57 protein-coding genes and 2 tRNA genes (2 of these 59 cut by a window edge) are annotated in these 56,360 nt (G+C 60.6%); 32 read left to right on the forward strand and 27 right to left on the reverse strand.

Features of this window, described 5'->3' with window-relative positions; genetic code table 11:
- The 6 genes from JNJ45_08910 to JNJ45_08935 all read left to right on the forward strand — a co-directional run.
- A protein-coding gene (locus tag JNJ45_08910) for a DUF1385 domain-containing protein (protein ID MBL8048789.1) crosses the window boundary here: on the forward strand, window positions 1–409 show its end. Its footprint begins 701 nt before the window's first position; the window shows 409 of its 1,110 coding nt (coding positions 702–1,110); the start codon falls outside the window, past its left edge; it ends in the stop codon at window positions 407–409.
- 10 nt (window positions 410–419) lie between these two features.
- Entirely contained in the window at window positions 420–665 is a 246-nt protein-coding gene (locus JNJ45_08915; GenBank protein ID MBL8048790.1) for a preprotein translocase subunit SecG, read from the forward strand.
- 76 nt (window positions 666–741) lie between these two features.
- Window positions 742–1,395 carry a hypothetical protein gene (locus JNJ45_08920; protein MBL8048791.1) on the forward strand — a complete coding sequence of 218 codons (654 nt, stop codon included), beginning with the start codon at window positions 742–744 and terminating at the stop codon, window positions 1,393–1,395.
- A gap of 9 nt (window positions 1,396–1,404) precedes the next feature.
- Window positions 1,405–1,818, forward strand: a complete 414-nt coding sequence (locus tag JNJ45_08925) for an OsmC family protein (GenBank protein MBL8048792.1) — start codon at window positions 1,405–1,407, stop codon at window positions 1,816–1,818.
- 62 nt (window positions 1,819–1,880) lie between these two features.
- A complete protein-coding gene (locus tag JNJ45_08930; GenBank protein MBL8048793.1) occupies window positions 1,881–3,170 on the forward strand; it encodes a TolC family protein in 1,290 nt (429 codons plus the stop codon).
- Entirely contained in the window at window positions 3,167–3,910 is a 744-nt protein-coding gene (locus JNJ45_08935; protein ID MBL8048794.1) for an ABC transporter ATP-binding protein, read from the forward strand. Before JNJ45_08930 ends, JNJ45_08935 begins: the two co-directional genes overlap by 4 nt.
- On the opposite strand, the gene JNJ45_08940 is transcribed toward JNJ45_08935, so the two are convergent.
- Entirely contained in the window at window positions 3,907–4,278 is a 372-nt protein-coding gene (locus JNJ45_08940) for a hypothetical protein (GenBank protein MBL8048795.1), read from the reverse strand. The two genes, JNJ45_08935 and JNJ45_08940, sit on opposite strands and share 4 nt — an antisense overlap.
- Window positions 4,279–4,428: 150 nt before the next feature.
- On the opposite strand from JNJ45_08940, the gene JNJ45_08945 reads away from it, so the two are divergent.
- The 9 genes from JNJ45_08945 (at window position 4,429) to JNJ45_08985 (ending at window position 14,168) form a co-directional block, all read left to right on the forward strand.
- Complete coding sequence (locus JNJ45_08945) at window positions 4,429–4,986, forward strand: RNA polymerase sigma factor (protein ID MBL8048796.1); 558 nt, start codon at window positions 4,429–4,431, stop codon at window positions 4,984–4,986.
- A 23-nt stretch (window positions 4,987–5,009) separates the two neighbouring features.
- Window positions 5,010–5,510 carry a hypothetical protein gene (locus tag JNJ45_08950; protein ID MBL8048797.1) on the forward strand — a complete coding sequence of 167 codons (501 nt, stop codon included), beginning with the start codon at window positions 5,010–5,012 and terminating at the stop codon, window positions 5,508–5,510.
- 82 nt (window positions 5,511–5,592) lie between these two features.
- Window positions 5,593–7,560, forward strand: a complete 1,968-nt coding sequence (locus JNJ45_08955) for a 2-oxoisovalerate dehydrogenase (protein MBL8048798.1) — start codon at window positions 5,593–5,595, stop codon at window positions 7,558–7,560.
- 3 nt (window positions 7,561–7,563) lie between these two features.
- The gene (ftsY, locus tag JNJ45_08960; protein MBL8048799.1) at window positions 7,564–8,433 is read left to right on the forward strand and encodes a signal recognition particle-docking protein FtsY; all 870 of its coding nucleotides are present in this window, start codon (window positions 7,564–7,566) and stop codon (window positions 8,431–8,433) included.
- Window positions 8,434–8,487: 54 nt separating this feature from the next.
- Entirely contained in the window at window positions 8,488–10,095 is a 1,608-nt protein-coding gene (locus JNJ45_08965; GenBank protein ID MBL8048800.1) for a DUF1573 domain-containing protein, read from the forward strand.
- Complete coding sequence (locus tag JNJ45_08970) at window positions 10,092–11,288, forward strand: hypothetical protein (protein ID MBL8048801.1); 1,197 nt, start codon at window positions 10,092–10,094, stop codon at window positions 11,286–11,288. The genes JNJ45_08965 and JNJ45_08970 overlap by 4 nt, the downstream gene beginning before the upstream one ends.
- 13 nt (window positions 11,289–11,301) lie before the next feature.
- Window positions 11,302–12,258 (forward strand): PEP-CTERM sorting domain-containing protein, encoded by a 957-nt coding sequence (locus JNJ45_08975; GenBank protein ID MBL8048802.1) that lies wholly within the window; start codon window positions 11,302–11,304, stop codon window positions 12,256–12,258.
- Between the two features lie 54 nt (window positions 12,259–12,312).
- Complete coding sequence (locus tag JNJ45_08980) at window positions 12,313–13,452, forward strand: trypsin-like peptidase domain-containing protein (protein MBL8048803.1); 1,140 nt, start codon at window positions 12,313–12,315, stop codon at window positions 13,450–13,452.
- Between the two features lie 95 nt (window positions 13,453–13,547).
- Window positions 13,548–14,168, forward strand: coding sequence for a hypothetical protein (locus JNJ45_08985; protein MBL8048804.1), 621 nt, complete (start codon window positions 13,548–13,550; stop codon window positions 14,166–14,168).
- Here the strand turns inward: JNJ45_08985 and JNJ45_08990 are convergent.
- Genes JNJ45_08990 through JNJ45_09025 form a run of 8 tightly spaced genes read right to left on the reverse strand, consistent with a single transcriptional unit; the run spans window position 14,165 to window position 24,423 of the window.
- Window positions 14,165–14,914 carry a creatininase family protein gene (locus JNJ45_08990; protein MBL8048805.1) on the reverse strand — a complete coding sequence of 250 codons (750 nt, stop codon included), beginning with the start codon at window positions 14,912–14,914 and terminating at the stop codon, window positions 14,165–14,167. The genes JNJ45_08985 and JNJ45_08990 overlap by 4 nt on opposite strands.
- 16 nt (window positions 14,915–14,930) lie before the next feature.
- Entirely contained in the window at window positions 14,931–16,151 is a 1,221-nt protein-coding gene (locus JNJ45_08995) for a M48 family metalloprotease (protein ID MBL8048806.1), read from the reverse strand.
- A gap of 8 nt (window positions 16,152–16,159) precedes the next feature.
- The gene (locus JNJ45_09000) at window positions 16,160–16,555 is read right to left on the reverse strand and encodes a cupin domain-containing protein (GenBank protein ID MBL8048807.1); all 396 of its coding nucleotides are present in this window, start codon (window positions 16,553–16,555) and stop codon (window positions 16,160–16,162) included.
- On the reverse strand, window positions 16,552–17,517 hold the full coding sequence (locus tag JNJ45_09005; protein ID MBL8048808.1) for an alcohol dehydrogenase catalytic domain-containing protein: 966 nt from the start codon (window positions 17,515–17,517) through the stop codon (window positions 16,552–16,554). The genes JNJ45_09000 and JNJ45_09005 overlap by 4 nt, the downstream gene beginning before the upstream one ends.
- Window positions 17,518–17,520: 3 nt before the next feature.
- Complete coding sequence (locus tag JNJ45_09010; GenBank protein ID MBL8048809.1) at window positions 17,521–18,588, reverse strand: class I fructose-bisphosphate aldolase; 1,068 nt, start codon at window positions 18,586–18,588, stop codon at window positions 17,521–17,523.
- Between the two features lie 22 nt (window positions 18,589–18,610).
- A complete protein-coding gene (locus tag JNJ45_09015) occupies window positions 18,611–19,480 on the reverse strand; it encodes a hypothetical protein (GenBank protein MBL8048810.1) in 870 nt (289 codons plus the stop codon).
- 25 nt (window positions 19,481–19,505) lie between these two features.
- Window positions 19,506–21,692 carry a UvrD-helicase domain-containing protein gene (locus JNJ45_09020; protein MBL8048811.1) on the reverse strand — a complete coding sequence of 729 codons (2,187 nt, stop codon included), beginning with the start codon at window positions 21,690–21,692 and terminating at the stop codon, window positions 19,506–19,508.
- The gene (locus tag JNJ45_09025; GenBank protein MBL8048812.1) at window positions 21,679–24,423 is read right to left on the reverse strand and encodes a hypothetical protein; all 2,745 of its coding nucleotides are present in this window, start codon (window positions 24,421–24,423) and stop codon (window positions 21,679–21,681) included. The genes JNJ45_09020 and JNJ45_09025 overlap by 14 nt, the downstream gene beginning before the upstream one ends.
- An 18-nt stretch (window positions 24,424–24,441) precedes the next feature.
- Here JNJ45_09025 and JNJ45_09030 point away from each other — a divergent pair, with 18 nt between their 5' ends.
- Genes JNJ45_09030 through JNJ45_09040 form a run of 3 tightly spaced genes read left to right on the forward strand, consistent with a single transcriptional unit; the run spans window position 24,442 to window position 27,128 of the window.
- On the forward strand, window positions 24,442–25,074 hold the full coding sequence (locus tag JNJ45_09030) for a hypothetical protein (protein MBL8048813.1): 633 nt from the start codon (window positions 24,442–24,444) through the stop codon (window positions 25,072–25,074).
- Window positions 25,067–26,107, forward strand: a complete 1,041-nt coding sequence (locus JNJ45_09035; GenBank protein MBL8048814.1) for a dipeptide epimerase — start codon at window positions 25,067–25,069, stop codon at window positions 26,105–26,107. Before JNJ45_09030 ends, JNJ45_09035 begins: the two co-directional genes overlap by 8 nt.
- A complete protein-coding gene (locus JNJ45_09040; protein MBL8048815.1) occupies window positions 26,085–27,128 on the forward strand; it encodes a DUF1611 domain-containing protein in 1,044 nt (347 codons plus the stop codon). The genes JNJ45_09035 and JNJ45_09040 overlap by 23 nt, the downstream gene beginning before the upstream one ends.
- Here the strand turns inward: JNJ45_09040 and JNJ45_09045 are convergent.
- The 6 genes from JNJ45_09045 to JNJ45_09070 form a co-directional block, all read right to left on the reverse strand.
- Complete coding sequence (locus JNJ45_09045) at window positions 27,105–28,490, reverse strand: HD domain-containing protein (GenBank protein ID MBL8048816.1); 1,386 nt, start codon at window positions 28,488–28,490, stop codon at window positions 27,105–27,107. The genes JNJ45_09040 and JNJ45_09045 overlap by 24 nt on opposite strands.
- Complete coding sequence (locus JNJ45_09050) at window positions 28,465–30,024, reverse strand: 5'-nucleotidase C-terminal domain-containing protein (GenBank protein ID MBL8048817.1); 1,560 nt, start codon at window positions 30,022–30,024, stop codon at window positions 28,465–28,467. The genes JNJ45_09045 and JNJ45_09050 overlap by 26 nt, the downstream gene beginning before the upstream one ends.
- Window positions 30,025–30,047: 23 nt before the next feature.
- Entirely contained in the window at window positions 30,048–31,781 is a 1,734-nt protein-coding gene (locus JNJ45_09055; protein ID MBL8048818.1) for a type II/IV secretion system protein, read from the reverse strand.
- A 102-nt stretch (window positions 31,782–31,883) separates the two neighbouring features.
- Window positions 31,884–32,654, reverse strand: a complete 771-nt coding sequence (locus JNJ45_09060; GenBank protein MBL8048819.1) for a PEP-CTERM sorting domain-containing protein — start codon at window positions 32,652–32,654, stop codon at window positions 31,884–31,886.
- 185 nt (window positions 32,655–32,839) lie between these two features.
- Complete coding sequence (locus JNJ45_09065; GenBank protein ID MBL8048820.1) at window positions 32,840–33,580, reverse strand: PEP-CTERM sorting domain-containing protein; 741 nt, start codon at window positions 33,578–33,580, stop codon at window positions 32,840–32,842.
- 48 nt (window positions 33,581–33,628) lie between these two features.
- Window positions 33,629–34,939, reverse strand: a complete 1,311-nt coding sequence (locus JNJ45_09070) for a diguanylate cyclase (GenBank protein MBL8048821.1) — start codon at window positions 34,937–34,939, stop codon at window positions 33,629–33,631.
- A 73-nt stretch (window positions 34,940–35,012) separates the two neighbouring features.
- Between JNJ45_09070 and JNJ45_09075 the strand changes: the two genes are divergently transcribed.
- Genes JNJ45_09075 through JNJ45_09090 form a run of 4 tightly spaced genes read left to right on the forward strand, consistent with a single transcriptional unit; the run spans window position 35,013 to window position 38,488 of the window.
- Window positions 35,013–35,771 carry a VWA domain-containing protein gene (locus tag JNJ45_09075; GenBank protein MBL8048822.1) on the forward strand — a complete coding sequence of 253 codons (759 nt, stop codon included), beginning with the start codon at window positions 35,013–35,015 and terminating at the stop codon, window positions 35,769–35,771.
- Window positions 35,758–36,882, forward strand: a complete 1,125-nt coding sequence (locus JNJ45_09080; GenBank protein MBL8048823.1) for a hypothetical protein — start codon at window positions 35,758–35,760, stop codon at window positions 36,880–36,882. The genes JNJ45_09075 and JNJ45_09080 overlap by 14 nt, the downstream gene beginning before the upstream one ends.
- Window positions 36,879–37,985 (forward strand): VWA domain-containing protein, encoded by a 1,107-nt coding sequence (locus JNJ45_09085; GenBank protein MBL8048824.1) that lies wholly within the window; start codon window positions 36,879–36,881, stop codon window positions 37,983–37,985. The genes JNJ45_09080 and JNJ45_09085 overlap by 4 nt, the downstream gene beginning before the upstream one ends.
- Complete coding sequence (locus tag JNJ45_09090) at window positions 37,982–38,488, forward strand: hypothetical protein (protein MBL8048825.1); 507 nt, start codon at window positions 37,982–37,984, stop codon at window positions 38,486–38,488. The genes JNJ45_09085 and JNJ45_09090 overlap by 4 nt, the downstream gene beginning before the upstream one ends.
- Here the strand turns inward: JNJ45_09090 and JNJ45_09095 are convergent.
- From JNJ45_09095 to JNJ45_09105, 3 genes are read right to left on the reverse strand one after another with little or no spacing between them, the layout of a single operon-like run.
- Window positions 38,485–39,036: a helix-turn-helix domain-containing protein gene (locus tag JNJ45_09095; protein MBL8048826.1), complete on the reverse strand. Its 552-nt coding sequence runs from the start codon at window positions 39,034–39,036 to the stop codon at window positions 38,485–38,487. The two genes, JNJ45_09090 and JNJ45_09095, sit on opposite strands and share 4 nt — an antisense overlap.
- Before the next feature lie 55 nt (window positions 39,037–39,091).
- Entirely contained in the window at window positions 39,092–40,066 is a 975-nt protein-coding gene (gene queA / locus JNJ45_09100; protein MBL8048827.1) for a tRNA preQ1(34) S-adenosylmethionine ribosyltransferase-isomerase QueA, read from the reverse strand.
- A gap of 38 nt (window positions 40,067–40,104) precedes the next feature.
- Window positions 40,105–40,797 carry an HAD-IA family hydrolase gene (locus tag JNJ45_09105; protein ID MBL8048828.1) on the reverse strand — a complete coding sequence of 231 codons (693 nt, stop codon included), beginning with the start codon at window positions 40,795–40,797 and terminating at the stop codon, window positions 40,105–40,107.
- Window positions 40,798–40,847: 50 nt separating this feature from the next.
- Here JNJ45_09105 and JNJ45_09110 point away from each other — a divergent pair, with 50 nt between their 5' ends.
- Genes JNJ45_09110 through JNJ45_09120 form a run of 3 tightly spaced genes read left to right on the forward strand, consistent with a single transcriptional unit; the run spans window position 40,848 to window position 42,945 of the window.
- Window positions 40,848–41,570, forward strand: a complete 723-nt coding sequence (locus tag JNJ45_09110) for a hypothetical protein (GenBank protein MBL8048829.1) — start codon at window positions 40,848–40,850, stop codon at window positions 41,568–41,570.
- Window positions 41,570–42,247 (forward strand): hypothetical protein, encoded by a 678-nt coding sequence (locus tag JNJ45_09115; GenBank protein ID MBL8048830.1) that lies wholly within the window; start codon window positions 41,570–41,572, stop codon window positions 42,245–42,247. Before JNJ45_09110 ends, JNJ45_09115 begins: the two co-directional genes overlap by 1 nt.
- Entirely contained in the window at window positions 42,244–42,945 is a 702-nt protein-coding gene (locus tag JNJ45_09120; GenBank protein MBL8048831.1) for a hypothetical protein, read from the forward strand. The genes JNJ45_09115 and JNJ45_09120 overlap by 4 nt, the downstream gene beginning before the upstream one ends.
- Here JNJ45_09120 and JNJ45_09125 read toward each other — a convergent pair.
- A complete protein-coding gene (locus tag JNJ45_09125) occupies window positions 42,942–43,505 on the reverse strand; it encodes a thymidine kinase (protein ID MBL8048832.1) in 564 nt (187 codons plus the stop codon). The two genes, JNJ45_09120 and JNJ45_09125, sit on opposite strands and share 4 nt — an antisense overlap.
- Before the next feature lie 35 nt (window positions 43,506–43,540).
- A complete protein-coding gene (locus JNJ45_09130; protein ID MBL8048833.1) occupies window positions 43,541–43,870 on the reverse strand; it encodes a zinc ribbon domain-containing protein in 330 nt (109 codons plus the stop codon).
- Between the two features lie 290 nt (window positions 43,871–44,160).
- Here JNJ45_09130 and JNJ45_09135 point away from each other — a divergent pair, with 290 nt between their 5' ends.
- The gene (locus JNJ45_09135) at window positions 44,161–45,804 is read left to right on the forward strand and encodes an Rne/Rng family ribonuclease (GenBank protein ID MBL8048834.1); all 1,644 of its coding nucleotides are present in this window, start codon (window positions 44,161–44,163) and stop codon (window positions 45,802–45,804) included.
- A gap of 100 nt (window positions 45,805–45,904) precedes the next feature.
- Here the strand turns inward: JNJ45_09135 and JNJ45_09140 are convergent, their stop codons facing one another.
- The 4 genes from JNJ45_09140 to gcvH are packed head-to-tail and all read right to left on the reverse strand — an operon-like array spanning window position 45,905 to window position 49,795.
- Complete coding sequence (locus tag JNJ45_09140) at window positions 45,905–46,723, reverse strand: hypothetical protein (protein ID MBL8048835.1); 819 nt, start codon at window positions 46,721–46,723, stop codon at window positions 45,905–45,907.
- A 5-nt stretch (window positions 46,724–46,728) separates the two neighbouring features.
- The gene (gene der, locus JNJ45_09145) at window positions 46,729–48,075 is read right to left on the reverse strand and encodes a ribosome biogenesis GTPase Der (GenBank protein MBL8048836.1); all 1,347 of its coding nucleotides are present in this window, start codon (window positions 48,073–48,075) and stop codon (window positions 46,729–46,731) included.
- A gap of 4 nt (window positions 48,076–48,079) precedes the next feature.
- Window positions 48,080–49,414, reverse strand: a complete 1,335-nt coding sequence (gene gcvPA / locus JNJ45_09150; GenBank protein MBL8048837.1) for an aminomethyl-transferring glycine dehydrogenase subunit GcvPA — start codon at window positions 49,412–49,414, stop codon at window positions 48,080–48,082.
- A complete protein-coding gene (gene gcvH / locus JNJ45_09155; GenBank protein ID MBL8048838.1) occupies window positions 49,415–49,795 on the reverse strand; it encodes a glycine cleavage system protein GcvH in 381 nt (126 codons plus the stop codon).
- A 49-nt stretch (window positions 49,796–49,844) separates the two neighbouring features.
- On the opposite strand from gcvH, the gene trmD reads away from it, so the two are divergent.
- The 4 genes from trmD (at window position 49,845) to JNJ45_09175 (ending at window position 52,576) form a co-directional block, all read left to right on the forward strand.
- Window positions 49,845–50,558, forward strand: coding sequence for a tRNA (guanosine(37)-N1)-methyltransferase TrmD (trmD, locus tag JNJ45_09160; GenBank protein MBL8048839.1), 714 nt, complete (start codon window positions 49,845–49,847; stop codon window positions 50,556–50,558).
- 64 nt (window positions 50,559–50,622) lie between these two features.
- Window positions 50,623–50,979, forward strand: coding sequence for a 50S ribosomal protein L19 (gene rplS / locus JNJ45_09165; GenBank protein MBL8048840.1), 357 nt, complete (start codon window positions 50,623–50,625; stop codon window positions 50,977–50,979).
- A gap of 5 nt (window positions 50,980–50,984) precedes the next feature.
- Window positions 50,985–51,914, forward strand: a complete 930-nt coding sequence (lepB, locus tag JNJ45_09170) for a signal peptidase I (protein MBL8048841.1) — start codon at window positions 50,985–50,987, stop codon at window positions 51,912–51,914.
- Window positions 51,911–52,576: a hypothetical protein gene (locus tag JNJ45_09175; protein ID MBL8048842.1), complete on the forward strand. Its 666-nt coding sequence runs from the start codon at window positions 51,911–51,913 to the stop codon at window positions 52,574–52,576. The genes lepB and JNJ45_09175 overlap by 4 nt, the downstream gene beginning before the upstream one ends.
- Here the strand turns inward: JNJ45_09175 and serS are convergent.
- Both serS and JNJ45_09185 read right to left on the reverse strand, forming a co-directional pair.
- The gene (gene serS / locus JNJ45_09180; GenBank protein ID MBL8048843.1) at window positions 52,573–53,847 is read right to left on the reverse strand and encodes a serine--tRNA ligase; all 1,275 of its coding nucleotides are present in this window, start codon (window positions 53,845–53,847) and stop codon (window positions 52,573–52,575) included. The two genes, JNJ45_09175 and serS, sit on opposite strands and share 4 nt — an antisense overlap.
- Before the next feature lie 4 nt (window positions 53,848–53,851).
- Entirely contained in the window at window positions 53,852–55,231 is a 1,380-nt protein-coding gene (locus JNJ45_09185) for an SLBB domain-containing protein (protein MBL8048844.1), read from the reverse strand.
- A gap of 38 nt (window positions 55,232–55,269) precedes the next feature.
- Here JNJ45_09185 and JNJ45_09190 point away from each other — a divergent pair.
- Window positions 55,270–55,343 (forward strand) — tRNA-Gly (locus JNJ45_09190).
- A 27-nt stretch (window positions 55,344–55,370) separates the two neighbouring features.
- Window positions 55,371–55,445: transfer RNA gene (locus JNJ45_09195), tRNA-Gly, on the forward strand.
- An 8-nt stretch (window positions 55,446–55,453) separates the two neighbouring features.
- Here JNJ45_09195 and JNJ45_09200 read toward each other — a convergent pair.
- A protein-coding gene (locus JNJ45_09200; GenBank protein MBL8048845.1) for a diguanylate cyclase crosses the window boundary here: on the reverse strand, window positions 55,454–56,360 show its 3' portion. Its footprint extends 38 nt past the window's final position; 907 of the gene's 945 nt are visible here — the last part of the coding sequence; its start codon lies beyond the right edge, outside the window; its stop codon occupies window positions 55,454–55,456.

Consider the following 56,360-nt stretch of genomic DNA (forward strand, 5'->3'; position numbering starts at 1 on the left):
CCTGGAAACCGTGCGCCGCATGCCGCGCGTCCACCCTCGGTGCGGCACCAACTTCGCGTCGGCGGCGATGCTGTTTGGCGCGGTCTACGGCATTCCTTGGGGGCCGCCCGAAGAGGTTCGCTTGACCCTCGGCCTGCTGGTGACTCTGTTCTTTTGGCGCACATTCGGCTCGTTTGTGCAGCTCAATTTCACGACGCGGCCACCGACCGATCGCCAGATTCTGGGCGCGATTCGCAGCGGCCAGGAACTCGTTCAGGCGCACCTTCGCGATCCGGCATCATTCGTCAGCCCGTGGCGGCGCATTTGGAACAGCGGTCTGCTCCACGTGATGGCGGGCAGCACTTCGATGCTCGGGGTGGTTTATGGCATCGGGCAGGTCTTTCCCGACGTTCTTATCCTCTTGAGGTAAACTCGCAGACGTGAATCCCACCGGACTTTATAACGCGGTTCTCGGCCTTGCGCTTGTGCTCTCGGTCGCGTTCATCGCGCTTATCTATTTCACGGGGAAGGGCGACGCAATGTCGGGTAGCGGTTCCATTCGCACCACCTTCAAAGGCAAGGCGAGTGTCGAAGACCAAATTTCGCGCCTCACCTACATCATGGCTTTCGTGTTTGTCAGCCTGATGGTGGTGCTCGATGTGCTGGCCACGAAGGCTTTTAAGTAAGGCTATCCTGCACTTCCTCCACACCAACGATTTTCACGGCACTCTCAATTCTGAGCGTGCCGCTTTCATTGATGGGTTGCGCCGACCGGAGACGCTGTACCTCGATTCCGGCGACTGCATTAAGGCGGGCAACCTCGCGATCCCGCTGAAGCCTGAGGCCTGCTGGCCGCTTCTCGCGGAGGCTGGTTGCGACTTCGGCACCCTGGGAAACCGCGAAACCCATTTACGCGGCGGGCCGATGCACGACAAACTTCTCGGCGTGGAGCACGAGCTGGTCGTCGCCAACATTCGTCGCCGGGATAACGCGCCGATCGACTTGCCTCTCTCCCCGGGGGTTGCGTTCGAGTTCGAAGGCGTGAACGTCGGAATCTTTGGCGTGATGGTGCCCATGGTCACCAGCCGCATGGCCGTCGCGCCGCTGAGCGAGTACATCTGGGAGGACCCGATACGGACGGCCCGCGAGATGGTCGCCAAATTCCGGTCGCAAGTGGACTTGCTCATCGCGATCACCCACATCGGCATCAGTCAAGATCGCCGTTTGGCCGAGGAATGCCCCGAACTCGACGCGATCTTTGGCGGGCATTCGCATACCGTGCTGGAGCAGCCCGAAATGGTGGGCTCGGTCGCGATCATGCAAGGCGGTTCGCATGGCCGGTTTGTTGGCAGTTACGAGTGGGCTAATGGCACTTGGAGCGGCGGGCTCATTCCGCTTCCCGCGGCTAAAAGGTAGGCTCAAGGCATGACCACACTGACCTGGCGCGGCGGCCTGCACTTTGAGGCGTTGCCCCCGAGCGGAAGCCCGCTTCACATGGATGCATATCCCGATTCCGGCGGCGAAGGCCACGGCCCGACGCCGCTCGAAGCGTTCCTCAGCGCGCTCGCCGCGTGCTCGGCGATGGACGTGATCTCGATCATGCAAAAAAAGCAGCAGCGGGTGACGAGCTACCGCGTGGAGATTGATGGCGTGCGCGGCCCGGAAGGAGTGTTCCCTCGGCCCTACGCCAGCATCACGGTGCGGCACATCGTCAGCGGCGAAAACATTGACATGGCCGCGTTGCAACGTTCGGTGCAGCTGAGCGAGGAGAAGTATTGCGCCGTGCTCGCGACTTTGCGCGAATCGCCGGCGGTTCACGCCGAGTGCGTGGTCGAGTAACGGACTAGGTTAGGTGGGCCTTTGCGCCCACGGCTAGGAAAAAAGTACGTATGAAGTTTTCGATGCAAAGGTTGTTTGGTCTGGCGGCGTTGGCCGCCGCGTGCTTGGCGGGAGCGCAAACTCTCACGCTTGAGGAGGCGTTGCAAATGGCGCGCCAACGCAACGGCGATATCCGAGCTGCGGAAGCGCAGGTGCAAGGCGCCGAGGCGCAGGTGCGGGTCGCGCGGAGCGCGTTCTTGCCGAACCTCAATGCCACCGCTGAGTGGTCCGCGAGCTCCTCGCGCACCTACACCGGGCAGTTCAGCACGGCGGGTCGCAACAGCAGCACGGGCACGGCGGCCGGACTCGACGCGAGTTTTCGATTGCTGGATAACGGGGCGCGGCGCAACAATCTGCGCGGCGCCGAAGCCGACGCTCGCGGCACGGTGGCGAGCACTCGCCAGACGTTGCGGACCACGCTTTTTTCGGTGGTCAACCAATTTTTCGATGCGTTGCGCGCGCAAGAACTGATTCGGGTTTACACGCAGCAAGAGGCCCGCGCGAAGCAGCAATACGATTTCACGGTGAAACGCGAGGAGGTCGGCGCGGGCGCCCGCAAAGACATTTTGCAGGCCGAGGCCGATTATCTCAACGCGCAAACCAACGTGCTGATCGGCACCAATACGCTGACCAACGCGACGGCCAGCCTCGGCGCGACGATAGGTTGGGATCGCGAGGACGACCTTCCGGCGCTCGACAACAGCGGAAAGCCCGGCCCGGTCCGCGGCGACCTGGACCTGCGCGCCTTGACTGACTACGCGCTCAAGTCGCGGCCCGACCTGCTGGCGGCTCGCGAACGGGTTCGCAGCGTCGATGCGAACCTGGCCAACGCCAAACTGAACCGAGGCGTGCAGTGGGCAGTGGATGTCCGCGGCAACCGAAGCTTTGCCCGCGAGGTCAGCGACAGCGCGGCGCTGGTTGTGTCGGCGACGGTGCCGCTGTTCGACGGATTCTCCACCCGGTCGCTCGTCCAGGTGCAGGAAGCCAATCGCCTCGCCTTGCTGGAGAGCCTTAAGCAGCAAGAGCGATCGGTGCGCGCGGAAGTGGAAGCCGCCGCGAAAGCCCATGCTCAGAACCGGCTGGTGCTCCGTTCGGCCGAGCTTGCGCTGCGAGCCGCCGAGCAGAACTACGATGTGGCGGTGAAGGCGCAGGCGTTCGGAAAGTTCAACATTTTGGAGATTCAGAGCGCGCAGGTGAGCCTGGCCACGGCTGAATCGAACTACGTCACGGCCTCGTATGACACGTTGATCAGCGACATTCGCCTTTCGCTTGTGCTCGGCGAGCCGCTGCCTGGAGAAGCTTCACGCCCATGAACCCCGTTTGCAGCGTCCGCGGACTCACCAAAACTTACACCATGGGCGACAACGTAATCCGCGCCCTCCGGGGGGTGGATATTGACCTGTTCCCGGGCGAAATGGTCGCCATTATGGGGCCGAGCGGCAGCGGAAAATCGACCTTCATGAACATGCTCGGGTGCCTCGACCGGCCGACCGCGGGCGAGTACTTGATTGACGGCCGCAACGTCGCCAACCTCAGCGACAACGAGCTGGCCGAAATCCGCAACAAGTACATCGGGTTTGTGTTCCAAAACTTCCAGCTTTTGGCCCGCACCAGCGCGCTGGACAATGTGGCCCTGCCCTTGGTTTATGCCAACAAAAGGAACCGCGCCGAGCTGGCGACCCGCGCTCTCGAGCGCGTCGGCCTCGGCGGGCGACTCGATCACCAGCCGAACCAGCTTTCCGGCGGTCAGCAGCAGCGTGTGGCGGTGGCTCGGGCGATCGTGAACGAGCCCTCGATTGTGCTCGGCGACGAGCCTACGGGGAACCTCGACTCGCGGACGAGCGAGGAGATCATGGCGCTGTTTCAGGACCTCCACAAATCCGGAACGACCGTGATTCTGGTCACCCACGAAGAAGACATCGCCCAGCACTGCAACCGGATTATCCGGTTCCGCGATGGCCTGGTGCAGATTGATGAACGGGTGGAGAAGCCGATCAACGCGCAGGAAGTGCTGGCGAGCATGCCGGACCCCGACGCGGTCGCCGCGACTTAAACGTAGGTGCTCATCCGAAGGAGGATCTTCGGCGAGATGGGACGCGGGAGACGCGCGAAAAGGAAGTCTGGCCAACCGGCCATAAAGTCCAGGTCGTATCCCGGCGGCTCGGCGATGAGAATCAGTTTTACATGGCGGGCGACGTCGTGCGCCATTTTGGCGTGGGCGAACGCCTCGTACCCCGCAATCTTGTGCGCGTCTTTTAGGGTGGCCAAGATGTCCACAAACATCAGGTCAGTGCCCTCGCTGGCGTTGAGGCCCTCTTCCCAATTTTCGAACACTTCGAGTTTGCCAATGCGCTCAAAGGCATCCTGAGCGGCTTTCACCACCTCGGGATCCTTGCTGATCAGCAGGAAGCGCATCTCCATAGTCTACATTCAGGACGTCTGATTCGAACCCGGTGCCGCATGACCTAGTATTTTTGCCAGCATAATGATATGAATTTCGTAGAAATATGGGGTTTGCCCTTGACAGACTAATATGATCGGATACAATATATCAGTATCAGGTGATAGAACATGTCCACGCTGACTCAGAATTCTCCCCACTTAAGATTCGAAAAGTTTCGCTCGGAGACTTACTCGCGAGCCCTGAACCTCGCGTTTCAGCTGACCGGGAATCGGTCGGAGGCGGAGGATTTGGTGCAGGACGCCTACGTCAAGGCGTGGCGCAAGTTCGATAGCTACCAGGATGATCGTCCGTTTCTCAACTGGATTCTGCGGATTGTGCAACGCCACAACCTGGACCTGCGTCGCCGCGACAATCCGATTCGACGCGCCGATAGCTTGTTGCAGCGCCGATCGCCAGGCGACGAAGAACTGGTCGAGATCAGCGTGCCGAATCCCGCCGACAACCCACTTCAAGATGTGATGCGCTCGGAATCTATCGCGGCCGTGCGGGCTGCCCTGGACAAGTTGCCCGAGCCTTATGGTCAAGCCATTCGGTTGTGCGACATCGAGGGTTTTAGCTACACCGAGATCGCCGAAATGCAAGGCACGACTCTCGGCACGGTGCGCAGCCGGATTCATCGCGCCCGGCACATGCTGCGCAGCCTGCTCGTGGACACGGTGCATTAAGTTTCGGTTATCCTTACCCAAGGATGACGAGGCGAAAAAAGGGTTGGTTGATCACCGCTGGCGTCGCGCTGGCGGTGTTCGGCTATGTGGGGTTCCGCTTTGGGCCCGACGCGTATGTCGCCTATAAAAACGGGCTCTTTGAGAAGCAGCAGAAGCACAACTACCGCTCGGACGACACCGAAAATCTGAAGGCGATGCTCGCCGCGCTCATGCTGTATCACGAGAGCGAAGGCCAGTTTCCGGTGGCGAGTGGTTGGATGGACGCGATCGAGAGCCGCATCAAAACCAACGATCTGGCCGACGGTCAGGCGATCAAGAAACTGCAACGCCCGGGTGCCGCCGCCGGAGAATACGGCTACGCTCTGAACACCGCGTTTGGCGGCAAATACATTGACGACGTGAAGGATCAGACCCAGCCTTTGATCTATGTGAGCAAACAAAAATCGCGCAACGCGGCGGGCGATCCCAAGGTTGATCGGAGCGGAATGGGCATCACCGTCAAGGGCGAAATCCAGGGCCAGTAAATTCGCCAGTCTGGGATTCCCGGGGGTCAACCTGTCATAATTAGGGTGACTTGCTCAACGACGAGCAGGAGACCCACACACTATGTCCGCCATTTCCGGTCAAGCCTCCACTACCAAACTCGATTTTCTTCGCCTGATGATGTTGTCGCGCGAAGGCGACCGCCGCGAAGGCATCCTGTTGCGCCAAAGCAAAGGCTGGTTCCAAGTCAGCGGAATGGGTCATGAAGCACTGGCCGCGATGCAGTACAACCTGCGACCGGACGACTGGATTTTCCCGTACTACCGCGACCGCGGTTTGATGCTCGCGCGCGGGCTGAGCAACTACGATCTGGCGCTGGCTTACTTGGCCAAGCGCGAGAGCGGTTCGGGCGGTCGCCAAATGCCCGGCCACTACAGTAGCCGCGCGCACAACGTATTTAGCGTCTGCACGCCCACCGGCGGCTCGCTGCTGCCGGCATGCGGAACGGCTTGGGCCATGCGCCTGAGCGGCAAGGACGCGGTTTGTGTGGCCAGCGTCGGCGACGCCGCCAGCCGCCAAGGCGAATACTACGAAGCCATCGCCTTCGCCATCCAAGAAAAGCTTCCCGTGATCTTTGTGATCGAAGACAACAAGTACGGCATTTCGACGCCGACCGAGAAGTTCTTCGCCCACGCCATCGGTGGCATCCTCAGCGAGGAGCACGTCGTGAAGGTGGATGGTCGCCGGGTGGACGACGTCCGCACGGCCAGCGAAGCCGCGATTGCCAAGGCTCGCCGCGGCGACGGCCCCACGATTCTGTGGTGCGACCTCGACCGACTTTCATCGCACACCAGTTCGGACGACCACCGCGTGTACCGCGACCTCGACGAGATCGCCGCGATGGCCGATCGCGACCCGATTAAGCTGCTGAAGGACGAGCTGATTGCCGCCGGCGAACTGACGGAAGAGAAGTTTGTCGCGATGCAAGAAGAGATCGTCAAGGAAGTGGACGCCGACTATTTGCGCGCCGAACAAGCCGAGGACCCGCTCGCCAGCGAAGTGATGCTGCACGCGTGGGGCGAAGACGTGTTGCCCGAGCGCCCGCCGATCGAAACCGGTCCGCAAACCATGGTTGACGCGATCAACAAGGTCTTCCACAAGGCCCTGGAAAGCGACCCGAACGTGATTTTCTTTGGCGAGGACATCGAAGACCCCAAGGGCGGCGTGTTCAAGCTCACCGCGGGTTGTAGTGAGAAGTTCCCCAAGCAGGTTTTCAACTCGCCGCTCGCCGAGGCCACGATTCTCGGCGTCGCGGTCGGCATGGCCGCCTACGGCATGAAGCCAGTGTTCGAGCTCCAGTTCGTGGACTTCTTCGAACCGGCCTGGAACCAGATCGTCGGCAACATCAGCACGCTCCGCTGGCGCTCGTTCGGCGAATGGAAGTGCCCGATGCTGGTTTACGCCCCGTACGGCGCGTACCTACCGGGCGGTTCGCTGTGGCACTCGCAGTCCAACGAAGCCTACTTTGCCCACACGCCGGGCCTCAAAATCGCGATTCCGAGCACGCCCGAAGATGCCGCCGCGCTCTTCTGGACGGCGATGAATAGCGACGATCCTTGCTTCATTTTCGTGCCGAAGCACATCTTCCGCAAGCGTGTGGACGTGAGCAAGATCGAGCCGCTGGCCTTTGGCGAGGCGCGTGTCGTCCGCGAGGGTAGCGACGTGACGATTGTCACGTGGGGCAACACGCTGGAACTGGCCGAAGAAGCCGCCACGCAGCTCGCGGGCAGCGTTTCAGTGGAGATTATTGACGCGCGCAGCATCGTGCCGTTTGACTACGACACGGTGACGAAGTCGCTCGAAAAAACGGGTCGCCTCGTGGTCATTCAAGAGGACACCAAGACCTGCGGCATGGCCGAAAGCATTGTCGCTAACATGGTGAGCGTGCCCGAACGGTTTAACCTCTTCCTCGCGCCGCCGATGGTGGTTTCGCGTGGCGGTGTGCATATCGGCTACAACCCGATTTACGAATACGCCGCGCTGCCGGACACCGCGCGCGTGGTCGAAGCCATCCAAACCACGATGGCTTAAGGAATGTTCAAGCGCTTTCTTCAGTCCGTTGACCGCCTTCTCGGGCGGGGCGTCATCGATGATGAGCTTTATGACGAACTGGAGGAAGCGCTACTGACCGCCGACACCAACATCAACATCGCGACGTCGATCCTCGACGAATTGCGGAAGGCCGTTCGCGACGAAAAGATCACCGATCCGCTCGCCATGCGCGAGCGCCTCAAGACGGCCATCGCCTCGCGCTTTACGCAGACCGAGGAGGCCCGTTTGGTAGTGGGACCCCGCCCGACGGTGTATCTGTTTGTGGGCGTCAACGGCGTCGGCAAGACCACCAGCATCGCCAAGTTGGCGCAACGCCTGACTCGGCAAGGCAAGAAGGTGGTGCTCGCCGCAGGCGATACGTTCCGGGCGGCGGCGGTGGAGCAACTCAGCATTTGGGCGGAGCGAACCGGCAGCGAGGTGATCAAAGCGCAGCAAGGCGGCGATTCCGCAGCGGTGATTTTCGACGCGATTCAGGCCGCCAAGGCCCGCGGCGCGGATTACGTTCTCGCCGACACGGCGGGTCGCCAGCACAGCAAAGGCAGCCTCATGGAGGAGCTTTCTAAGATCACGCGCGTGCTCGAAAAGGGGTTAGGTCGCCCCGCCGACGAAGTGTTGCTGGTGCTCGATGCGAACACCGGCCAAAACGCGATCCGGCAAGCCGAGGAGTTTACAGCGGCAGCGGGCGTCACCGGCTTGGTGCTCACCAAGCTCGACGGCACCGCGCGTGGCGGCGCTCTGCTGGGCATCTACGACCAGTTTAAGATTCCGATCAAGCTCATTGGCGTCGGCGAACGCGCCGAGGATCTGCGCGATTTTGTGCCGTCCGAGTTTGCCGCCCAGCTCTTCGATTGACGCGATCGCCCGAACCCATCTCTCGCGAGAATCGTTCAAACTCGTAGGACATCCATGATTGCGCTCGCCCTCGCTCTGGTTCAAACCCAAGTTTCTCCGACGCTTGGTCCGCTGCTTCCGGTTGGCTCGCACGCCGAGTTTCAAAGGGCCGCGATTCAGACTCAGCGACAGCTGAGCGCCGGCGATTTTGCCGGGGCCGCCAAGACGGTCGCGCTGTTGCCGAGCCCGAGCATCACGCTAGCCGTGGACTGGAAGAATCTCCCCGCCGACACCCGGCCCGCCGGGCAAAAGGCGCTGGCCGACGCGCTGAAGCATTGCGGCGAGCGATTCCCGGAGGTGAAGTTCAGGACCGTCGCGGCCAAGCCGAATATCCTGATCACCTTTTCGACCGATCTTGGACGCGACCCCGATAGTCGCGAACCCAAAATTGTCGCTCAGCTGTTCGGCATGGACGCGACCCAACCCCGCCTAGAGACGGTGCTGCGCACCACGCGCTCCGATAAATCGCCCTTGGATGGCATCTCCATCTACAACGAAGTCTTGTTTGCTGTCGGCACCTATCTTGGCGTGGCCGAAGAGAGTCAAGTTCAGGGCGCGACGTCGCGGGCGAGCGGATTTAACCAGATTCGTCACCAGTTTTTTGGGCCGGGCCGGAGCGTGGCCAACCGCAACCTCGTGGTCGCCAGCCAATTGCGGGGTTACGTCGCCAAGCGCACGCGCGTGATACCGGCGGTTCCCGAGCTCGCCATCGAGCCCAAAGTCCAGCAGCTCGGCAACACGATTCAGGGCACGATTGTTCCGGGGTCCATCACCGTGACGAACAACGGGAATGTCGACTTGCAGATCAACATCGTGCCGGATTGCGGCTGTTTTAAGTTCAGCTACAACAACACCATAAAGCCGGGGCAAACCGAGATCGCCCGCTTCACCGCCGACTCCACCGCCTTCGCCGGGAAATTTCGCAAGAAGCTCCTGCTGGTGACCAACGACCCCGAGCGCCCCGCCGTGACGGTGCCCGTCGAAATGGACATCGAGCCGGTGTATCGCTTCCTTCGGCCTAACGGCGCGCCCGTGGAGCTCGTGCCCGACAACGGCTTGGTGCAAGATGTTTTCCTGGCATTTGGCAAAGGGAGCCAGTTCAAGATCAAGTCCGTTGAGGTCGCGGGGGCGACGGCCCAGGTGAGCGACCAGGAATGGCGCGGCTCGATGGCCGACCCCGAGATTGGCGAGCCGATTCGCGAGCGCGAAGGCTACCGCCTTACGTTGCTAATTTCGCCGAGCATCCCCACTGGGCGCGCTCCGCTCTCGCTGATTGTCGAGACCGACCACCCCACGTTCGGCACGCTCACCTACACTTTTCAAGTTCAAAAAGGGATCGTGGCGTTACCGCAAGCCGTATTTTTTGGCGAAGTGAGTTTGCCGCGCACGATGCCGTTTACCGTTTCGCGACCCGGCAAGCCGTTCCGAATCAAGAGCATTTCGTCGGACAACAAGGCTGTCACCGTTCCCGCGGCACCGACGAGCGCGGCCACCGAGTTTGCTTTGAGCGCGAAGATTGTTCCGGGCAAGACGCCGGGCACCGTGAACGGCGTGATCACGGTCGTGACCGACGACCCGAAGCAGCCCAAGATTCTCGTGCCATACACGGCGTTCGTCCCATGAAGCTCGGCGTCGTAGTGCTGGGGTTGGCCGCGCTCGCGGCGGCGCTGGGATGGCGTCCGGCGGCACCTGCGGCCACCGTCATTTGGATCGGCGGCAACACCAGCGGCTACCTCGAACCCTGCGGATGCGTCAAGCCGATGACCGGCGGCATTCGCCGTAAGGCCACCCTTCTGCGTCAACAGCGCGGGGCCGATGATCTCACCGTCGAGCTTGGGCCGTTCATTAAAGACCCTCTGCGCCAGAGCCAATTGAAACTTGACGCAATGGCGGAGTTTGGCCGCGCCGCTCAGGTGGACGCAATGGGTTTGATGGCCGGGGACATGAAGCTCGACGGCCCCGTGCTGGCGGCGGCCAACAGCCTGAGCGGAGGCCGGTTCGTTCAATCGCAAAGCACGGCGGTGACGCAGATTCAAGAAGCGAAGGGCTGGACGATCGGGGCGATCAGTCCCCGTCTCGGCGATCCGGGGACGGCCTGGACTCAGCTGAGCTCCGCCGCGGGCGAGAACCCAATTCTCGTGATGTTTGATGGCGACCTGGAAGCGGCCAGCGCGTTCGCGGCCAATCGAACCGGACTCAAGGTGGTCTGCTACCCGAGTAGCTCGCCCGAGGCCAAAAATGTCGGCGGCGTGATGGTGGTCGGAACCGGTGAGCGCGGCAAGTATGTCGGTCGGCTTGACCTGACTGCGAAGCGCTACAAGTCGTTCGCGCTCGGGCCAGAGTTCGCCGACGATTCCGCGGTCAGCCGAGTGATGGCGCGCTACCTCGCGCGGGTCAAAGGGGAAAATCTCATCGCGCAGGAGCCGCGCTCGCATGCGGCGGCCTTCGCCGGAAGCAAAGCCTGCGCGCCCTGCCATACCAAGATTGTTGATCAGTGGACAAAAACCGGTCACGGCAAGGCGTTTGTGACGCTGCAAAAGGAGCAGCACGACTTTGATCCGGACTGCGTGAAGTGCCATGTGGTGGGTAAGGACAAAACCACCGGTTTCGTGAGCGTGGCGAAAACGCCGCAATTGCAACACGTCGGCTGCGAAAGTTGCCACGGTCCGGCGCGCGACCACGCCAAAAAGCCGAAGGTCTACAAGCTCGCCAAGGCCGGCCCGCAAAGTTGCCAGACTTGTCATGTGCCCGACCACAGCCCCGCGTTCAACTTCGACAGTTACTGGCAGAAAATTAAGCACGGACGCCCGAAATAGGTTATAAAACGCTATGCGATTTGCATTGAGTTGTGTTGTTCTGGCGGCGGCCGTGGTGAGCCAAGCCAGCTTCGAATTAGGGATGGCCCTGCGCGCCACCGAGGTCTATCGGTTCGACGCCGAACGCATGATTCCGCTCGGTAGCTTCGGCGCCGGCCGACTCATCGGCGCTCGCGCAATGACGACCAACCCGGTTCTGGGCGAAGCCTACGTGTTGCATGGCTCGGGCAAGGGTATCGCGGTTTTCGATTACAACACGGGCGAGTATAAGCGCGGCATTTCGCTGGGCTCGAGCTCGGGCTATACCCACATTTCCATCGCTGCGAATGGCAACCTTTTGGTCTCCGGTGCCTACGGATCGACCAGCGAGTTCGCCGAGTATTCGGCCACCGGCGGCGGTCTCCAAACTTTTCGGACCTTGACCACTGGTTACGTCGGGATCGACTTTATCAAGATGCCGAACAACTACTTTTATGGTCTGGCTCGACGCCCGGTCTCCACCAGTTGGGAGTACATTCTGCAAACCTATAACGGCACCGCCTTGACGGCGACAACTGTACTGGGTACGACCTCAAGCACCGATGAATATAAGGGTCTTATCTCATCCGGATCACGATTCAACATCACCCGAAACACCAATGTGCCATCGGTGTTCTATACGGCGCTTGCGGGTGGGGGATTCTCAACCGGTGTCAACTGGAGCTATGTGTTTAGCACGGGTCCGATTGTGGCTAACGCGTTTGGGCACGGCGACCTGATCTACTCCATGCGTAATATCTCGTTCTCCACCCCGAATCGGTACGAATTGCAGCCGTGGGACCCCTCGATCATGAGCTTCGTACCGGCGACTTACTTGAACGGCATGCCCGAGGATTTTGTGGACTTCGTCACCGTGATCGCGCCGGAACCCAGTTCCATGGTCGCGGTGATGGCGGGCGCATTCTTGCTATTGCGACGTCGTCGGAACTAGGTCGGGCGACCTAGCGGGAACGAAATTCGTAGTGGTGGTGTAGGAAACAACATCATGAAGAATGCTCTTTTGATTCTCGCGGGAATCGCTGTAATCAGCGGCACGACCATCGGCCTGTACAAGACGCTTGAAGGTCGCAACACCAAGGCGACGGAATGGCGCATGGTGGAGTCGCAGCCGGCCCGATTGGTGAGCGAAGAGACGCTCGGCGGCACGAGTGGCGCGCCGGATTTTCGTTCCGCGAGTCGCAAGATTTTGCAAAGCGTCGTGAGCATTGACGCCATGGGCTACGCCGAAACTTGGTTCGGCGACCGCGTTCAGCAAGGCGGCCAAGGCTCGGGTGTGGTGGTCAGCGGCAAGGGCTACATCGTCACCAACAACCACGTGGTGCGGCCCAACAAGCAAGATGTGGCCAGCGAGATTCAGGTGCACACTCCGGATGGCAAAACCTACCCGGCCAAGGTCATCGGCACCGATCCGCGCAGCGATTTGGCGGTGCTGAAGATTGAGGCGCCGAACCTGGTTCCCGCGAGTGTCGGCGATGCCAAAGCCTTAGAAGTTGGGCAATGGGTCATCGCCGCCGGGAACCCGTTGGGGTTTGAAAACACCATTAGCGTGGGCGTGGTGAGTTCGCTGGGTCGGGCTCTGCCGACCGAAGGCAGCGACCTCGTCGGCGCGATCCAGACCGATGCCGCGATCAACCCGGGTAACTCGGGCGGCGCGCTCATTGACGCGAACGGCAACCTGATCGGGATCAATACCGCGATCGCCTCGCCGAGTGGTGGCAGCGTGGGGATTGGGTTCGCGATTCCCGCCGACCGCGTAAAGCGTGTGGTTGACGACATTATTGAGTTTGGTCGCGCGAAGTACGGTCAGCTCGGTGTAGTCGTGGTCAATCGCCCGGGCTTGCTGGCTCGACCGGGAATCCGCGAGCGCATTCAGCAGATGGTGGGCGCCCAGCCGCCGAGCGAAGGCATTGTCCTGCAGGATGTTGCGGCCAACAGCCCCGCGGCCAAGGCGGGCATGAAGGACCTGACGATCCTGCTTGAACTCGAAGGCAAAAAGATGGTGGATCCGATTGACTACAACAAGATCATGGCGGACAAAAAGCCGGGCGACAAGGTGAGCCTGAAGTTTTGGACCGCTGCCGGCACGCAAACCGCGACGGTGACGCTGGCCGACCTCGGACGCTAACACTCGCCCCTCTCGCCTGCCGGGTTCGCATGAACCCGGCAGGTTTTCTGTTGCCCGATTGTGGGTGGCACGGAAGTTGCGCAGTAAGGAATCCGATGAAGCGCACTCTCTGCTTGGTCGGCGTAATGGCTACCGCGACGGTTTTTGCTCAGGTGAGCCCAACCGCCCAGGGATTCCTTATTCGAACGTCGGTGCCTAGCGGCAAGACCTTGCAATATGAGCTGAACGTGGCCGACCAACTGGCCGGGGCTCCGGCATTCCCCACGCGCAGCGTGGTGCAGGTGCGCGCCAAAACCGCCAGCCAACTTGAGGTTGCGTTAGGCTTGCAAAAGCCCCGCTTGGTGGCTGCTTCGTCAACCCAAATCTTGCCGTGGGTCAATGGCACCATTCCGTTCGGCGCGATCCAATTTTCGCCCAAAGCCGTGCGAAGCGGAGGCACGTGGACTCACGCGGCGACTTACCCGGGCTTGTCATCGGGCGCAAAACTCACGTGGACCCTCGTCCGAGTGGCGAGCGGCTCCGCCGAGCTCCGCTGCGAGCTGATGGGCGAGGGAACACGCGCTTCGGTGGTGGGTCGCGGGACGCTGGTTCTGGATTCCGCCAACGGACTGATGCGCAGTTGGAAATGGGATGAGCAACTGACGACCTACGCCTCGACCAACACCTACAACGGCGTGATCAATCGGCGGCGGGTTTCGCTGGTTCGCAAGAGCTAACGCGGACGTTCGACGAGGGCAACGCCATCGGCCAGGGCTCCGAGTTCTTGCACGATTCCGTTGATCGCCGCATCCAAAAGGATCCTGCCTTTGTCGGCGGTGGCGAGGGTCGCGTAACCCAACGACCCGCCTTCGGTCTGCTGGTCGAACATCCAGATCATGCCTCGCACCGGCGGATCGCAATAGAAACCATCATCCACCAAGTTTTCCGTGCGCACGAGTTCGGGATGGATGTGCATCATCATGCTGGTCTCGGCCTCGCAGGCGTGCTTGATCTCCTTTAGCGGTCCTGAAAGCGTTTGCGCAACTGCGTCGGCGGCAAACGCGAAGTAGCCGCTGTGGCCCACTTGCAGGTCGGGATTGGCTTCCTTGAGTCCTCTTAGCGCAAGTCCGTTCAGTTCGGTGTTGCCGCCGTGTCCGTTGAGCACATAGAACTTGTAAAACCCGTGTTGCGTAAGCGCTTGCACAAGGCTGGCGATGTGGTCCATGTAGGCGTGCGGCGTGGCCGAGAGGCTGCCCGCGAACGCCAGGTGGTGGCCGCTCGCGCCAAGCCAAAGAGTGGGCGTGATGAGGAGTTTTTCGGGAAGTTTGGCTTCCACCGCGCGGGCGACGTGTGTGACCAAGAGCGAGTCGGTGAAGAGCGGCAAGTGCGGCCCATGCTGCTCCAGCGAGCCGGTGGGAATGACGACCACCAAGTTGCGGTCGAGCGCGGCGACCTCGCCGCTGGTCATCGTTTCCAGGATCATGCCCTGATTATGACGCTCAGTTGGCGTCCCAAACGCGGTAATTCAATTCGAAGACCGCGCGCTTCATGCCATCCATGATCTGCGTGGTCGCGTCCTCCACGTTTTTCCCGACGATTTTGGCGTCGGCTTCGGTCAGGCTAAAGAGCCGTTGGCCGCGGCCCAGCAATTGGCCCCGGTCGAGTCTGAGATCGAAGAGTCGCGGCACGGTATCCATGAACGTATTCACTCGGCGGCGAATGCCTTCGATGCGCGCGGGGTCGTTAGCGAGCTTCCCGATGACCACTTGAGCGAATTTCAGGCTTACAGTGCCGTCATCATTTGGATAACTTTCCAGACTTAGGGTTGTACTTACCTGGCTTCGGCTCATCGCGATACCGGCTTCTTCCAGGTCTGCGACAAGATCGTTGGCTCGTTCGCGTGAGGGCGGGTGAGTGCGGTAAATGCCCCAGTCCATGCGACTGCTTTTTCGCTCGCGGAAGGCCAGCCGCTCCATAAACGTGAGAATGCCCAGCGGTTTGTAGGGGCTGCGCAGCATGTATTGAAGGCCGCCGAAATCAGCTGACTTTTCGGCTTGGACGCTCCAGCCGCTGCCCATAGCCTGGTTATAAAGTTGACCCGCCGCCACGCCGCTGGTGCCGCTTTCGCCGCCCAACAGCAGGCTCAAAAGAATCAGCGGAAAGGTGATCGCGCCGAGCTTCTCTTGCTCGCGCTGCAACGTCGCGATATGCCGAAACGAAGCGTGAGCGATTTCGTGGGCGATGACGCCCGCGAGTTCATCGTCTGATTCGGCGAAATCAATCAGCCCTTCAAAAACGAAAATGTGCCCGCCGGGAAGGCTGAAGGCGTTGACCTCTTTGCCCTCGACCACATAGAAGTGGTACTGAAATGGGTTCAGGCGCTTGTCGCCCCAGGTGACCTGGACCGCCTCGGCGTTTGCGATTTCCGCGAGGCGGTTGCCGATTCGCTGGACGCGCTCGAGCAGCCCGGCTCGCTTGGTGGGCTTCAGCTCCTTGAGCGCTTCGGCGGCGTACTTCGCGCCAAGTTCGGCGTCCTTTTTCAGGTCGTTCCGGTGACGCTCGGCATCCTTATCGGCCTTGGTCGGTTGGACCTTGTCGTCGGTGAGGAACGCCGGAATACCGGTCACAAACTCGGGAAGTTGGCCACAAGCGCACGCGCTCGCCGATGCCGTCAAGGAAACTTGAGCGGCCACCAGGGCGAGGAGGGCGATTTTGCGCATGTCGGAGGTTAAGACGTTCGGTCGTTCGGATCGTTCCCTAGCAACTCGGGACGGTCCCGATGGCGGTCGACGATGCAGAGAATGCCGAGGGCGTGCTCGCCCGCCCGAAACTGGTGCGGTTGGCCCGGCATGACATGAATTACGTCCCGCGGGCCGATTTGGTGCCAGGTATTGTCGAGACGGACCTCGCCCGCGCCGTCCAGAACCACCACGCAATGCTCGTGCTGGTGCCGTTCGAAGCTGGAATAACCGCCCGCGTCGAGCCGAAAGTAGCGCGTCTCGAATCCCGATTCTGGGGAATTGAACAGCACCTCGCGGGTGACATTCATCCACGTGCCGGGCTCGTTTTTGTACTCGTCGGTCGGCACTCCCTCCCAGCCGCGTTCTTCGGCTCGCTTGATCACGTGAACATCACCATCGGCTTCACAATCTCACCTTGCTTCATCTTGTCATACGCCGCGGGAAGCTCGTCCAGTCGGATGAAGTCGCTGACGACCTGCTCGGCGCGGATCAGGCCGGGCCGAAGTAAGGTATCTAGGGCCTCGGTGGTGTCGTTCGGGCCGCAACTGTAGCTGGTGATGAGTTCCAGGTCGGAAAAGTAGAGGCTGTCAAGAGAGAAGTTGTCGTTATCTCCCAGTCCCAAGGGGCTAAACATCACGATTCTCGCCCCGGGATTTGCATGCTCTACGGCGGTTTGGAGCGCGGCAACAGTGCCGGGGCAAACGAAGATCACATCAAACTTGCCGCTCACCTCAGTCGGAATTCCTTGGCGAGTCGCCCACTCTCGGCGGGCCGGACTGAGGTCGGTTCCGACCGCTCCGGGGCAAGCACGGCAATGCAAAAGGCCCATCACGCCGAGCCCGATGACGAGCGTCGGATCTGCGGTTGACCACCGCGCGCGGCGACGCGATTTCATGACGCACGCGAGCGGCTCCACCAGCGCGGCGTCCTGCGCCGCGAGGTCATCCACGCGGTGGCAATCCGCGAGCAAACGCGCTTCGACGGCCACAAATTCGGCCATGCCGCCGGGGTTGAGTTTGGTGGCCCTCCACGTGGGACAATGCACAAACTGCCCGGCCCGGCACATGTCGCATGCCAGGCAAGGCGCGTGGTGGTGCGGGGCTACGCGGCTGCCGACAGGAAACTCTGCCGCGTCGGATTCGATGACGATGCCCGCGAGTTCGTGGCCCAAAACATGGGGGATCTTGCGGTCCATGTACCAGGCCATCAGCTCGCCGGAGCACAAACCCGAAGCCTCGGTTCGCAGCAAAAGGCCGCCCGGCGGACACTCCGGAACCCCGGCGGTCTCGATGGCAATTTGCCCGCCACCTAGGTAGCGGGCAAGTCGTTGAGTGGTCGGTTTCACGCCTTAGGCGATCGTGACTTCATCGCAAAGGTAAACGTCCTGAATCGAATTCAGAATCTTGACGCCTTCTTCGAAGGGGCGCTGGAACGCCTTTCGACCCGAGATGAGGCCCATGCCGCCGGCTCGCTTGTTGATGACGGCGGTCATCGCGGCCTCGGCAAAGTCGTTGGCGCCGCTGGCGCCGCCCGAATTGATCAGCCCGGCGCGACCCATGTAGCAGTTCAGCACTTGGTAGCGCGTGAGATCAATCGGGTGATCCGTGGTCAGTTCGCTGTAGATGCGCTCATCGAGCTTGCCGTAGCTCGATCCGCCCGAGTTCAGAGCCTTGTAACCGCCGTTGTTTTCGGGCAGTTTTTGCTTGATAATGTCGGCCTCAATCGTCACGCCAAGGTGGTTCGCTTGGCCGCTGAGGTCGGCGGAAAGGTGGTAATCCTTGTCCTTTTTGAACTCGTCGTTGCGCAGGTAGCACCAAAGAATCGTGGCCATGCCGAGCTCATGCGCGCGGTGGAATGCCTCGCTGACCTCGATGATTTGGCGGCCGCTGTTATCGCTGCCAAAGTAGATGGTCGCGCCGATGGCGACGGCACCCATTTCCCAGGCCTGCTCCACTTGAGCAAACATGATTTGGTCGGCCTTGTTCGGGTAGGTGAGCAGCTCGTTGTGGTTAACCTTCACCACGAACGGAATCTTGTGCGCGTATTTGCGGCTGACCGATCCGAGAACGCCCAGCGTGGAGGCGACGGCGTTGCAACCGGCCTCGTGAGCAAGCTTGACAATGTTTTCCGGGTCAAAGTAAATCGGATTTTTGGCGAAGCTGGCGCCGCCCGAGTGCTCGATGCCTTGGTCCACCGGGAAGATGCTCAGGTAGCCCGTGTTTGCGAGGCGACCGGTGCCGAAGAGCTGCTGCATCGCGCCCATCACGCGCGGCGAACGGTCGGTCGGACAGAAAATGCGGTCCACGAAATCCGGGCCAGGAAGGTGCAAGGTGTCCTTGGGAACCTTGGCCTTATGGTTCAAAAGGTGATCGGCCTGATCCCCGAGCTGCGAAACAATGCCATCGATGAGCGCCATAGGCGTTAGGGTACCCGGCGGCCTAGGCCAGATTCGCGTGCGCTTCTTCGGCGTTTCGCACAATATCGCCCCAGGCCGACTGCAGATCGCCGAGCAGCGGACTGCGACTGCGCGCCACGCGGAGTCGTTCGAGGTCGATTTCGGCGACCGCAAGATGTTCATCTTGCAGGGGTGAACTGACCAGCACCTGCCCGTCCGGGTCGCAGATGAGGCTGCCGCCTGGGAATCCTTTGCCGCCTTCGAACCCGCACAGCGCGGCGTTAGCGGTAAACACATTGTGCTCGGCGCTGATCGCGCTGAGGAGTTGCTCGTACTTGAGCACGTTGCCGGGCTTTTCTCCGGCGAACCCGCGCGCCGGTGAGGCCGACGGCACCAGGATGACCTGCGCGCCTTTGATCGCGCAGATGGTGCTGCTGATGCTGTGCCACACGTCTTCGCAGATCAACAGGCTCATCGGGCCAAAGCGAGTTTCGAAGACCGAAAGTTCGGAGCCGCGCGCGACAAATCGCTCTTCGTCGAACACACCGTACGTGGGCAAGAAGAACTTGCGATAGCAGTGAACGAGCACTAGTCCGGCGCTCGACCAGTTGAAGTAGGCGGCAGAATTGTATAAGTTGCCAGACTCAATCTCATAGAATCCTACGGCAAAGTCAATCTCCCGGGCCAATTTTCCCAGGCGAGCGTGAAGTTCTTGCGTAAGGGCCTCGGTGGTGAGCGCGCATTCCAGAACGCCGCCTTCGAGGAAGTAGCCGGTCACGGCGGACTCGGGGAAAAGCACCACATCAATGCTCTCGCCGGCGGCTTGCTCCAAAAATCCCGCGATTCGGTCGAGATTCGCGGCGACATTTTTCTTAAACGGCGAAAACTGCGCAGTCGCGAGCTGAAACTTCACGAGTTCAGTGTACCGGTTGAACGAGTTAGCCGAGACGCAGCGGAGATTCGCGAATGACCAGCCCGGCGGGGATGACCTCGTGCGCGGTGAGTTCGCGAATGAGCGAGACCGGCGAGCCGGTTTGATTGTCCAAGTCCGTGGTGCCGATGTTGATGATCAGGCCGCGCTTGGCGCGAGTGAACGCGACGTAGTGCGTGCGCGAGTTCTCGGCGATTTCCTCGCGAGCTTTGAGGAATTGCAGGAACGAGCTCGGCCAACTTTTGGGGAACTGCGGCGCGATGCAAGCCAGGCTCGACGGGCGGTGAACTACTAAGCCGCGGTTGCGGTGCGGCGGGCCCTTTTCGCTCGCCAGAATCGTAACCGGAAACTCAAGACCCTTCGCCCCGTGCACGGTCATCACTTTCACGACGGGGTCCTGCAGGCTCACGGTTTGGGCTTGGCCTTCGCGGTCGTCGTCCCACTGTGCGTGGCGGATGAACTCGGCGAAATCGGTCGGACGCAGGTGCGCGTACTGAGCCGCTCGCTCCAACAGCTTGCGCAGGTTGGCCATGTTTTGGAACCTATTCGTCATCCGTGCAACCGCTTGCATAAGTTGCGACCGTTCCATAACACTGCTCAACGCTTCCCATGCGGAGAGCCGGTCACCGTTGGTGCTGAGGTCCTCGAACCAACCCAAAAAGTGGGCGATCATCGCCTGCTCTTCGGGCGGCAGATCGGCGGGCGGTTCGTGCAAGGCGTTCCAAAGATCGCCGGTCGCTTGCAGCAGCAACACCGCGTCGAGCGAGAGCCCGACGATCGGCGATCGCAGGACGGCAAACAGGCGGAACTCGTGGCGCGGATTGCCGATGAGTTCAAGCAAGTTCGCCGCGTCGCGAATCAGGGGCACGCTATGGAACTTGCGCCCGCCGATCACCCCGGCGGGAATGCCGAGCGCCTGCAATGCGTCGGCGATCGGCTTGGAATCCGAGTGCTGCCAAACCAAAATCGCGACGTCGCCGGGCGGAACATTCTTTTCCAGCAAGTACGTTTCGACGAACGCGGCCAAGCGCTTGGGTTCTTTGGCCGGATTGCCCGCCGCCCAAAGCTCCACACCCGAGTAGTTGGTCACCTCGTCTAAGTCAAATCCGACCATTGATTCGTCGGGGAGCGCTTGGCCGAGGTTGTCGCGGACGAACTGGAGGATTCCTGGCTCGCTGGTGCGATGATTCTTGTGGAGCTGCAGCACGGGCAAGCTCGCGAGCCGGTCGCTAAAGAGGCGCGGGGCCGCTCCGCGGAACCCATAAATGCTCTGCTTGATGTCGCCGACGAGCATTTCTTGTGGAATCTGCAGGGCGTTAATCAGCTCATATTGGTAGTCGTTGAGGTCTTGCGCTTCGTCCACGAGCATCGCCGCAAACTGCTTGCGCAAACGGTTGCGCGCGTCTTCGTTTTCTTGCACCAGGTTGACCGCCAGGCGAGCGATCTCGAGAAAGTCAAACTCTTGCCGGCGCATCATCTCTTCTTGGCAAATGGCGATCGCTTCTTGAGCCATGGTTTCAAGCTGACATTGCATGGCGAGGGTTTCGTCGCCGGGCGCGCCACCCTTAGGAATCCACCCCCGGGTTTTGCCCTCCATCAGCATCGGCAACATGGCCGGATCTTCGGTCTCAATCAGCTGGTAGTACTGTTGCGCAAGCCCTTGCGCAGTCAGTTCTCGGATCGGCAGCGGACGTTCGCGTCGAAACTGGATCAGCCTCAGCAAGTCGGATTGCAAGTAGTCGGGTTGATCGAGATAAAGCTCTTGCAGCTTTTGCCCAAGTTGATCCTCAGCCAACGCCGAATCCAGTACCCGTTGAGCGGCATCGCGAAACACGCTGTGGTTGCCGGGCAGGAGCGAAATGCCGATATCCACGCCGGCGTCGAGCGCGTTGGTTTGCAGAATCTGGCGGCAAAAGCTGTCCAGAGTCTGGATCGGCCCAACTTCGGCAGCCTGAGCATCGGCGATACGCCCCAGATCGCGCAGGCGGCTGGTGATCCGGGCCTTCATTTCCGCGGCGGACTCGATCGTAAACGAGATGGTCAGAATCTGGTGCGGGCTCAGCCCCTGATCCACCACGTGGCGGATGTAGCGCTCGGTGAGCACCCGCGTTTTGCCGGATCCGGCTGAGGCCGCGATGGTGAACCGCGGCTCGGTGCACTCGACGGCGAGCTGCTGTTCTTCAGTCAGTTTCATCGGCGTCCTCCGAGTCGGTGAGGTCATTCACGCGGCAAAGATCGGCGAAGTGGCACTGGCGGCAGTAGGTTCCGGGCTGCACTTGCATGCGGTTTTGGGCGAGCTTTTCCATGCTTTCGCGCAGGGCGCTGGCAAACCATTCGGGGTCGTCTTCGGCGGCGGGCCCGAACAGCCGCTCAACTTCCTTGCCGGGGAAGTTGCGCCGAAGTTTGGGTTCCAAACCGACCTTGATGAGTTCGAGTCCGTTCGAGCGGGTCGGCACAAACACGAGGCCCCGCTTTTTTTGCAGCCCGGCCAGGGCGAAGGCCGCGGCGATGGCGAGCTCCGGCTCCTCGGGTTTGAGTTGGTAGATGCCGGTGCCGACCAGGAACACCGTCGGAATCTGGTTTTCAACTCCGTCGGCGATGCGGCCGTAGCCTTCTATGCGCAGGTACACCGGGAAACGCTGTCCGCCGGCCGGGACGCGAACGGTCACGATTTTGCTGATCGGGTCCATGGACATGGTTTCGTCGGGCACGAAATCGAGCTTGTCCAAGGCGAAACCCAGCTTTTGCGTGAGGCTGCTGGCGCGGGTTTCGATGGTGTTTTCCACCATTTGGATAGTCCACGGCTCCATGTCCCAGCTCAGCTTGGTGAGTTCTTGTTGAAGGTTCTGCGCGAAATGGTTTGCGAGATCGGCGGTCTCGATTCCCACGTAACTGAAGGAGTCGGGCGCGTATCTTAACCGAACGGTTGGCGACGTTTCGCGCGGGGTTTTCACCTCCAGCAAGTCGCGGATGGTTGCGTGAAAGGCGCACTGCTGCACCGTGTGGAGCGCGCGCAGGGGAATGGGTTTTTCGAGGCGCGGGCGGATGGCGAGGAGGTTGCGGAGTTCCCGAACTTCGCTGGGCACTGTGGCGGTGGGTTCCTCCGCAAGAAGGTCCGCGAGCTGCGCATCCATTTGCGAGAGGCATTCGTCGCGTGGGGGCGTGTATTCGGTAACCCCGACCCGCCGCGTCGGCCAAGTCGCCCCCGTGACCCGCTCGATTTCGGCCAGGAAGAACGATCGTACTTGGCGCGAGGAGCCTATGGTTTCGGGCCAAATGAAGCAGATGGACTTGCGGGCCGCCGCGCAAAGCAAGCGAAACTTCTGCCGTTCGGCCAGCACCCGGTCCTCCATTTGCGGCAGCCGCGGCCGGTCGGGATAGGTCTCGGCGAGCCACGCCCGATCTTCGTCCAGCAGAATCGGATCCTCCGAAACCGGCCGCGGGATGCTGCGCTCTCGCGCGCCCAGAATCAGGACATGCGAATAACTCACCATTTGGTCAACATTGGTGATGACGGGAACGCCGCCGGGCGTCCGGCCCGGCAGCACGACGTCACCGCCTTCCCAAAGTTTGCCGGCGAGGGCCACAAAATCGCGGAAGGTCAGCAGCTGCGTTCCTTCGCGGTCGCGCACCGAGGCGGAATCCACGATCGTGCGATGCAAAGCCTGGCGCGTGCGAAGGTCGCGCTCGTTGGTGGGACAATCTGTCTCGGCGACGGCGGCGATAAAGCGCTCGTTTTTGAGGAGTTCGTCAAGGTGGCGCGACCACGCGCGCACCGTGCGCGACTCGCGCAGGGCCTCAGTCCGCCAATCGCGGAGCATTGTGAACCAAATGGTGAGATCGTCATCGGGTGGCACCGCGATTTGATCCATGGACGTGTGGCCCTGCTGCAGTTCACCGCGCACCCAAGCGGCGATGATGTCGCGTTGCTCCATGCTGAAGCCCCAATACGACCAATTTGCCAGGCGAATGAGCCCGCGGAGGCTGCGCCGGGCAAGGACATCGAGCATTTCGAGCACAAACTGCGCGAAGGGGATGGTCGAGAGTTGCGCGCGCGGCCCCCAGGAAATCGGGACGCCGTGCGAGTTGGCAGCGTGCTGCAATAGCGCGCCCTGCTCGTTGGGTTGCGGCAAGTAGATCGCAACGTCGTGCGGCATCACCCCCTCGGCCAGGTGACGATTGACCTCGCGGATGCACCACTCGGCCTCGGCAAACGAATCCGCGACGCGGATCTCGCTGAACTCCACTGAGGCGGGCGCATGATTGGTCGAAAAGAGGTTCCCGACCCAATGATCGCCGGCCGCCATGTCCGACCGCAACACCCGAATGGGAGTGCCGCCCTTGGTGAGCCATTCGAAAAAGAGCTCGGCGCGCGGGCTTTCGTCGAGCCCCGGCAGCACGACGATGTCGCCGAGGTGGCCGATGCACATGGGCTCAAGGTCCAGAACATATTCCAGCCGATCGGCCAAAAACTCCTGCTTGCCTTCGTAAATGATCTGCTGCGCGCGCGCCCACACCCGCGCCACGCGTTGCATCCTCGCCGAGGCCCCCTCATGTTGGAAGTCATCCACTCGCAGCAGGTGGCTGTGGCACTCTTCGATCATTTGGCGGATCGCACCATGGATTCCGCCGAGCCTTGCCCAGCAGATGCTCGGGTCTTCGTCGGCGAGTTCGTGCGCGGCGAGTTCGAGCGCCGCCTCCACCTCGCCCGGCCGCGCCACACGGGGCGAGACGATGAGCGACATGCTGAGCGCAATATCCACCAACTGGGTCCACACGCCGAATTCGAACTCGCCGGTCAGCACATCGCGAAACGCCTTCAGTCGCATGGGGCTGAGCGCGGTGAGGAACGCCGGCTGGGCCACCTGCGAGTTGATGTACTCGCAGACGGCGTCGCCGGTCGGTGGAAGTCGAATCTCGTTCAAGCGATGTAGAATTGGCGCATGGATCGGTCGCCCCGCGTGTGGACTGGCTGGACAAAGTTCCTGGGGAACGCTGTCCCCGGCCTGTTCTGCTTACCTCTCCTCGTTGCGGGCATCCTTCACTTTAACCCGCAAAAGCCATTTTCGGGCTGGCCCATTTACATGATACTGTTTGTCATCGTGGGTTGGTTCGCGGTGAGCCTGTTTGGGTTCTGGAACAACGACGGCTTGCGACAAGGGGTCGCTCGACAAGTGGACCGCCGTTATCCACCAAATGGTGAAAAACCAGTCGATCGCCATTTTGTCGGCGTGGCGAGGCCTAGCTACCGCAATATTCTCGACCCCCACGAGGATGTTGGATTCTTGTTGATGCACGATGACCGACTGCAGTTTGTCGGCGATCAGCTCGATTTGGAGTTTCCTTGGACCACATTTTCCAGCGTGCGCGGTCGGGCGAACACGCACACGTGGCTGGGGTTGGGGCGCTGGATTTCGTTAGAGGGCACCGGCCCCGACGACCTGCCGATTCGCCTGATGATTGAGCCGCGCGAGCGCAATTTTATCCCAGCAAACTGGTCTGTCAACCGCAAGTTGCGGGCAGAGATCGCCTCGCGATTGGACGCTCAAAAGAAGGTAGATTCAAGCGGTGCTTAGCTTCCGATTTCAGACCGTTCGCCTAGAAAAGCGCTATCCGCTCGTTATTAGCCGGGGCATCAGCACGGGCTCCAACAACCTGTTCGTCTTTGCCGCGGCCGACGGCCATGAGGGTGTGGGTGAGTGCGCGCCCGGCACGGGTTTTGACGACACGCTGGCCCCGATCGCGCAGACTCAGCTTCAGGCGCTCGTGGATTCGGACATCAGCGATCTGAGCATCACGGAGATTTACGCGCGCGCCACCGAGCGCGAGATCGATGCGTCAGCGTTGGCCGCGTTAGACGTGGCTCTTTGGGACTTGCTCGCCAAGCGCGCCGGGATGCCGCTGTTTCAACTTCTTGGCCTCAGTCGCCGGTCGGTCGCGACATCGGTGACCATCGGCATTAACCCGGTTGACGTGATCCGAGAGCGGGTGCCTGAGATTTTGGCCCGCACCGGAGGGAAGTTCCTCAAGATCAAGCTGGGTTCGCCGGACGGCATCGAGCGCGACCAGGAAAACTATCTGGCCGCTCAGGAATCTTCGGCAAGTTTCGGCGTTGGCTTGCGGGTGGACGCCAACGGCGGGTGGGATGTGGCGACGGCCCAGGCGATGATTCCGTGGCTCGCGGAGCGCGGCTGCGATTACGTTGAGCAACCGCTTGCACGCGGCAACGAGGACGGGTTGCCGCATCTCTTTGCGGGTCGCAAGCTGCCGATATTCTGCGATGAATCGATACGGGTGGCGAGCGACGTCGTGAAGTTACGCGACTGCGTGGACGGAGTGAACTTGAAACTGATGAAGACGGGCGGTATTACCGAAGCCCTGCGACTGGTTTCGACCGCGCGGGCTTGCGGGTTACAGACCATGATCGGTTGCATGGGCGAGTCGAGCGTGGCCATTAGCGCCGGGGCCGCCTTAGGCGCGCTCTTCGATCACATCGATTTGGATAGCCAGTTGAACCTGAATCCTGACCCCGCAACGGGGGCCGAAATGATCAATGGCGTGGTGACTCCGCCGCTGACGCCAGGCCATGGAGGCGCGCTCCGTGATTAAGCCGCACGACCGTTTGGCGATTTACATGGAGGGGGCGGTTGGCGATCCCTCGGGCAAGATGGGTTATGGAGTCTTGCGGTATTCGCGCAATGAAATCGCTTGCGTGATTGATTCTCACACCGCCGGCGGGACGTTGCCGACGCACCTCTCGCCCTCTGGCGATGTGCCGATTGTCTCCAGCGTGAGCAAAGCCAAGGCCCTCGGGGCGACTGTCTTTGTTCTCGGTCTCGCGGTGAGCGGCGGGGCAATCCCCGACGAGTGGTATGGCCCGATCGGCGAGGCCGTCGCGGGTGGAATGTCCATCGTTAACGGCCTGCACGATAAGCTCGGGCCGCGCTACCCGGGATTGCCAGACGGCCAATGGATTTGGGATATTCGCCAGGAACCTGCCGGCTTGCCGGTGGCCTCGGCGGCCGCTGGCAAGTTGGCTAACCGGCGCTTGCTTTTGATCGGCACCGACATGGCGGTGGGCAAGATGACGGCGGGGCTGGAAATCTATGCGCAAGCGGTTGCGCAAGGGGTGTCCACAGGATTTGTGGCGACGGGCCAGATCGGTATGACGATCACCGGGGCGGGAGTGCCGCTTGACGCGATCCGCGTGGATTTCGCCGGGGGAAGTATTGAGCGCGAAGTACTTTCGCACGCCGATAAGCAGCTGGTGATCATCGAAGGGCAGGGTTCGTTGCTGCATCCGGGTAGCACGGCCAACCTGCCGTTGCTTCGCGGGTCGATGCCGACGCACCTTGTGTTGTGTTGCGTCGCGGGGCAGGAAACTCTGTATCGAGCGCCCGAGATTCGCATTCCAAGCCTGGACAAGTTGGTTCGCTTGAACGAGGATTTGGCCGAGGCCTGCGGAGTATATGGACGGCCCAAGTGCGTGGCGATTGCCGTGAACGGTTCGCACGTGTCGTCGGCGGAAGCGGCCGAATACAAGCGCCGGGTGAGCGGAGAAACCGGCCTGCCGGCTTTTGACCCGATCGCGGATGGCGCGGCCGGATTACTGGCCGCGGTGATGGCTTAGCCAGCGGCGCGTCAATTCTTCCGCGGCGGCGCGGTCCTCGGGCAGCAGTCGGCCCTTGAGAACTTCTTCCAGCAGGAACGCCTTGATCTGGCCGATCACTTTGCCAGGCAGGCTTGGGTCAATTGCGAGAATCTCGTGGCCATCGAGCGGCGACTGTAGGCTCTCCGCCGGAGTCGCGGCTTGAACCTCCCGAATTTTGGCGCGGATCGCGGGCACGTCGAGGTGGGGCGCGTCGGGGTGGTGAGAGTTGGCGTCGGCCTGACAAAGGATGAGCAGGTCCTCCATGTGCGGGCCGAGTGCCCGCAGCGCGCGGCGAGCTGCGGTAGCCGATATCGTGTTGTGGCCGAACCTCATGTGTTGCCGTACGAGTAACTCGACGTACGCGATTTCGTCGTTGCTGAACTTCATCCGCCCGAGAATCTGGCGGACCATGTCCGCCCCGACTACCTCGTGGGTGAAGAAGCGCGTCCGCCCGTCGTTGTCGACAAATCGAGTCTGCGGCTTTCCGATGTCGTGCAGCAATCCGGCGAGTCGTAAATATATGTTTTCGGACGCAATGTTATCCAAAACTAACAGCGAATGCCCCCAAACGTCGAGGTGGTGGTATGGCCCTTGCTCGACAAAGCGGCACGATTCGAGCTCAGGCAGGAACTGGCGGAGTAGGCCAAGCCGGCTCAGAGCTTCGATGGACTCCGACGGCGAGGGCGTGGCGAGCATCTTGAGAAGCTCTTCACGAATCCGCTCCTGGCTAATCACCTTCAAGCGATCGGCGACGGCGAGGATCGCGGGCTCGATATCGGGCGCGAACTCGAAACCGAGTTGCGCTCGGAATCGCACCGCCCGCAACATGCGCAGCGGGTCCTCGCTAAAGGTGCGCCGCGGCTCAAGGGGAGTGCGCAGGATTCTCGCCGAAAGGTCCGCGAGACCGCGATCGGTGGGGTCGAGGATTGCGCCCGAGTGGAGCGAGACAAACAGCGCGTTGATCGTGAAGTCGCGTCGCATCGCGTCCTCTTCGAGCGTGCCGAATTCGACAATCGGCTTGCGGCTATGCGGCTCATACTGTTCCCGCCTGGTGCAAACCAACTCCACGGGCTCGTCTGCGACAATCACTTGGGCGGTGCCGAACCGCTCGAAGATAACGGGGTAGATGGACGACGCGCCCCGTTCGAAAAGGAGTTGCGCAAGCGCTTGCGCATCGCCTTCGACGGCTAGGTCAAGGTCCTTGCCTCCAGGACGTCCGAGCAATGCATCGCGCACCGCCCCTCCCACTAGCCACACCCGGCCCTCAAATTGAGTGCCGAGCGTGGCCTCACGGATCGCGATCAGCGCCGGGCGGTCAAGGAAGTTTTCCGGTAACTGCAATACGGTTTTCGGGGGCGAGCTTCCATGCGGGTTGGGTCCGCAGATAGTCCATGAGGGCCTCGACATCCACATAACCAGTGTCGATTCGGGTGCCCTTGGCCGCCTTCAAGGCGTCGGCGCCATCGCCGCCGCCCGCCAAAAAGCTGTTGGTCACGATGCGAATATTGCCGATGCGCACGTTCGGCGGAATCGGCCACAGAGTGGAGCCGTTTAAGCGGATGCTGGTCACTCGATCGCCTTCCGGTCGGCTGAGATCGTAGCCCACCTGGAAGCCTTTACTGACCTGCAGGAAGTACGCGCGCGGATTCTCGAGTGTCGCCTTGAGCTCGCCGAGATTCAGGTCGAGCACCACCAAAGTGTTGCCGAAGGGTTGCACGTTGAGGCAGGTTTCCACGGAGATGACGCCCGGCTCGATGTCGGCGCGCAATCCGCCGGGGTTCATCAGTGCGACCATCGCGCCCTGCGGAGCAGTTTTGGCGAGCATCGCGTCGGCGACGAGGTTGCCCAGGAGGCTCTCGCCGGTGCGAGACTCAACTCGGGTAAATGGACCAGCCGCCTCCGTGACCTTCGTCTTGCGGAGAACCTGAATCGGCATCAGCAGGGCGTCAACCGTCGCCTTGAACACGGGATCCTCGGGAATGGTTTCGTCTACCACGATCGGGGTGGCGCTGGGCACCGCCTTGATGAGGCCATTGTCGTCGAAGGTCACTTGAATTCGGCCGAACACCTTGCCCCACTCCCAGGCCTGTACCACCATCGCGGGCTCGCCGCTGGCGCTCTTGAGCTTCGTCGGATATTCGCCGCGTGAGGCGAGATCGCCCGGCAACTTCACCTCGCCGAGCGGCGTGTGGCTGTGCCCGCCGACAACGAGGTCGGCGCCGCGGAGCTTTTTGGCCATCTCCTGATCCATCTCGTAGCCGCAGTGGCTGAGCACGAGAACCTTGTTAACCTTTTGGTTAGTTAGCTCATCAATCGCCGATTGCACGCTGGGGATTAGTTCTTTCAACGCGATGTTGGGCAATGCCGAAACCAGCGTCGTCAGGTCGGGAGTCATGGCACCGACAACGCCGATGGACTCGCCGTTGATTTTGACAATCGCCCACGGTTTGACCTTCTTGGCGAGCGAGGGTTCATCGCTAAAGTCCATGTTGGCCGATACCGTCGGGAAGGTCGTGCGCTCCAGGAACCGCGCCAGCACATTGGGGCCCTTGTCGAACTCGTGGTTGCCCAGCGTGAAGGCGTCATACCGCGCCGCATTCATGTAGATCAGGTCGGCCAGCCCCTCGTATTGCGTAAAAAAGAGCGTGCCCTGAAACACGTCGCCCGCGTTGACCAGCATCACATTGGGGTCTTGCTTGCGAAACTTTTCGATGAGCGTGAGGTGGCGCGCGTAGCCGCCAAATGGCTTGCCGCGAATCACCGTCGGCTCGACGTGGCCGTGCAGGTCGTTGGTGTGCAGCACGGTGAGCGTAAAGTCCTTGGCCGCGGCCAGGGCACCGGCGGCAACAAGCAAAAGGCACGCGAGTTTTCGCATGCCTCATTGTATCCGGGTTGGGGTTAAGCGACGCGCAACAGCGTGCCGGCTTGCATGCCGACTGTGTCGAAGTAGATGGTGGACATGGCTTCGCTCAAACTAACCTCATGGTTAAGAACGCGATTGAGCACGTCGTATTGCATCGGCTTGAACCCGATTTGGTGGGCGGCAGTACGGAGATCGCGGGCCGAAACGTTGTCGGCGATCATGTCGCGAAGGTGGTCGGTCACGGGGAGAATCTCGTGGATGCCGGTGCGTCCCCGCACGCCAGCGCTGAAGCATTCACCGCAACCGCGGCCCTCGGCAATTTGCGCTCCGTGCGGCAAGTGACCGTGGTACGCCTCGATGATCATGCGCTCTTGGTCATTCGGCTCACGGGTTTCCAGGCAGTGCGGACACACCTTGCGAATGAGGCGCTGGGACATGACGCCAATCAGGCTGCTCGCCACGATGAAAGGCTCGACGCCCATATCCATCAGTCGCGGAAGCGCGCTGACGGCGTCGTTGGTGTGCAGCGTGCTGAAGACCAAGTGGCCGGTCATCGCCGCACGGACGGTCGTAATCGCGGTTTCTTCGTCGCGGATTTCGCCGACAAGAATGATGTCGGGGTCTTGCCGCAGAATCGCTTTCAGTTGTGCGTTGTAGGTCAGGCCGACGCGCTCGTTGACTTGGGATTGGTTGAGGCCCGGCACGTTATATTCGATCGGGTCCTCGCAAGTCATGATGTTGTTGCGGACCGATTTGATCTCGTTGAGCGCGGCGTAAAGCGAGGTGGTCTTGCCGGAACCGGTCGGGCCGGTGACCAAGAAAATGCCATAGGGCTTGTTGGCGAGTTCGCGATACAGCCCGAGGTTTTCGCCGCTGAATCCAAGATTCTCCAACGACACCAAACTCTTGGTTTTGTCGAGAACCCGGAGCACGACGCGCTCGCCAAACAGGTTCGGCAGAGTGGAAAGTCGGATGTCTACAGTGCGGCCATCAATGCGCGCGGAAAGGCGACCGTTCTGCGGCACGCGGGTCTCGACAATGTCGAGTTCCGCCATGATTTTCAGGCGGGTCACGAGCATCTTTTGCAGCGTGATGGGAATGTCGCGCAGTTTGCTGAGTTCGCCATCGATGCGGCAACGAAGTTCCACCGCGAACTCGCGCGGCTCCAAGTGGATGTCGCTCGCGCCCATGCGGATCGCGTCGGAAAGAAGTTGGTTGACGAGGGCAACAACGGGTCGCTCGTCGGCATCGGCGAGTTCCACCGTGGTGTTTTTCACCACTTGGTCACTTACGAGTTGCAGCGCTTCTTCGACCTTGTTGCCGATAACCGAGCCTTCGACGCCCTCGGTTTCGAGTTGGGTGAGAATCACCGAGAGTCGCTGCTCGTCCACGAGAACCGTTTCAATGCGATAGCCGGAGGTGGTGCGCGCGGCCTCGACCGCCTCTAAATCTTGCGGGTCCTTGAACCCCACCACCAGCAGGTCGCCGCGCAGTTGCAGCGGAATCATGAAGTGCTGAAGGCAGGTCTTGACAGGAATGAGCTTGAGCGCCTCGATGTCGGGTGGCTGCTGGTCGAGGAACCAGCCGGTGACGCCCATTTGTGCGGCGAGCACCTTGAGCAGCAGGTCTTCGGTGATGAAGCCCATCGAAACGAGGGTCGCCCCCAAGGGCAACTTCGTCATGCGCTGATGTTCGAGCGCCTCACTCAGCTGTTGCTGCGTGATGATACGGTTCGATATCAGGAGTTCCCCAAGCTTGAAGCGGTGCATGCGCTCTGTTCCAAAGAAAGATTGTCGGCATGGGGGCGGCAAAACAACAGACCCCTTCTCGAATGAGAAGAGGTCTGGAGAGAGCAACTCGTAGCGAGTTGTTTAGCGAGCGCGTCGTCGGAGAACGAGGAGAGCGCCACCAACGGCCAGGACGGCAGCCGAAACGGGTTCGGGCACGACTTGGGTGGTGATGTTCGAACCGTCCAACCAACCTTCGCAGGCCGAGCTGAAGTTGGTCAGCTTGCCTTGGCTGTTGTAGGCTGCGGTTGTACCGGCTCGCGGGTGGAACCAGATACCGAACTTGTTGGCGAATTGGGCGCCTTCCCACTCGGCGGGGTTGCCGAAAGCCGGAACGTGAGCGTTGATGCCGTTGACATCGAGCTTGAAGCCCATGACTCGGTCGCCGCCTTCGTTGCGGATGAAGATGTCCTTGATGAAGGAGCTGTCCACGAGCGAGGAAGCAACCAGGTCGCCGCCGTCGTTCACGCCATCGCCGTTACCATCGCGGTAGCTGCTGGCCGAGTTTTGGCCGTTGTAGGCGTAAACCGTGAGCTTCGGAGCGTTGAGGTTCGTACCGTCGAAGTAGAACAAGGCCAGTTCGTCCGGGGTGCCCTTCGGGTTCGGACCCTTCGAAATGGCAAGGGTGAACGCGTCCGACTTTTGGCTGGTGCCAGGAACGTTGCCGAGCTTGGTTTCGAAGTAGAGGACCTTGCCGACCGACGCGTACTGCGTGAGGACCGACTTGATTTCGCCGCCACCATTGCTGATGCCGTAGGAGCCGCCGGTGTAACCCGGGTACTTCGCTTCATAAACGCTGGCGTTAGCGGCTACTGCGGCTACCGTCGCGATGAACAGAACAGATTGAAAACGCATGATATTCTCTCCTCTTCGTGAGACATAAAAATCTCACCGTCATAGTTTAGCCGACCGGCATTCGCAGACCTTCAAAAATCTGAGGAAAACCGCATTAATACTTGGGGATTCCTAGCAAATTTTGTGATCAGTTAACAAAAAGAGAGAGCCTTGCGGCTCTCTCTGGGTTGTTGAGTTGCGGGTGCTTACTTGCGCTTGCGGAAGGCAAGGAACGCGCCGCCCACGGCGAGGATCGCGGCCGAGGCCGGTTCCGGCACCACTTGCGTCTTCAGGTTTTCGCCATCGAACCAACCTGCCTTGCAGAAGTTGAACGACTTGAGGAAGCCATCCTTGTTGTAGCTGGTGCTGAGGCCCGAGACCGGGTGCATCCAGATGCCCATCTTCGAACCAAACTTGGCGCCCGTCCACTGACCTTGCACGCCGCTCGCCGGTCGGTGAGCGTTAATCGCGGTGGCGTTGATGTCAAAGCCAAGGACCTTGTCTTGACCTTCGGTGCGGTTGGTCAGCGAGAAGATGCTCGAAGCGTTGTTCTTCGACGAGAGCAGCTTCGTGCCGGTTTGGTACGACGTGTAGCCATTTTGACCGTTGTAGTTGTACGCGGTGAGGACCGGGTTGGAGCCGCTCACATCGTAGTAGAAAATCGCGAGTTCGTTAGCGTGACCCTTAGGGTTAGCACCCGGGCTGACAACGAGCCAGAAGCCGTTGGCCTTGAGGCCGGCGCTCGACTTGCCGAGGGTGACTTCGTACTTCAGGCGGTTGGTGCCCGAGTCGAACACGGTGGACATCTTCTTGATCTTGCCGGCGTCGTGGTTGATGCCGAGGTTGGGAAGATTTTGGCCATTCCACGACATTTCGTAGACCGAAGCTTGGGCTGCGGTTCCAAACGAAATTGCGCTAAGAATAAAGATTGCAGTTGCTTTGTTCATGGTTGTTACCTGAGAACAACCGTTGCAACTATCGTGCCAAAGCCGCGGTTACGCGGCCAGAGATACGCGATTTCTTCCGGACGCCTTGCTTTCGTAAAGCGCCTCGTCTACCCGGTGGACAAGACTTACGGCGGTTTCATCGTTGCGCCAGTAGGTCAGGCCAATGCTAGCCGTGACCTTGCCGGCACTTGTGGTCATTGCCTCGATCGCGCGGCGCGTGCGTTCGGCGATGATCTGCGCCTCGGGGACCGAGGTCTCGGGGAGCAAAACAATGAACTCCTCGCCGCCGATTCGGGCAACATGATCGGTTTCTCTGTAGAGCCCGGCCAACGCTTGACCAGTTGCGACGAGCACTTCATCGCCCACGCCGTGACCAAACGTGTCGTTGATCTTTTTGAAATGGTCGAGGTCGAGGCTGAGAATGCTGAGGTTGCGCTGGTAGCGGCGTGCGACCTGAATGCACTGCGCAATGGCGGTATCAAACGCGCGGCGGTTGGCCAGGCCGGTGAGTGGATCGGTCAAGGTCAGTTCTTCCAGGCGCATGTTGGCTTGCTCCAGTTCGCCTTTGGCTGCCTCGAGCGCTCGATTTTGCTCGGCCGCCTGCAGCATGTACTCGGAAACCTGGGCTTCAAATTCTTTTTGCGAGCTAATGTCCTCCAGCGAGATCAGGAGTTTGGTCGGCTTGTGGTTGGCGACTTCGTAAACCTCACCGGTGCAGGAATACCAGCGCAGATTGCCGTTGTCATCTTGGGAGGTGAACTCGGTCACAAATCGCTCGCCAAACTGAAACTCGGCGACATCTTCGTAGCGCGGACGGAACGGAACCGGGTCGCACGTGACCATTTCCCAAATGTGGGAGCCCATCGCCTTGATCTCGGGCACCGTGATGCCGAAGGCGGCGACCGTGTTTTCGCTGACCCATGACATACCAAAGCTCGGTAGATCGACCAAGAGGTGTACCGCCGGATTGAGAGCGATGATTTTCTCTAGGAATTCGCGGTTTGCGGTGAGTTGCTCCTCTTGCCAGCGGTAGCCAGAAATGTTGGTGGCGGTGACGACAAACTCGCCGCTCGGCGTTTGGCTGAATTGACACTCAAACGGAGTGCCGCCGAACTCGGGTTTGGTCACCAGCAGAATCGCGCCGGACTCGGCGGTGGATTCGCGCAGAAGTTGTTTGGCGGCCTCGCTGGACGCGCTGTCGAGCAGACCAAGCCATCGGTAGCCGGCCACGGATTGGGCGCTGGCCATCAGCACGAACAGGCCAGTGGCGTTTACCGATTGGACCGCGCCGGAACGATTAGTCACCACAGTTGGGATGGGCAGCAGCTCGGCTAGCCCCCTTAAATCAACTTCACTCACTCTTAACATTTCTCTTCCCCAGGGAGTGTATTGGCGAAATCGGGGTGGTTCTTAAGATGGAAAATGGGAGTCCATGCAACTGAATCAGCACAAAATGGTGTATTCATTGATGATGCGCAACAAAGTTTTGTTTATGGTTGTCGCGAGTGTGTTGACCAGTCTCTCCCTCACCGGTTGTAAAGCCGTAAAGGACCAGCTTTCCAAGGACATGGATCGCCCGACGCAGCCCACGACCGAGGCGGTCGCGGCGGACGTGTATCTCGACCTGAGCGGCTCGACGAATTCGTTGCGAGCGCCAATTGCGACGCTGATTAAGGACGTGCTCGACACGCACCCGAAAACCATGCGGGTGAACTACTCAACGTTCAACAAGGACGTTCGCGAACTCGGCAACACGCTGAACGCGGGGACCTATCTGGACGAGATGGGCGCACAGTGGGAGGCTCTGCCCAAGGCCGAACCGCGCGGTACCCTGCTCGGCGGCGTGTTTGAGCACGCGGCCAAGGTCGCGCGCCGCGATACGAGCATCAAGCGCATCGTGGTCATCGGTACCGACGGCGGGTTTGAAGACAACATGCAGCAAGTGTTCAACGGGCTGGAAAGCCTGGTGCAAGCCGGCAACCTGCAGATGATCGTGTTTGTCGGTGTTCAGCCGGGCAACTCGGCCAAGCTCAACAAGCTTAGCGAGATTGCCGACTACGCGAAGAACCTGCGCACGGAGTTTCCCGTCCAGGTTGTCAACGTGCTCCTTTCGCAAAACTCGGTCGCGATTGCCGATGCGCAGCGCGGGATTAAGGAGCTAATGGAGCCAGCAGCCAATGGCAGTAAGTGATTTTCGAAACAGTCTAGGGGCGTCGCGCGCGATCAGTGCGCCCGATCCCGCGCAGCAGGGTGCCTTTGAGCAGCCGACGATCGTCTCGTCGGAGCAGGAAGAACACCTTGCTCAAGAACTCGCGACGGAACTCGGCGAGAAGGGTTTTAACACCCGGCAAGCCGCCGAGGCGGTCGGCTACTGGCGAGCCTACGCCGACCAAACTCGCGCCTGGAGCAGCTCCGTGGCCGCGCTCCGCGCGGCGGAGGAAGTTGGTGACGGGTTCCGCGCCCGGGCAACGGCGTTCATGGCCGCTTGTCGACGACAAAACGTGCGGTTCCGCACGCCGCGCGTGCTCAACGATCGCGCGATTGAAGACGTGCTGCTGCGCGCGACCAAGAAGCACGACAAAACCACGATGAAGGTGGCGGGCGGTATGTTTGGCCTCGTCGTGGCGATTATGCTGAAGGCATACCTCCTGCTTCCGGTCGCGAACACGTTTTTGGGCAAGCTGCTCGGGCCGGGAAACACAATCACCAAAGGCACGTTTAGCTTCGCGCTGGCTTGTGTGATCGCTTATTCGATTACCTACGCAATGCGCTTCCTCATGCAGTTGGTCGTGCACATGAACGCGGGTGACGCGATTAAGCCGACCCGAAACCTCGGAGAGTTGCTGACGACTCGCGCCAACAAGGCGATTGTGTTCGCTGTTGGCTTCATGTTCATCATGGTCATCTACAGTTTTCTGCGTTACGACGTGGGGACGGCGGAGGCGGATGGTGGCGCGTTCTCGGCGTTTGGCCTGAACTTCCTCTTCCTCATCATCGTGATCGTGTACGAACTCGCGGTGGCTTATCGAACGGCGTACTTCCAGATTAATGGTAAGCCCGAAATTGCGGACGACCTGATCGAAAAGTTCAACGTCGCCATGGAGCGCTGGCACGACGAGGAAGACCTCGGCAAGCTGCGCACGCTCGTGTTGCTCAACCAGCAACGCTGGGCAGACTTTATGCGGCAACTCGACGCCGGCATGTTCGAAGGCAAGAAGTCGGTTGAGAACCGCGCGAACGCGCTCAACCGTATGCGTGGCACCAAGACCAACGTTGTCTCCGTATTCGGGCCGAAGAAATGAGCCGCTGGCTGACCATCCTCGCGATAGTGCTTTCGTCGGCGTTGCTCGTCGGCGCGACGCTCAGCCTCACCGGGCCTACCGTTTTGGCGCAGGAAAGCCGTGAAGGCGTGCTGCTCCCGCGGGTCGAAGCGCCCAAGGTTGAGCGGGTGACCGAGGATGAACAGCCCGTGGAACAGGTGAAGCGCGAGACGTTCCGGCGGGAAGAGGAATTCAACATTCGCGTGCCGTACGCGTTGGAGCCTGATTCGTTTATTGCGGTCACGCCCGGCTTGGTCATCGAACGACAGCAGTTGGAGCCGATTTATCTGGAGCGTTCCGACGAGGTGCGGCCGATTTCCATGGCGCTGATTCTTGACAACTCGTGGAGCATGATCCGCGTGAATCCGCGCAACGGCGAGCCGCCGCAAGACCCCAAATATATGCGTTTGGACGCGGCCCGCAACCTCATGGGCAAGCTCCGCGAAAAGGACCAAGTCACCTTGGGCGTGTTCCCGCCGCGACGCAGTGTCGTGCCCGTGGATTACCCGCCGGTTGATCCGCCGCTGGAGCAAGTTGCGTATCGCTCGAAACCGTCGGAAGTCAGCAAGGCCCTTGAGCTGTTGCGCGGCGAAGAGAACGGCACGACGCCGCTGTACCGCGGCATTCAGCGCGGGATTGAGGTCGCCAACGGCGTCGCGGGAAATCGCCCGATCGTGGTTGCGCTCACCGATGGCAAGGACACCGAGGAGATTCCTGGGACGTTCTCGTCAGTGATCGAAACCATCAAGGCTCACCCCGAAACGAAGCTCTACATCATCGCGCTGGGCGAAGGCGCGGACGTGCCGCTTCTGCAGCAACTCACCAAGAACATCATCAAGGTGGACGACTCGGCGAACCTGCGGCTGGCCTTCGACCAGATTCAACGCGACTTGAGTAAGGACCTGATCGGCACGCACGTGCGGCTTCGATTCCGCCGCGTGGACAAGGATTTCGCCGATGGCGAATCGCTCCGTGTGCGCTACAAAGTCGGGGCGAAGGTCAAGGATTATGACGTCGTGCTCGGCACGCCGGTCACTCCGCTGACCGGTGGGACCAAACCTGAGATGCCGAAGGTGGCCAAGTGATTTACGCCAAGCACGTGGTGTATCTGGGCCTGGTGCTCGCGATTGCGCCCTGGCTCGGACGGGCGTTGGTCAACCTCTATTTGGAACGTTTTCGCCTGAGTCCGGTGCCCGCGACGTGGGTGTTGCTGGTGGGCTCCATCACCGTTGGGTTCGGGTTGCCGCTGCTGGGTCAAGGCGTTTTTGACCTACTTTCCACCCAGACCACGCTGCAAAGCCTGGTCGCAAGAATGATTGCGCTGGGCGTGGTGGGCCTGCTGTTTGGCGTGCTCATCGGGCTACAACCCTACATGCACTTTTGGCGGGCGATGCTTCTCGGCGTGATTGCCGGAGTTGGGTGCGCCTGGCTGTATAGCGTGTTGCCCGCAGAATGGTGGAGCCTGGTGATCTACGCGACCGTGCTTGCCGGGTTACCTCTCTTGAGTTTTGAGGCACCCAACAAGTCGGGGCAAATTCGGGTTCGGGCGAGTCGGCGGAATTCGCCGATGCGCGGCCTTTGGCACTAGTCGCGGATATCGCGACCGTGCTCTTCGACAAACTTTGCGACGCCGCTGAGGCGGAATCGGCGTTGACCACCCTTGGTGCGGTGGTGTCCTAGCCAACCGCGATTGGTGTAGCGGCGCACCGTGGCCGGGCAGACGCCCAGAATGCGGCTCACTTCTTCGAGTGTGAGTTCAGGGTCAAGCAGGCGCTCAATGAGTTCGGCTCGGGTTTCCTTGAACTCGCCACGATAGTAGTTGGCGGTGACCGAGTCGTTGAAATTCGACTGCAGGAAGTTGATGATCTTCGGCAAGTGCGACCAAAGGCGTTGCGTTTCGGTGTTCAGGCTTTCGCTGGCGGCATCCTTGGCCTTGACGCGGCGGGGACGCGGCGCGCTGAGGGCTCGCTTGCTTTCAGTCGTTGCTCGTGGAGCGTGCCCATTTCTCGAGGCCGCATCCTTTTCCATCACGGCCGTGCGCGACGGCGTGGGCTTGGTATCGGAAAATGCGTTCTCGATATAGGCGACCGGATCAAAATCTCCGGCGGCTCCCCCCTTATCGGTCGTTTGACTCACGACATTTATTGTACTTAACCGAGGCACCTCCCTGTCGGCACCTCAGGCCGAAAAGTCACGAATTTGCGATAAACATGCAATCTCCGAAGCTAAGAAAACGGTAGCGTTCGGCGATCGCGTGGCGGTACGCGGCCATCAGCGGATCGCGGCCGGTCATCGCGGCGAGCATCAGCAGCATGGTGGTGCGCGGCATGTGGAAGTTGGTCAGCATCCCTTGCACGACTCGCCATTCGTAGCCGGGAGCGATGCAAATGCGGGTGAGTTGCTCGCCGGATTGAACCTGCCCATTGGCGTCGGCGAAGGACTCCAACGTGCGCACGGAAGTGGTGCCGACGGCGATGCAACGCCCGGTGCGTTGGTTGATGAGTTGGGCTGCTTCGTCGGAGATCGTGCAGACCTCGCCGTGCATTTCGTGGTCGCGGATGTCGTCCACCATCACGGGGCGAAAAGTGTCCACGCCAACCTCAAGGTTGACTTCCACTCGCTGGATGCCTTTGCGCTGGATCTCGGCGAGAATCTCGGGCGTAAAGTGGAGCCCGGCGGTGGGCGCGGCGCTGCTTTCGCCGTGCGAGTTGAACACGGTTTGGTATCGCTCGCGCTCCGTTAGTTTTTGGGTGATATAGGGCGGTAACGGCACGACCCCGGTTTGCAGAGCGGCGGCCACCGACTCGTCATCGGGGAATTCGAGCACGCGAAACGAGGTGCCTTCTTCGGCCACCACGGTTGCCTGGAAGCCGCCGTCAAAGTGGACCGTCGTGCCCACAGTCAAGCGCTTGGCGGGCTTCACCATCGCGCGGTATTGGCGCGATGTTAACCGTTTGGTGAGTAATACTTCACAAGCCCCGCCCGTGGCTCGTCGCCCGAAAAGCCGCACCGCCGAGACGCGTGTGTTGTTGACCACGAGCACGTCGCCGGGATGCAACAGATTTACCAAGTCGCGAAAGTGTCGGTCGGCTAGTTCACCGGTGGCGCGGTCGAGACATAGCATGCGCGAGGCGGCGCGGTCCGCGAGCGGCTCCTGCGCGATCAACTCCTCGGGAAGCTCGAAATCGTAGTCGGCGAGCCTGGTCAGAGGAGCGCTCCCAGCCGGTGGATGTACGCGCCCTCGCTTTCGGTGAGGCTGTGATCGAGAATCCGCGCCTCCATCCCCGCCGACTTCGCCCCGTGGTAGTCGTCCAGCGGGTTGTCGCCCACGTGCAGAACGTCGGCGGCGGGCACGCCCAGCTTGTCCAGCAGAATCTCAAAGATCAGGGGTTCGGGCTTTTCGACGCCTTCTTCCAGGCTCGCGATCACGACGTCAAAGTACTGCGTGAGGTCTTGGGCGGCAAGCACGCGGTGCAGCGATTGGTCCCAGTTGCTGAGCACGGCGAGTTTGTAGCCGCGCTTTTTGAGCTCGATCAGCGTGGATTCGGTGTCCGGATACTTGCGGAACACGTCGCCTCCCGCCGAAAAGAGTCGCTGGCGCGCATGCGCCATGATCGGCGCGACGTCGGCGGTGATGCCGAGTTCGCTGAGCCAACGCCGGGTGAGGTCGTTCCAGAATCGGTCGCAAGTCGCTGCGTCGCGGGTGAGATTGAGCTCGCGAAACTCGGGCCATGCGCGGCGGACCATTGAGGTGTAAAGGTCAATCCCCCGCTCGCGATCGAACTCAACGCCGCATTGCTCGGCGCATTCGGCGGCGAACCGGCTGGAGTCCCAATTGTCCTCCAACAGCGTCATGCTGCAGTCAAACGAAATTGCTTGGATATTTTCGGGGATCATTGATCGTTTAATAGTGTGACATCCGGACTTGCGCCAGATGGGAGATTGCTTTGACCAGAACCAGTAGCCGAATTTTTGCCACGTTGGCCCTTGCCAGCCTCACCGCCGCCAGCATGGCGCAAGCCGAACCGCTCAGCTTTAAGCGCACGGTGACCGAAGGCGCGACGACCAAATACAAACTTCAGGTCGCGCTCGAAATCCAAGGCAACGCGATTGAGATCACGGCGAACATCACCGAGAAGATCGTGAAGGTCGAAAAGGACGGCTCGTACTCGGTGGAGAGCCTGGAATCCGACATGGAACTCAAGATGGGCGGGCAATCGTTCCCGACCGACGAAGGCGATTCCAAGCCGCGAACCACGAAATATTCCGCCGCTGGTGTGCCCTTAGAAATGCTGGGCTCGGATGACGACACCACGCCAGAGTCGGCTCGCCTTGAGTTTCTGAACATCATTGACCTGCCCGCCGAGGCCAAGAAACTGGGCGATAAGTGGTCGAGCCTCATCAAGCCGGCCGACAAGTTCAAGGCCGAAACCGTGAAGTCCGACTACGAGTTTGTGCGCACCGAAAAGGTGGGCGCATGGGATACCGCAGTCGTCGTCGCGACCACGAAGGAGCAGGCCGGCGACAAGCCTGCCGAATCCAAAAAGACGATGTGGCTCGACACCAAGGACTTTTCGCTCGTGAAGATTGAGGCCAAACTCACCAACGCACCGCTACCGGGAATGCCCGACCCGGTGGACATGACCATCTCCATCACGCGTCAACCGTAATGCTCGCCGCCGCCGTTCTCGTTGTTAGCCTGCTGAACCCCGCTCAAGAGGTTCAGCTTCATCGCCGCGCCAAAATTGGTGACAAGGCGACCTACGCGCTGACGATGTCATTCAAGTCGAATGGCAGCGACGTCAAGCTGACGGGGACGGCGCGCGAGGAAGTCACTCGCGTCGAAGATCGCACCATCGTGACGACCCGCAACTTGGGCGACATGGTCATCGAGATCGGCGGCCGTCCGCAAAAGATCGAGGACACGTCGCAGGTGCGAATTGTCCAGCTTGATAACGGCCAGATCGTCGATCTGATTCGCGACAAGCGCAAGAGCGAGGACTTCCGCATGGCGAATCTCTCGCAGATCGTCGTGCCGTACTCGGGCCTTGCCAAAGGCAGCAAGTGGAAGGTTGACCTGAACGCCAACGCGGGCACCGGGCTGCGAACGTCCATTTTGCGGTTTGAGGTGCTCGAACTGGAGACCGTGCTCGGCCAGTCCTGTGCGCAGGTGTTCCTCACCGGCGAAGAACTTGAGGGCAAGAACCCGATCAAGTCGCGCGGCTCGGTGTGGATTTCGACCAAAGACGGTCGCCTTGTCAAAAGCTCGCTGACCATTGATAACGCAGCCCTCGGTGACGGGCAAGCCGGAGTCACCGTAAAATCCGAACAGGAATTGAAACCATGAAAACCCGATTGATGTTGCCGCTTCTGCTGGTTTTGGTCGCGCCGCTGGCGATGGCCGACCAAAAGTACGATCTCGCCCGCAAGGCCAAGGTCGGCGATACGTCGAAGCAGAAAATCGTGATGAAGATGCCGTTCGAGGGCGAGTCGTTTGAGTACACGATGCACGAAACGGCGAAGGTCGTGAAGGTCGAAGAGGACGGCACGGTCGAGCTGGAGCAGGTCACCGAATACGTGAAGCTGATTACCGGCGGTGAGACGATTGACCTGACTACCGAAGAACTTGAGCCGGAAAAGGCGACCGAAAAGTACGCGAAGAATGGCAAGTTCCTCAGCGCCGAAGACATGGACGGCGACGATACGATTTTCCGAATTCACCATTTGGTTGACTTCATCCGCCCTGATAAGGTCGTGGGCAAAGGCGACGAGTGGACGTTCGAGTTCGACACCAAGGATCGCAGCGGCGCGAAGTCGGGCGCGGCCAAGTTTAAGTTCGCAGAGGTCGAAAAGGTGGGCTCGTTCGAGTGCGCCAAGGTCACGTTTAGTGCCGAGGAAAAGGAAGGCGACAAACCCGCGACCAGCGAGGGCACCTATTGGATTCGTTTGAGCGATGGCGCGATGATCAAGGGCGAAGTGAAGTGCAAAAACTTTCCCGACGAGGAGCCAACCGACGCTGAACTCACGTTCGAGCTTATGCCCTAACGGCGCTTGCTAATCTTAAACTTACTCTTGGGCGCGCCGCGGATTTCGAAGCAGTTGCGGCAGCGCGCCTCGTAGGCTTCGGTCGCCCCAATGAGCACCACCGGGTCGTTCCACTGGGCCGGTTTGCCCTCGATCATGCGGTAGGTGTGGCTGGCGGGCGCGCCGCAGCTCAGGCAGATGGCGCGCAGCTTCACGACCTCGTCGGCCACCGCCATAAGGTGCCCCATCGGTCCAAACGGCTGACGCCGAAAATCTTGATCCAGACCGCCGACGATGACCTGCCGCCCGCGATCGGCGAGCTCGACGCACAGGTCAATCACGGTGTTATCGAAGAACTGCACTTCTTCGATGATCACGATCTCGGTTTCGGGGCGGATGCGGCTGGCCAAGTCGGCCACGCTAGAGACTGCCTCGGCCTCGTGACGCACGTTCATGTGCGTGACCACCATGCTCTCGTCGTAGCGATTATCGAGGCTGGGCTTAAACACCTGAACGGCCTTTTTGCCATAGAGCGCGCGGCGGGCGCGGCGGATGAGCTCTTCCGATTTTCCAGCGTACATGCTTCCGCAAATGACGGTAAGCGAGCCCGAAGCCTTCAATCTCCACCCCCAAAATCCCCGCCGGAAAAATCTGCGTCCATCATCGCCGATAAGTCGCCGCTGAGGTCGTCGTCCAGGGCGCGACCCGCCTCCTGCACGTGGTGCATCACCGCGCCGTAGTTGTTGTCGTCCACCCCCGCCATGCTGTCCACCGCGTGAGTAAGACGCTCATCTTCCGAGCGGAGCCGCATGAACTTGCTGGGCAACTTGTGGATATCTTGGGAGCCGCAGTTCGGGCACGGAGTCGCCAGCGTGCCATCTTGTTCGCGGACAAGGTCGCTGAACGTTCGCCCGCAGGCCGCGCACTGAAACTCGAAAACGGGCATCGCTTTCTTTATAACACGCGAGAAATGTTGCCTGCCACGTCACGAACCAGGTAACATAGAGACCTTGTCGGAAATGAATTGCCAGAGGTGATTCTAGCGCGCCGACAACCTTCCTTCCGCGAGGCGCAATGGCACGAAAAACGAATTCACGAAACCCCCGAACACCGGCTTTAAAATCGACAACCAGACAACCGAAACAGAAATCACAACGACGTCCCGGCGCAGTTGAGATTATCGTCAACTCCTCGCTCCGCGAAACGCGGATTGCGTTTTTGGAAGATGGCGATCTGATGGAATACCGCGTTGAGCGAGAAGAGCGGGTCGTTGGCAGCATCTTCAAAGGCATCGTTCAAAACGTTCTGCCGGGCATGGACGCCGCTTTTGTCGACATCGGCCTGGAGCGCAATGCGTTCCTCTACGTTGCAGACATTTTGCCCGACGAGAGCAAGCACGACAACTCGCCGGCCAGCATCAAGCGCAGCGAACTGCGTCACCGCAAGATTAAGGACCTGCTGAAGCCGGGTCAGGAGATCATGGTGCAGGTGACCAAGGGTCAGCGCGGCAACAAGGGTGCCCGTGTTACCACGCGCGTGGCCCTGCCGGGTCGCTACGTCGTTCTGATGCCGGAAGGCAATCACGTGGGCGTGAGCCGCAAGATTGAGGATCGCCGCGAACGCGACCGCCTCAAGAAAATCGGCGACGCCATTATCCCGGAAGGCTTCGGTCTGGTTCTGCGCACCGAGTGCGAGGGTCGCACGCCGCAGGAACTGCAAGCCGACGTCGCGTTTTTGCAACAGCTGTGGGCGCAGGTGAAAGACCAGGCTCGCCGCCAGCGCGCTCCGGCCTGCGTACACCGCGACCAAACGCTGCTCTACCGCACGATTCGCGACATTTTTGGCGACGAGATTGACCGCCTGATCATTGACGATCCGGAAGAGTACGAAAAGATTCACGTCGTCGCGAAGGCGGTGGCCCCGGCTCTGCGCGACAAGATCATCTTGTACGATCAAGAGCAGCCGATCTACGACTTTTACAACATCGAGCAGGATATCGAGCGTCTGCTGCAGCACAAGGTTTGGCTGAAGTCGGGCGCGTATCTTGTCATTGACGAGATGGAAGCGCTCACCGCGGTGGACGTCAACACCGGCAAACTCGTCGGCAACTCCTCGCTAACGGAAACCATTCTCAAGGCGAACATGGAGGCCGCCACCGAGGTCTGCCGCCAGCTGCGTCTGCGCGACATGGGCGGCATTATCGTCATTGACTTTATCGACATGGAATCGGCCGACCACCGCAAAAAGGTGTTCGACCACTTCTCGGCGATGCTGGAGAAGGATCGGGCGCGCACTCGCGTCGGAAAAATCAGCTCGCTTGGTTTGCTGGAAATTACGCGCAAGCGCACCAGCGAATCGGTGACCGAAGCCCTCACCGAGGTCTGCCCGACCTGTCTGGGACGCGGCCGCATTCCGAGCGCCAACACGATTTCGCTCAACATTGAGCGCGACATGCACCGCATGCTCGATCGTCCGGGCAACGCGTTTTTGGTGGAGTGCCATCCGGCGATGGTGGAATCGCTCATCGGTCCCGATGGCGAGAACATCGAGGAACTGGAACACGAATTGCACCGTGGCGTTTATCTGCGGGCGCGCTTCGACTATCCGTACGAGGACTACACGATTACGGCGGGCAAGTTGGAAGAATTCGACGCGCACCACATGGGCGTTCGCCGCGCGCAAGTGCTCGAGGTGAACATCCGTTCCGCGGGCGAAGACAGCAGCCGCAAGGTGACGGCGTGGACCGATTCGGGCTACTTTGTCGAATTGCTCGAGAGCGATGTCGAGCCTGGTCAGCGTGTTAAGGTTTGCTTGCAGGATATTCGGCGCAGTTATGCGGTCGGCGATGTGATTATCAGCGGCGCGGTTGCGCGGCGCTGATCCAAACATCCCCTTGCCGAGGGCAACGTGCGGAACGCTGCCCGTAAGGTCACCATCTCCGCGTTCGCGAGACTAGTGCCTCGGTATTCGGGTTGGACAGTTAGCCCGATTTCTTAAACGGTTTCGGGATGAAGACGTTGTGCTTGGTAAGGATCGCCAAATACTTGTCGAGCATGACCTTTGTGCGTTCAACTTCGGCGGGGCTGTCGGTTTTCAGCATCTGCCAGTTAAGCAGGTTGCCGTAGAGGTATTTCGCCCAAAGCGGCGGCACGCCAAGCTTGTAAGCATTCTCCATGTGGGTAAGCAGTTCGCTGCGGTTTTGGCGGCGCGGCCCGAGAAAGGCGTTGGCCAACCAACTCTTGCCACAATGCTTGGACAACAATGCGTCAAGTTCTGAGCGTCGCTTCTTGTACCCAGTGTCAATCCGTCGCACTAGCGTTGTTGGGCCGCGACCATTCTTTGCCGGTTCGATAATTTTCGGCTCAGTGTAGCGAACAAGGTACTTTCCATCTTCGATAAAGCAGTTCTCAAGGAACGCTATATAGCAAACAATATCGAGGGCGGTGGCGTCAGCTCGCTCTGCCATACGCCGATACCCTGCCCCATTCTTTTCGAAGTTTAGGTCTCGATGATGGGTGGGAAACATAATCTCTGCTGACCTTCCTAGAATGCTTAAATCCCCCATTTTTATCGCCTGAAAGGCTACGAAGTGATACATATCTTGCTTAGGTCGCTTCACTAAATCTATCTGGCCAAACAAGGAAATCTTAGATGTTGGAACTTGATGCTTCGGACCTGAAACCCGATCGGCGGCGAGCAGTTGTGCATCAATCTCGCGCATAAACGCATCGCTCTGCGCCAACGCAACTTGCCACGTCGCGACCAGCCCTGCGAGACAGAAAGCGCGCAACGCGATCACGGACTTTACTCCTCGTCGCGGCGACGAGCGCGCGCGATCATGCGGATCGGCGTGCCCGGCAGCGGGTAGACCTTGCGGAGGCAGTTTTCGAGGTACCGCAAGTACGAGAAGTGCGCCAGCTCGTCGTCGTTCACAAACAAAATGAACGTCGGCGGCCGCGCCGAAACCTGCGTTACGTAGTAAATCTTCAGCTGCTTGCCCTTGGTGGTGTACGGGCGGGCGAAGGCCGCGTCCTGAATCAGCTTGTTAAGCTGGCCGGTGCCGAGACGGAAATTCCACGATTCCACCGCGACCAACACCTCGTCGAGTAGCTTTTCGAGACCCTTTTCCTCCTTGGCGCTTGTAAACCGCGCGTGGGCGTACCGCGTTTCCGGCATTTCGTTGACCATGTTGCGCAGGAACTCCTTCTTGGCCGGAGTCATTTGGGTGATCGCGCCATCCGGCGGCTCCACCATGTCCCACTTGTTCACGGCGACCACGAGCGCGCGGCCCTCATCGTGAGCCAACTTCATGGTGCGCTTGTCGCCGTCGGTCAAACCCTCTTCGCCGTCGCACACCACGAGCGCGCATTGCGATCGCTCGACGGCTTGCCGCGAACGGTGCGCCATATAGTATTCGACCGTCCCCTGAATCTTGCCGCGTCGGCGCAAACCGGCGGTGTCAATCAGGCGGAATCGCTCGCCGCGATATTCCACGACGGTGTCAATGGCGTCGCGAGTGGTGCCCGGAATGTTGGAGACAATCGCCCGGCGCTCGCCGGTAAAGGCGTTGAGCATGCTCGACTTGCCCACGTTCGGGCGGCCGACGATGGCGAGGCTGATCTCCTCGGTTTCTTCTTCCTTCGGCAGGCGAGAAAAGCCTTCCGTAATCTCGTCCATGACGTCGCTTACGCCACGTCCGTGGAGTCCGCTGACGGGCACAACCTCGCCCAGGCCGAGCTCATAAAACTCGGTCGCCATGTCGGCCCGCTTGGGGTTGTCGGCCTTGTTGGCGAGCACGTAAACCGGCTTTTCGATGCTGCGCAGGCGGTTGGCCAACGCCCAGTCGGCGGGGGTTACGCCGTCAATCACGTCCACCAAAAACAGCACGGCATCGGCTTCGGTAAGGGCAACTTCGGCCTGCACGCGAATCTGGTCCACAAGCGGATCTTCGTCGCCAAAGAGAATCCCGCCGGTATCCACCAGCTGAAACTGCTTGCCGTCCCAATCCACATCGGCGTAAAGACGGTCGCGGGTGATGCCCGGCTCGTCTTCCACCACCGCCACGCGGCGGCCGAGGATGCGGTTAAACAAGGTGCTTTTGCCGACGTTCGGACGCCCAACAATCACCACACGCGGGCGTCGTTCTGCCATGGCGTTAGCTCAGGACCTTCTTCAGCTCTGCGGCGAACCGATCGATTTGGGCCTTCGTGCGAACCTCGGTGAGAGCAACCAGCATGCAGTTGTCCATTCCCGAGTAGTAGGGTCCCAAGGGCAGGCCGGGCATGATCCCGGCATCAATAAGCTTGCTTTGCACCGCGGTGGCGTCGCGTCCGAGATCGAGCACGAACTCGCCGAACACGCGGCCCGAGAATTTGAGCTTCGCGCCGGCGGCGGTTAGGACTTGCATCGCGTATTGCGTGTTGTTGACGGTGCTTGTGGCTACGGATTTGAGGCCGTTCTTGCCGAGCGCGCTCAGATAAATCGTATTCGCGAGCGCCATCAGCGCCTCGTTGGTGCAGATGTTGGAGGTCGCTTTTTCGCGGCGGATGTCTTGCTCGCGGGTTCGCAGAGTCATGGTGAATGCGCTCCGACCCGAGTGGTCGTGTGTGCGGCCCACGATGCGGCCAGGAAGGCGGCGCATGTAGTCGGATTTGCAGGCATAAAGGCCGACCAGCGGTCCGCCAAAGCCCATGGCCACGCCGAGCGGCTGGCCTTCGCCCACCACCACGTCGGCGCCAAATTGGCCTGGCGGCGGGAGCAGCGCCATGGCGACGGGATCGGCGACCACCACCAGCAGCGCGCCGTTGGCGGTGGCCACGCGGCGAGCCTCGGCGAGGTCTTCAATCGCGCCAAAGAAGTTGGGATATTGCACGACTACGCATCCGGCGTCGTCGGCCACGGCGGCGTAGCCAGTGGTCACCCCGTCGGTGGTGTCAATGGTGGCGACTTCATCTTCGGTCGCCCAAAGGTAGGTCTCCACGACCTGGCGATAGCTGGGGTGAACCGCCTCGCTGACATACACCTTTTTGCGGCCGGTGTGCGCGCAGGCCATCAGGCAGGCTTCGGCCAGGGAAGTCGCGCCGTCGTACATGCTCGCGTTGGCGGCGTCCATGTCGTACACCTCGGCGATCATGCTCTGAAATTCGTAAATGGCTTGCAGGTAGCCCTGCGACATTTCCGGTTGGTAAGGCGTGTACGAGGTCAGATACTCACCGCGCGAGATGAGCGGAGCGATGACCGCCGGAATGTGGCGATCGTACAGGCCAGCCCCGAGATACCACTCAAGCTTGGTGGCGTCGAGGTTTTGGCGAGCCAGGCCCACCATCTTTTGGTACAGCTGGTCTTCGCTCAGCGAATTCGGAATGTCCAGCGAACCGGGCTTGACGCGCAACTCGGCAGGAATTTCGCGGAAGAGATCTTCGATGCTGTCCACGCCAATGGTGGCGAGCATCTCCTTTTCGTCTTCGGGCGTGTGCGGGATATAGGGCACTTAGGCGATGACTCCGCCGTATGCTGCGGCATCCATCAAGGCGTCGAGCTGGCTGGCGTCGCTCACCTTGACTTTAATCAACCATCCTTGGCCGTAGGGGTCGGTGTTGACGAGTTCGCTTTGCGCGCCGAGGGTTTCGTTCGCTTCGGTGACTTCGCCACCGATGGGGGCGTACACGTCGCTGACCGTCTTGACGCTTTCAACCGAGCCAAACGTGTCGCCCGCGCTGAGCGAGCGTCCGGCGCTCGGCAGCTCGACAAACACGACGTCGCCCAGTTCGCTTTGGGCATGATCGGTGATGCCGATGGTGGCCACATCGCCTTCGACGCGGACCCACTCGTGGGACTTCGTGTACTTCAAATCGGCGGGAACGGAACTCATAACTCCTCTATTATGACTGAGGCGGCCCGCTCAGATTCATAATGTGTCTATGTTGCGCTTCGACTTCGTGTCTCTTTTCCCGGAGATGATTCGCGGCGTGATGGGCGAAAGCATGGCGGCGCGCGCCCAAGCCAACGGCCTGATTGAGGTTCACACGAGCAATCCGCGCGACTTCGCCACCGACAAGCATCGCACGGTGGACGACCGCCCGTTCGGCGGGAGCCCCGGAATGCTGTTGCTCGCGCCGATCATGGAGGCTTGTCTCGCTTCGTTGTCGTTGCGGGAGGGGGACCGGGTGGTGTTCCCCGATCCGCGCGGGCGGCTATTCAGCGAAGCGAGCGCGCGAAGTTTGGCCGAGGCGCCGCGCGTGGTGTTTGTCTGCGGGCACTACGAGGGCATTGACGAGCGGATTGTCGAGAAGTACGCGACCGACTTGTTGTCGCTTGGTGACTTCGTGCTCACCGGCGGCGAGCTGCCGAGTTTGGTGATAGCCGACGCGATTATGCGCAAGGTGCCGGGCGTGCTCGGCGACTCGGCGAGTTTGGACGCCGACTCGCATGCGAGCGGTTTGCTGAGTTCGCCGCAGTTCGCCAAGCCCCGCGAGCACGACGGCGTGGCCGTGCCGGAGGAACTGCATCAGGGCAATCACGGAGAAATTGAGCGGTGGCATCGCCGTCAGGCGCTCCGATTGACCCGCGCCAACCGTCCTGATCTTTTCTGCCAGGCCCCACTTGGCGCGGATGATCTGAATCTGCTAGAATAGTGGAATTCGTGTCAAGCGGAAAATCCATTTCCTCCGCCTCTGACCAGCAAACAGAGAAAGCGTTATGTCGAAACAGCAAATTTTAATGAGTGTTGCCGAAGAGCACATCAAGAATGATCTGCCGAAGATCAACCCCGGCGACACGGTTCGCGTGCACTGTAAGGTGCGCGAAGCGGGCAAGGAGCGGATCCAGATTTTTGAAGGCACCGTGATTGCGTGCAAGAACGGTGGCATCGCCGAGAACATTACGGTCCGCAAGATCAGCAACTCGATCGGCGTGGAGCGAACGTTCCCGATCCACTCGCCGCTCGTGGCCAAGATTGAGGTCATGCGCCGCGGTAAGGTGCGACGCGCCAAGCTCTACTACCTCCGCGACAAGGTGGGTAAGGCCGCTCGCATTAAGGAAAAGCGAACCTTCTAATCAGCGTGGAGTTTCTCGCTCCCTTTCTCGCGCAATCGCAGACGAGCCCTACGGTCAATTTTATTGACTCGATCGCTCGGACGAAAATTAGCGTTATCGTCATCGTGTGCCTCGTGGCCACGATTCTGCGCCTGGCCATCAACCCGGTTCTGCACCGCGCTCCGGCGCACCTGCGGCAATCGGGCAACCTGCGGGCCTTGCGCTTCGCCACGGAACTGCTCGATGCCATTGTGTACGCGGGCATTTTCGTGTTCATGGTCATTCGGCCGTTTATCCTGCAGACCTTCGTGATCCCTTCGGGCTCGATGGTGCCGACTTTGATGGTCAGCGACATGATCATTGCCAACAAGTGGGTCTATCGGTTTAACGAGCCGGAGCGCGGCGACATCGTCATTTTCCGTCCGCCGGCTCTTGCCATTGAGCAAGGCCCTCCCGGTACCGCCCCCGACACGAGCTACATCAAGCGTCTGCTTGGCGTGCCGGGCGACGTGGTTGAGATGGACGACAACCGCCTGAAGCTCAACGGCAAGTTCGTTGAGGACAAGGCCATGCACTTTAGCCTCGCCCTGAACGAGCGCACGTTCAATCCGATCGAACCGACCGATGTCAGCGCCAACGCGGTGATGGACTTTAAGATGGTCGAGCAAGGCGGCAAACTGCTGGCCGTGCAGCGCTATAACTCCCAAGGGCCGACCTACCTGCTCGTGATGGGCAAGATGGTGACCGACCCCGTGGAGGTAGACGAGATTTGGAAGAAGCCGGCGGCGAAGATTCCCGATGGCAAGTTCCTGATGGTTGGCGACAACCGCAACAACTCCGGCGACGGTCGGTTTTGGGGACTCGTTGATCGCGACGACATCATCGGGCGGAGCGAAGTGATCTTCTTCCCGGTTGGTCGCATGAGCCGAACAAAGTCAGTTACCTTAGGAAAGTGACGCAGACTTCGGAGCGTGAGGAACACCACATTGCCACGCTTCGCCACCTGTATCCGAACATAAAGTCGGAGGCAAGTTTGCTTCTCTGTGACATCCTTCACGGAGAGGATGAGGATCTTCAGAGATCCTCTTGTGTGTACTATCAGGTGCGGCGATACCGTATCGGTCACCGGCAGCTGATCAAAAAGGTGGAGCGGCTTCTCGCTGAGCCTTTTGAGCAGAATTTCTTCGATCTTCACCCGCTCGTCTCACTCTTACTGGAGGCCATCGGAGCGGCTGACACGGAAGCCTCCCATGACTGCTTAGTTCGTTTGCTCGCCGCCTCAAAAAATCCTTGGCTGACCGCGTTTGTGATCGATGGCATTTGTTGGGAGCGTAACCACTACGATCATGAGTTGGTCAGTAGTCATTTGTTCGAGGGTCAGTACGAATGCATCATTCGGAGTTGCATCTACGCGTTCATGTGGCATTCGCCCCCGGCGACACGTGAGCAGGTCAGGCCCTTTCGAGCGCATCCCGATCGCATGGTGCGTTACTACGTGCTGAACTATCTTGAACACGGCTGCGCGTCGCGAGACGACTTCGAGTATTTTCTTGCGGACGCAGACGAGGAGCTGCGTGAATACGCAGCCTCCATTCTCCGCAATTTGGACCGAGACTAAAGCTCAGGAATGTGCGCCGCCCCAACATAAGGTTGGAGCGCCGCCGGCACATCCATGCCGTAACCCGGTTTATACAGCGACTCCAGCAACACGATGAACAGCCGCGGGCAGGCGACGCCGCTTCCGTTGAGCGTGTGCACGAACTCGGGCTTAGCACCCGCTTCGCGTCGGAACCGGATGTTGGCGCGCCGCGCCTGGAAGTCTTCGAAGTTGGAGCAGCTGGAGACCTCAAGGTACTTCTCCATGCCCGGCGACCAGATTTCCAGGTCGTAGCACTTGGTGTTGTTGGCGCTGAGCTCGCCGGAGCATAGCATCGCGACGCGGTAGTGCAGGCCCAGGGCCTCCAGAATGCTGGCCGCGTCCTGGGTGAGCTGCTCGAGGTCGTCGTAGCTGTTTTCGGGCAATGCGTAGCGCACAAGCTCGACCTTATCGAACTGGTGGACGCGCTGGATTCCGCGGGTATCTTTGCCCGCCGAACCCGCCTCGCGGCGGAAACAGCCGGACATCGCAGCCATCTTCATCGGCACCATGCCGGGCTCGAGAATCTCGTCGGCGTACAGGTTGGTAACCGGCACTTCGGCGGTCGGAATCAGATACTTGTTGTCGTCGATCTTAAAGAGGTCTTCCTCGAACTTTGGCAACTGGGCCGTGCCAAACAGCGACTTGGAGTTCACGATGACCGGCGGATAGATTTCTCGGTAGCCGTTGGTCATGGTTTGGTGGTCGATCATGAAGTTGAACAACGCGCGTTGCAGGCGGGCGCCCCAACCGGTGTAGACCGCGAAGCCGCTGCCGCTGATTTTTGCGGCGCGCTCCAGGTCGAGCATGCCCATTTTCGCGGCGGATTCCCAGTGCGGAATCGGCGCGACGTTGGTCGGACGCTCGCCCCACTCGCGGACGATAAGGTTGTCCGCTTCGCTAAACGCCACCGGCACGTCGGCGTGCGGCGGGTTCGGCATGCGTTGCTCCATCGTCACCATCTCGGCTTCGATCTCGGCGAGCTTAGGCTCGTTGGTGCCGATGATCGTCTTGAATCCGGCCACCGCGCTCTTGGCGGCTTCGGCCTCGTCGCGCTTGCCCTGGGCCATGAGCGCTCCAATTTCCTTGCTCGCCTTGTTTTGCTCGGCGCGCGCGCTCTCGACTTCCTGCAGAAGCGAGCGATGCTGCTGGTCGAGCGCATTCCAAGCCGAGAGATCGACCTGAATGTTCTTGGCGGCGAAGCCCTGTTGCAGAGCTTCTTGTTGTGTCCGAAGGCGATTGCGATCAATCATAAATTTAGCGTCCGAGGGAGCGGATAATGAGCAGGCCGGAGAGGGCGGTGCTGACGTCGGTGAGGCGAATGCCCTTGGGCGTGCCGAAGTAGACGACATCATCGGGTTGGAGCACCGGGTTGTCGTCGAGTTTGCCGTCTTTGATAAAGCGGTCGAGGTTGTAGGTCGTCACGACGTACTTGCCGTTCTTGTCGGGTCGAGCAACCGCGACTCGCAGAAGCGAGCCGGTTGGTCGGAGGCCATTGGCGCGGGCCAGAGCGTCGGCTAGCCGCACCTCGACGCCATCCTTCATGAGGAATTCGCCGGCGGTGGTGACCTCACCCACGACAAAGAATCGGCGCTCGTTCGGCCGGACGTAGATGTAATCGCCCGAACGGATTTGGAAGTCGAGGGGGCGACCCTCGCGCAGGAGTTGGTTCAGGTCAATGCGGAACGTTTCGCCTTGGCGAGCGATGAGCACGTTGGAGAGCGTGGCCGTGGGCAACGCGCCCCCGGCTTGGGCAATGAGCTTTTCCAGACTCAGATCGCTGCGCTTGGCGGAGACTTCCTTCGGCTCTTTCACCTCGCCGTCCACAACTACCGTCACTCGCTCCGGGGTTTCGATGCTCAGGGTGTCGCCATCTTGCAGCGCAAACGGCGCCGCGTTGGGGCCGCGGTTCAGGCTCACGGGAATGCTTTCGGGGCCGCGACGCACGAAGAGCTCAAAGTCGTTCGCGTCGCCATTGATCCCGCCCGCGGCGGCCACAGCTTGCTGCACGTTTGCGCCTTGCGGCACGAGGATGGAGCCAGGTCGGGCGACGTTGCCGGTCACCCAAACGCGCGATTGGGGCGCGGGTTCGACAATGACCACATCCTCGGATTGAAGCTTGGTCGCGCCGGCGGGTCCACGGAGAACCTCGGCGAGCGTGGCGGTAGCGAGTGTCTGCGCGCCGCGCATGACGCGAACACGAATGCGGTCGGGCTCAGTGGCCTCGCCGGTGCCGCCGAGCACTTGGCGCACGGTCGTTCCCGGTTGAATCTCGGTGGCGCCGCTCGCCGATTGCGGGAGCCGGATGCTCGACGCGAGGTTGACGATGTAGACCACGTCGCGGCGTTGCTCGAGCAGGCTCACCGTGACGTGCGGATCCTTGAGCCGCTTTGCGAGCGCGGCGCGGATCGCCTCGTTGGCTTGGGACAAGGTTTTGCCGGCCAGGACGACGCGGCCGAAGCCGTCCCCCGAGACGCTGCCATCGTTCATGATGCGGAACTCGCCCGAGAAGGGGAGGTGCTCCAGCACGGTGATCCGCAAGCGGTCGCCGGAGCGAAGTTTGGCGGCGGTCTGCGCCACGAGCCCGGCGGGGATCGCGATAAGCAGCAGGATGGGAAGGAGCGCACGGCGCAGCATCGCCCTTATTATGAAGCCTTGGGTAAACTCGCGGTTCTGCGGGTGTAGCTTAGTGGTAAAGCTCCAGCCTTCCAAGCTGGCTATGCGGGTTCGATTCCCGCCACCCGCTCCAAGCTTCTGGTATCGTCTAGGTTGGAGTGCGGGCGTAGCTCAGGGGTAGAGCATCTGCTTCCCAAGCAGAGGGTCGCGCGTTCGAATCGCGTCGCCCGCTCCAGAATTTTCTTACGGATCGAAGCGCGGGCGGAAGGCCGGCGGCTCGTTAATCGTAATCGGCGGCGGAGTTTGGGATTCGCGTTCGCGTTCGCCGCTCACCACTTCCAACCGGTTTTCGTCCTTCGCCAGCGGCTTGCGGGCGAGGGCGTCGCGGCTGGCGTTGTTGATAATTTCGTCGAGCATCGAGGGAATGTGGGCGTCCTCGCGCAACTTGGTGCGGCGGCCGCCGCCGATGCCAATGCTATAGGTAATCGGTTGGCCCTCCTCGGTCGCGGTCATGCTTTCGGCGGCGCTCATCAGCCGCTCACGCAGGGCCTCAGCTTCGTCGGCCAGCCGCGGTGTGCCGATCGCGAATTCGTCGCCACCGTAGCGCACGACCACATCACGCGTGGGATCAATCTCCCGCTTGAGCAGCTGCGCGACGCGTTGCAACACGCGGTCGCCGACGATGTGGCCAAACCGCTTATTGAACTCGCCAAACCGATTGATGTCAATGAAAATGATGCTGATTTCGCGGCCGCTTGTGAGCATTTCGCTGCCCCACTCGCGCAGGCGATCGCTCCAACCGAGCCCGGTTAGCGGGTCCCACGTGCGCCGCAACTCGCGCAGCAAGGCGTGGACGGTCACCATGCCCTGAAGCTGGCCGCGATCCACCACGGCGGCGGTTTCAATTTGGCGATCCACGAACAGCTGAGCGGCCTTCACGAGCGTCGTTGAGCCATCCATCACGGTCACCTCGGGAAGCATAATCTGCCGCACTTCGACCTCGTCCGCCGCGCCGACGGCGCGTTCGAGCGTGATGAGCCCGACGATGTCGCCGCCCTCCAAAACGGGCAGCGCTTTGAGCAAGTGACCCTGCATGAGAACCCGCGCCGAAAGCGCGCGATGGCTCGGCGTCACCCACACGGGCATCAGG

Origin of the sequence: Chthonomonas sp. (assembly GCA_016788425.1) — a bacterium.
Lineage (GTDB): Bacteria > Armatimonadota > Fimbriimonadia > Fimbriimonadales > Fimbriimonadaceae > JAEURQ01.

Excerpts from the sequence above, each read along its gene's own strand:
- JNJ45_08925 (MBL8048792.1), top strand. The coding sequence starts at position 1,405 with ATGACCACACTGACCTGGCGCGGCGGCCTGCACTTTGAGGCGTTGCCC.
- JNJ45_08930 (MBL8048793.1), top strand. The coding sequence starts at position 1,881 with ATGCAAAGGTTGTTTGGTCTGGCGGCGTTGGCCGCCGCGTGCTTGGCG.
- JNJ45_08935 (MBL8048794.1), top strand. The coding sequence starts at position 3,167 with ATGAACCCCGTTTGCAGCGTCCGCGGACTCACCAAAACTTACACCATG.
- JNJ45_08940 (MBL8048795.1), bottom strand. The coding sequence starts at position 4,278 with ATGGAGATGCGCTTCCTGCTGATCAGCAAGGATCCCGAGGTGGTGAAA.
- JNJ45_08945 (MBL8048796.1), top strand. The coding sequence starts at position 4,429 with ATGTCCACGCTGACTCAGAATTCTCCCCACTTAAGATTCGAAAAGTTT.
- JNJ45_08950 (MBL8048797.1), top strand. The coding sequence starts at position 5,010 with ATGACGAGGCGAAAAAAGGGTTGGTTGATCACCGCTGGCGTCGCGCTG.
- JNJ45_08955 (MBL8048798.1), top strand. The coding sequence starts at position 5,593 with ATGTCCGCCATTTCCGGTCAAGCCTCCACTACCAAACTCGATTTTCTT.
- ftsY (MBL8048799.1), top strand. The coding sequence starts at position 7,564 with ATGTTCAAGCGCTTTCTTCAGTCCGTTGACCGCCTTCTCGGGCGGGGC.
- JNJ45_08965 (MBL8048800.1), top strand. The coding sequence starts at position 8,488 with ATGATTGCGCTCGCCCTCGCTCTGGTTCAAACCCAAGTTTCTCCGACG.
- JNJ45_08970 (MBL8048801.1), top strand. The coding sequence starts at position 10,092 with ATGAAGCTCGGCGTCGTAGTGCTGGGGTTGGCCGCGCTCGCGGCGGCG.
- JNJ45_08975 (MBL8048802.1), top strand. The coding sequence starts at position 11,302 with ATGCGATTTGCATTGAGTTGTGTTGTTCTGGCGGCGGCCGTGGTGAGC.
- JNJ45_08980 (MBL8048803.1), top strand. The coding sequence starts at position 12,313 with ATGAAGAATGCTCTTTTGATTCTCGCGGGAATCGCTGTAATCAGCGGC.
- JNJ45_08985 (MBL8048804.1), top strand. The coding sequence starts at position 13,548 with ATGAAGCGCACTCTCTGCTTGGTCGGCGTAATGGCTACCGCGACGGTT.
- JNJ45_08990 (MBL8048805.1), bottom strand. The coding sequence starts at position 14,914 with ATGATCCTGGAAACGATGACCAGCGGCGAGGTCGCCGCGCTCGACCGC.
- JNJ45_08995 (MBL8048806.1), bottom strand. The coding sequence starts at position 16,151 with ATGCGCAAAATCGCCCTCCTCGCCCTGGTGGCCGCTCAAGTTTCCTTG.
- JNJ45_09010 (MBL8048809.1), bottom strand. The coding sequence starts at position 18,588 with ATGGCGCTCATCGATGGCATTGTTTCGCAGCTCGGGGATCAGGCCGAT.
- JNJ45_09020 (MBL8048811.1), bottom strand. The coding sequence starts at position 21,692 with ATGAAACTGACTGAAGAACAGCAGCTCGCCGTCGAGTGCACCGAGCCG.
- JNJ45_09030 (MBL8048813.1), top strand. The coding sequence starts at position 24,442 with ATGGATCGGTCGCCCCGCGTGTGGACTGGCTGGACAAAGTTCCTGGGG.
- JNJ45_09040 (MBL8048815.1), top strand. The coding sequence starts at position 26,085 with ATGGAGGCGCGCTCCGTGATTAAGCCGCACGACCGTTTGGCGATTTAC.
- JNJ45_09050 (MBL8048817.1), bottom strand. The coding sequence starts at position 30,024 with ATGCGAAAACTCGCGTGCCTTTTGCTTGTTGCCGCCGGTGCCCTGGCC.
- JNJ45_09055 (MBL8048818.1), bottom strand. The coding sequence starts at position 31,781 with ATGCACCGCTTCAAGCTTGGGGAACTCCTGATATCGAACCGTATCATC.
- JNJ45_09060 (MBL8048819.1), bottom strand. The coding sequence starts at position 32,654 with ATGCGTTTTCAATCTGTTCTGTTCATCGCGACGGTAGCCGCAGTAGCC.
- JNJ45_09065 (MBL8048820.1), bottom strand. The coding sequence starts at position 33,580 with ATGAACAAAGCAACTGCAATCTTTATTCTTAGCGCAATTTCGTTTGGA.
- JNJ45_09075 (MBL8048822.1), top strand. The coding sequence starts at position 35,013 with ATGCAACTGAATCAGCACAAAATGGTGTATTCATTGATGATGCGCAAC.
- JNJ45_09080 (MBL8048823.1), top strand. The coding sequence starts at position 35,758 with ATGGCAGTAAGTGATTTTCGAAACAGTCTAGGGGCGTCGCGCGCGATC.
- JNJ45_09085 (MBL8048824.1), top strand. The coding sequence starts at position 36,879 with ATGAGCCGCTGGCTGACCATCCTCGCGATAGTGCTTTCGTCGGCGTTG.
- JNJ45_09105 (MBL8048828.1), bottom strand. The coding sequence starts at position 40,797 with ATGATCCCCGAAAATATCCAAGCAATTTCGTTTGACTGCAGCATGACG.
- JNJ45_09115 (MBL8048830.1), top strand. The coding sequence starts at position 41,570 with ATGCTCGCCGCCGCCGTTCTCGTTGTTAGCCTGCTGAACCCCGCTCAA.
- JNJ45_09120 (MBL8048831.1), top strand. The coding sequence starts at position 42,244 with ATGAAAACCCGATTGATGTTGCCGCTTCTGCTGGTTTTGGTCGCGCCG.
- JNJ45_09125 (MBL8048832.1), bottom strand. The coding sequence starts at position 43,505 with ATGTACGCTGGAAAATCGGAAGAGCTCATCCGCCGCGCCCGCCGCGCG.
- JNJ45_09130 (MBL8048833.1), bottom strand. The coding sequence starts at position 43,870 with ATGCCCGTTTTCGAGTTTCAGTGCGCGGCCTGCGGGCGAACGTTCAGC.
- JNJ45_09135 (MBL8048834.1), top strand. The coding sequence starts at position 44,161 with ATGGAATACCGCGTTGAGCGAGAAGAGCGGGTCGTTGGCAGCATCTTC.
- der (MBL8048836.1), bottom strand. The coding sequence starts at position 48,075 with ATGGCAGAACGACGCCCGCGTGTGGTGATTGTTGGGCGTCCGAACGTC.
- gcvH (MBL8048838.1), bottom strand. The coding sequence starts at position 49,795 with ATGAGTTCCGTTCCCGCCGATTTGAAGTACACGAAGTCCCACGAGTGG.
- trmD (MBL8048839.1), top strand. The coding sequence starts at position 49,845 with ATGTTGCGCTTCGACTTCGTGTCTCTTTTCCCGGAGATGATTCGCGGC.
- rplS (MBL8048840.1), top strand. The coding sequence starts at position 50,623 with ATGTCGAAACAGCAAATTTTAATGAGTGTTGCCGAAGAGCACATCAAG.
- serS (MBL8048843.1), bottom strand. The coding sequence starts at position 53,847 with ATGATTGATCGCAATCGCCTTCGGACACAACAAGAAGCTCTGCAACAG.
- JNJ45_09185 (MBL8048844.1), bottom strand. The coding sequence starts at position 55,231 with ATGCTGCGCCGTGCGCTCCTTCCCATCCTGCTGCTTATCGCGATCCCC.